Origin of the sequence: Pseudomonas sp. MWU12-3103b (genome assembly GCF_023100615.1) — a bacterium.
GTDB lineage: Bacteria > Pseudomonadota > Gammaproteobacteria > Pseudomonadales > Pseudomonadaceae > Aquipseudomonas > Aquipseudomonas putida_A.
In genome coordinates this window covers 1-56,959 of sequence record NZ_JALMEY010000023.1, presented here as the reverse complement: position 1 = coordinate 56,959, position 56,959 = coordinate 1, and the positions used below count along the sequence as shown (strand labels likewise).

The window sequence follows — 56,959 nt, the reverse complement described above, 5'->3', positions numbered from 1 at the left end:
CCGCCGGAGAAGGTAAAACCGAGGTGGATGTTCAGCGCATTGGTGATCGCCATCGACAACCCGGTCAGCAGCGCATGCAGCAGATACAACAACGGCGCCAAAAACATGAAGGCGAATTCAATCGGTTCAGTCACCCCGGTCAAAAACGACGTCAGCGCCATCGACAGGAAAATCCCGCCCATGACCTTACGGCGCTCCGGCAACGCGTTGCGGTACATCGCCAGGCACGCAGCAGGCAGGCCGAAGATCATCATCGGGAACATGCCGGTCATGAACTGGCCGCCCTTTGGATCGCCAGCGAAGTAGCGTGACAGGTCGCCGGTGACCAGTGCGCCGGTGGTCGGGTCGGTGAAGTTGCCGAACACGAACCACGCCATGTTGTTGAGGATGTGGTGCAGGCCGGTAACGATCAGCAGGCGGTTGAACACGCCGAAGACGAAGGCGCCGAAGCTGCCGCTTTCCATCATCAGGCTGCCGAAGCTGTTGATGCCGTGCTGGATCGGCGGCCAGATGTAGCCGAACACCACGCCCAGCGCGACGGCGGCGAAACCGGTGACGATCGGCACGAAGCGCCGGCCGCCGAAGAATGCCAGGTACTCCGGCAGCTTGATGTCCTTGAAGCGGTTGTACAGCGCGCCGGCCATCAGGCCGCTGACAATCCCGGCGAGCATGCCCATGTTGATGCTCGGGTCGAGCACCTTGAGCGTGGAGATCATCACCAGGTAACCGATCACCCCGGCCAGGCCTGCGGTGCCGTTGTTGTCCTTGGCGAAACCGACAGCGATGCCGATGGCGAAGATCATTGCCAGGTTGGCGAAGATCACTTGCCCAGCATCGTGGATGATCGCGATGTTCAGCAGGTCGGTGTCACCCAGACGCAGCAGCAGGCCGGCAATCGGCAGGATCGCGATTGGCAACATCAGCGCGCGGCCGAGGCGTTGCAGGCCTTCGATGAAGAGTTGGTACATGGTGGTTCTCCCTGCTCTTTATAGAGAGCTTGTTGTTAGTGCAGAGGCCAATGCTGGTGGCAGGCGTGACGAACCGCAGCGGCGCTGTTGAGTTTCAATAGGTCGCGGCTGAGGCGTTGGCATTCGGCCTCGTGCAACTGGCGCACGCGATCCTTGATTTCACCGATCTGCACCGGGCTCACCGACAGTTCGGTCACACCGAGGCCGATCAGCACCGGCGTCGCCAGTGGATCGGAGGCGAGGGCGCCGCACACGCCGACCCAGCGCTTGTGCACCGCCGCACCTGCGCAGGTCATGGCGATCAGTCGCAGCAGCGCCGGGTGCAGGGCATCGACGCGAGCGGCGAGGCCGGCGTGGTCGCGGTCCATGGCCAAGGTGTATTGCGACAGGTCGTTGGTGCCGATCGACAGGAAATCGGCGTGCTCGGCCAGTTGTTCGGCTTGCAGCGCGGCGGCGGGGACTTCGATCATCACGCCGATTTCCGGGCGCTGAGTCACACCCAGTTCGATGCACAGCGCATCGACCCGTTGGCGGATGTGCAGCAGTTCGTCGACTTCGGTGACCATCGGCAACAGGATCCGGCAACGGCGTAGCGGGCTGACTTGCAGCAGTGCGCGCAGTTGCTGATCGAGGATTTCCGGGCGGGCCTGGGCCAGACGAATGCCGCGCAGGCCGAGCACCGGGTTGGCTTCGGCGGGCAGCGGCAGGTAGTCGAGTTGCTTGTCGCCGCCGACGTCGATGGTACGGATGATCACCGAGTGCTCGCCCATGGCATCGAGCACGGATTGATAGGCGGCACGCTGCTCTTCGATGTCCGGCGCGGTCTGCCGGTCGACGAACAGGAACTCGGTGCGCAGCAGGCCAACGCCATCGGCACCGTTGGCAAAGGCGTCTGCCGCTTCATGGCTGGAAGCGACATTGGCGACCACTTCGATCGCCACGCCATTGCGGGTTTCGGCGGGCAGATGCGCCTTGGCCTGTTGCGCATCGCGGCGTTGCTGACGCTCGATTTGCGCCTGTTGTACTTCGGCCAGGCGTTCGGTGTTCGGCGTCAGCTCGAGGCGGCCGCCATCGGCATCCAGCACCACCGACTGACCCTGTGCTTGATCGAGTAAAGCGGCGCCCAGTGCAACCAGGCACGGCAGACCTTTGCCGCGCGCCAGGATCGCCACGTGCGAGGTCGCGCCACCCTCGGCCATGCACAACCCGGCGACACCCTGCGCGCTAAGTTGCAGCAGATCCGATGGCGTCAGTTCATGCGCAGCGACGATGGCGCCGGTCGGCACGTCGTAATGCCAGGCTTCGCCAAGCAGGGCGCGCAGCACCCGTTGCTTGAGGTCGCGCAGGTCGTTGGCGCGTTCGGCCAGCAGCGCGCTGCCGGTGTGTTGCAGTACTTCGCACTGCACGTCGATCGACTGGCTCCACGCGTGGGTCGCCGCTGTGCCTTGGTCGATAGCATGCTGCGCGGCGTCGAGCAGGGCCGGGTCTTCGAGCAGTGCCAGATGCGCGGCGAAGATCGCTTCTTCGTCGGTGCTCTTGTGCTTTTTCGCTTGGGTGAGAGTGGCGTTGATTTCGTTGCGAACCTGCTTCAGCGCCGACTCAAGCACCTGTTGTTGCGCCAGCGGATCATGCTTGCCCGCATCCGCCGGCAGGCTGATCGCGTTCAGGCGAAACAGCGGCCCGCCGACCAGCCCCGGCGCGGCGCAGACACCTTGCAGTACGCCAGCTTCGGCCGAACGCTTGCGCGGTGCGGCGCTGACCGGTGCAGCGGCGTGATGATCGTCAGGCAGGGCAGTTGCCAACGCATTCAGCAAGGCTTGCAGCGCGGCTTCGGCGTCCGGCCCCTGACAGCTGACGTGCACTTCATCCTGCTCGCCGATGGCCAGTCCCATCAAGCCGATCAGGCTGTTGCACGGCGCCGATTTGCCGGCGAAGTGCAGCTGCGACTGGCTCTTGAAGCCTTGTGCGGTCTGCCGAATCAGTGCGGCAGGGCGCGCATGCAGACCGCCGCGATGAGCCACCAACACTTGCCCACGCACCTCAGGCCCGCCAGTTTCTTCAACATTCGCAGCCGCACCGTTGCGGGCAATAATGTGCAGCAACGGCTCGCCGACCTTCACCGCTTTGAGTGTGATCGGGCGCACCTGGAAATCCTGGCTGTTGGTCAGGATCAACAGGCTGACCAGGCTTTTGCACTGCTGGCCGACCTTGTCCAGGTCATAGCGCAACAACGGTTGGCCGTTGCTGACCCGCGCGCCTTCCTTGACCAGCATCGAGAAGCCTTCGCCGTTCAGTTCAACGGTGTCCAGGCCCAGATGCAGGAGGATTTCCGCGCCGTTGTCGGCGCGCACGGTCAGCGCGTGGCCGGTGCGGGCGACGTGGATGATCTCCCCGGCGCAGGGCGAATACAGAGTGTCATTCAGCGGGTCGATGGCGATGCCGTCACCCATCGCGCCGCTGGCGAACACCGCGTCCGGGACTTTGGCGAGCGTGAGCACCGGGCCGCTGAGCGGGGCGCTGAGGGTCAGCTCTTTATTGTTGTTGTGCATGGCTCGGTCTCATCAGGTGTGCAGTCATTCGGACTTAGTGCGTACGGGTCACTTTGCTCAGGTGACGCGGCTGGTCCGGATCCATGCCGCGGGCCACGGCGAGACCTGCGGCCATCACGTAGAAGCTCTGGATCGCCAGGATCGGATCGAGGGCCGGGTGTTCGGCGCGGCTCAGGGTCAGGTCGCGCTCGAGGATGTCGTCCGGCGCCGCCAGCAGCACACGGGCGCCGCGTTGACGCATCTCTGCCGCAAGGCTGATCAGACCGGCCTGTTCGGCACCGCGCGGGGCGAACACCAGCAACGGGTAATGCTCGTCGATCAGCGCCATCGGGCCGTGACGGACTTCGGCACTGCTGAAGGCTTCGGCCTGAATCGCCGAGGTTTCCTTGAATTTCAGCGCGGCTTCCTGGGCGATGGCAAAACCGGCGCCACGGCCAATGACCATCAGGCGTTCACAGTCGCGCAAGGCGTCGATCGCGGTGCTCCAGTCCTGCTGCGCCGCTTCGCGCAGGCCTTCGGGCAGGGCGTTGTGCGCTTCCAGCAGTTCGCTGTCTTCTTTCCAGTGCGCGATCAGGCGGGCACTGGCGCTCAGGGTGGCGATGAAACTCTTGGTCGCGGCGACGCTGCTTTCGATACCGGCGAGCAGCGGCAGGCTGAATTCACATGCGGCTTCCAACGGCGAATCGGCAGCGTTGACCATCGATACGCTCAGTGCGCCGCGCTTGCGTAGCAGACGCAGACTGTTGACCAGATCCGGGCTCTGACCTGATTGCGAGAACGCGAACGCCACCTGACCGCTGACCTTCAGCGGCGCCTGCTGCATGGTCACCACCGACATCGGCAACGACGCCACCGGTACGCCCAGTTGCTGCATGGTCAGGTAGGCGAAGTAGCTCGCTGCATGGTCGGAACTGCCACGCGCGACGGTCATCGCCACTTGTGGCGGCTGACGGCGCAGGCGCCCGGCGATCTCGATCATCTGCGGGTCGAGCTGTTGCAGTTGGGCTTGCACGGCCTCGAACGAGGACAGCGCCTCTTCAAGCATTTTTGAAGTCAATGTCTTCTCCTTCGACCATGACGGCGGTCAGTGTGAGTGAGCGATCCAGCCGCACGCAGTCGGCCCAGGCACCCGGTTGCAGGCGCCCGCGTTCAGTGATGCCGAGGTAGTCGGCGGGAAATTGCGAAAGACGTTGCGAGGCCTCGGCAATCGGCAAGCCGATCTTCACCAGATTGCGCAGGGCCTGATCCATGGTCAGGGTGCTGCCGGCCAGCGTGCCGTCGGGCAGGCGCACGCCGCCCAGGCATTTGGTCACGGTGTGGCTGCCGAGCTTATATTCACCGTCGGGCATGCCGGCGGCCGCGGTCGAATCGGTGACGCAATACAGGCATGGGATCGAACGCAGGGCCACGCGGATCGCACCGGGATGCACGTGCAGCAAGTCCGGGATCAGTTCGGCGAATTTGGCGTGGGCCAGCGCGGCGCCGACGATCCCCGGTTCGCGGTGATGCAGCGGACTCATGGCGTTGTACAAATGGGTGAAACTGGTCGCGCCAGCCTCCAGAGCGGCGACGCCTTCCTCGTAGCTGCCGAGGGTGTGGCCGATCTGCATGCGGATGCCCCGGCTGCTCAGTTCACGAATCAACCCGTCGTGACCGGCGATTTCCGGGGCGATGGTGATCACCCGGATCGGCGCCAGCGCGAGGTATTGCTCGACCTCGGCCATCAACGCGGTGTGGGCGAAGTTCGGTTGCGCGCCGAGTTTTCCGGGGTTGATGTACGGGCCCTCCAGATGCACACCGAGGACGCGGGCGGCACCTTGCGGACGCTGTTCGCAGAACTCGCCGACCTCTTTCAGCACGCTGGAGATCTCGGCACTCGGCGCGGTCATGGTGGTGGCCAGCAGCGAAGTGGTGCCGAAGCGCACGTGGGTGCGAGTGATGGTTTCGAAAGCGCTGGCGCCTTCCATGATGTCTTTGCCACCACCGCCATGGACATGCAGATCGATGAAACCCGGCAGCAGGTAGGGCAGATCATTGTCGGCCGGATCGCAGGGCACGCCTTCGATCGACACGACTCTGCCGTGTTCGTGGATCAGCCGGCCGCGAACCCAGCCGCTGGCGGTGAGGATGTTGTCTTCGGACATTTTGCTTCTCTCGTTTGGCCTGGCTGCTGATCAGCGGCGAAGCTCTGCAACAAAGTCGTAGTAGTCGTTGCGGCAATAGGTGTCGGTGACTTCGATCGGCGTGTTGTCTTCGAGGTAGCCGACCCGGGTCATCAGCAGCATGGCGGTGCCGGGGGCGATGCCGACCAGCGCGGCGAACTCGTCCGAGGCGTTGATCGCCTGGATGTGCTGCAGGGCGCGGACGATCGGTTTGCCGATGCCGTCGAGGTATTCGTAGAGCGAATCGCCGACCAGGTGCGGCTTAGGCATGATCGAGGCGGGCAGGGTGCTCATCTCGATGGCCATCACCGTGTCGTCGGCCTTGCGCAGGCGTTTCATGCGCGCGACCTTGTCGTTCGGCGACAGGCTCAGGCGGATCAGTTCTTCGTGAGTCGGCAGGGTGATTTCGCGCTCCAGCCACTGCGAGCTGGGGACAAAGCCCTTGAGGCGAAGCATTTCGCTGAAGCCCGAGAGGCGTGACAGCGGTTGTTCCAGACGGGGTGTGATGAACGTGCCGGAACCTTGCAGGCGGCGGATCAGACCTTGATCGAGCAGCACTTCCAGCGCTTTGCGTGCGGTGACCCGGGAGATACCCAGTTGCTCGCTGAGGTTGCGTTCGGAGGGCATCGCCTGCTCGGCCTTCCACTGCCCGGAATGGATCGCCGATTCCAGATTGCGCGCCAGCTGCAGGTACAGCGGCGTCGGCTGGGAGTCATCTGGGCGTAGGGCCTGGAGGTCGTTCATGTAGGTCATTTCCGACGCGAGTATAGGATTGTTGTGGCTCGCTTGTGGGGCGGAAATTAATACCACTTGAATACCATGTCAACGCAGGGAATTGGCGTGTAGCCCAATGAAATGGTGGGTTTCGAGGGTTGTGGCTTGAAGTGGTATTAGGGGCGGGCTTTAGAAAGCAGAAGATCGCAGCCTGCGACAGCTCCTACAGTGGGAAGTGGTATCAACCCTGTAGGAGCTGCCGCAGGCTGCGATCTTTTGATTTATTTTTTTCAGGTGACCAGCGGTCGCTGGTTAAGGGCGAATCTCGATCATCGTGCCGTCCGGCACCAGACCCCAGACTTCACGCATGTCCATGTTGCGCATGGCGATGCAGCCGTCGGTCCAGTCCAGGGTGTGGAACAGGTCTTCCGGGGTTTCTTCCGAATCCGGGGTGCCGTGGATCATGATCATCCCGCCAGGCTCGACGCCTTCGCGGCGGGCGCGGGCCGAATCGCTGATGTTCGGGTAGGAGATGTGCATCGCCAGGTTGAATTTTTCACTGACCTTGCGCCAGTCGATCCAGTAGAAACCTTCGGGCGTGCGTTTGTCGCCTTCAATCAGTTTCGGTCCTTTTTTCGCGCCCTTGCCCAGGGAAATGCGATAGGTCTTGATCGGCTTGCCGTCGGCGATCAATTGCAGTTGATGAGCCGATTTGAGCACCAGGATTTTTTCGATCATCGGGGTATTCGACGGCGTCACGGTGGTCACGAATGACGCTTGAGACACGGTGACGAACGACAGGCAAAACAGGGCAAGCAACCAGCGCATTGAAACGATTCCCCAGGGAGTGACGCAGATATTTTATTTATAGAAGCTTTTAGGTGATGGCAGGCTGCGTCAACGGCGGAATCGATTCGGAGCGAACCGGGTAGCTTTCGGCGCGGCGATCAGCGAAGAAGCATTCTAAGGTACGCCCCACCGTGCGAAAAGCCAGCTCGTCCCACGGGATGTCGGCTTCGTCGAATAGTTGCACTTCGAGGCTTTCGGGCCCGGCAGCAAAGTCCAGATCGGCCAGCTCGGCGCGGAAGAACACATGCACCTGACTGATGTGCGGCACGTCGATCAGCGTGTAGATGCTCAGATTACGCACCCGGGCGCAGGCTTCCTCGGCGGTTTCGCGGATCGCGGCTTGCTCGATGGTTTCGCCGTTTTCCATGAAACCGGCGGGCAGCGTCCAGTAACCGAGGCGTGGCTCGATGGCGCGGCGGCAGAGCAGCACTTTACTGCCCCAGGTCGCGACGCAACCGGCGACGATATTGGGGTTTTGATAGTGAATGGTCTGACAGCTGTCACAGACAAATCGCAGCCGCGAGTCGCCTTCGGGAATGCGCTGGGTCACCGGGTTGCCGCACTGGCTGCAAAATTTCATGCTGGGGTTCCTGAATGCTGCGCCTATCTTGGCGTGCAGCGGTGCCGGTCGGCAAGTTGTCGTTTCGCGACATGGCCCGGTCAGGGGCTTGGGCGGCTGCCATGATTGGTGCATGATGCAGGGTAAGGCACAGATCGAGAACACTCATGCTGGACGAGCTACTGCATAGGGTAAGCAACCACACACCGCGCACGCTGGAGACCGATAAACGTTTCCCCGAGGCCGCTGTTCTGGTGCCGATCACCCGCAGTGACGAACCCGAGCTGGTGCTGACGCTGCGCGCCAGCGGCCTCTCGACCCATGGCGGCGAGGTGGCCTTTCCCGGCGGTCGCCGCGACCCGGAAGACCCCGATCTGATCTTCACCGCTCTGCGCGAAGCCGAGGAAGAAATCGGCCTGCCACCGGGGCTGGTCGAGGTGATCGGCCCGCTCAGTCCGCTGATCTCCCTGCACGGCATCAAGGTCACTCCGTATGTCGGGGTGATCCCGGACTTCGTCGAATACCAGGCCAACGATGCCGAGATTGCCGCAGTCTTCAACGTGCCGCTGGAGTTCTTCCGCAAAGACCCGCGCGAACACACGCACCGTATCGACTACCAGGGGCGCAGCTGGTACGTGCCGAGTTATCGCTACGGCGAGTTCAAGATCTGGGGTTTGACCGCTATCATGATCGTCGAACTGATCAATCTGCTCTATGACGAACAGATCAGCCTGCATCATCCGCCCAAAAGCTATATCAACACCTGAAGCCATCGCTCGAATGGCCCGTCATCGTGAGCCCTGAGGAAAACAAGATGAAATACCGCCTGGGCGACGCCCGCGTCGAAACCCATCCACAGAGCTGGGTCGCGCCCAATGCCGTGCTGGTGGGCAAGGTCAGACTGGAAGAGGGCGCCAACGTCTGGTTCAACGCCGTATTGCGCGGCGACAACGAACTGATCCTGATCGGCAAGAACAGCAACGTCCAGGACGGCACGGTGATGCACACCGACATGGGCTATCCGCTGACCATCGGCACCGGCGTGACCATCGGTCACAACGCCATGCTGCATGGCTGCACCGTCGGCGACTACAGCCTGATCGGCATCAACGCGGTGATCCTCAACGGGGCGAAAATCGGCAAGAACTGCATCATCGGCGCCAATTCGCTGATCGGCGAAGGCAAGGAGATCCCCGATGGCTCGCTGGTGATGGGCTCGCCGGGCAAGGTCGTGCGTGAACTCACCGAGCCGCAGAAGAAAATGCTCGAAGCCAGCGCCGCGCACTATGTGCACAACTCGCAGCGCTATGCGCGTGACCTGGTAGAGCAGGAAGAATGAGTACGCCTGAAAGACCCGTTGCCTCGCCGTGCGTGAATATCTGCGCACTGGATGAAGACGATATTTGTACCGGTTGCCAGCGCACGGTCGAGGAGATTACGCGCTGGGGCCGCATGACCAATGACGAGCGGCGGGTGGTGCTGGGGTTGTGTCATGAGCGTGCGAAGGCGAGTGGGTTGGTGTGGATGGTTCCCGGAAAATCAGGCGCCTGACAGGCCGCCTTCGCGAGCAAGCCCGCTCCCACATTGGATTTGTGTTCACCTTCGATCAACTGTGGGAGCGGGCTTGCTCGCGAAGAGGCCAGGACAGTCGCTACTTCTTATTGGCCCAACTCAAAGCCTGAAGTAACCTGTGCGCCAATTTGACAGGTCGCCCCCATGATTTTCCTCATCGCCTACATCAGCAGCGTCGTGCTGATCAACTTCGCTTTCTCCACCGCGCCACACCTGGACATCATCTGGTCGGCCTGGGGCGGGTTGGTGTTCGTGTTGCGCGACATGGTGCAAACCCGTTTCGGCCACGGTGCGCTCGTGGCGATGCTGGCGGCGCTGGTGTTGTCCTACGTCACTTCCGATCCATCCATCGCGTTGGCCAGCGCCACGGCGTTCGCGGTGTCGGAAATCATCGACTGGCTGGTGTTCAGCGTCACCAAACGGCCGCTGCGCGACCGCCTGTGGATCAGCTCGGCGCTGAGCATTCCGCTCGATACCTTCATCTTTTTCGGCATGATCGACCTGATGACGCCACCGGTGATCATCACGGCACTGGTCTCGAAGTTCGCTGGCGTCACTGCCGTCTGGCTGATCATGGCCTGGCGCGAGCGCAAACAGGCTGTCGCCAGCTGAGCCAAACCCTGCGGTTCATGTAAAATGCCGCGCTTTCTCCCCATGGAAAGCGCGTCTGGCGTTGCTTTCCTCGATGATCCGCTTCTTTGAGGACCTGAGATGACCCGTATCGGAACTCCATTGTCGCCGACCGCGACCCGCGTATTGCTGTGTGGCTGTGGTGAGTTGGGCAAGGAAGTGGTGATCGAGCTGCAACGCCTGGGCGTTGAAGTGATTGCCGTCGACCGTTACGCCAACGCGCCGGCCATGCAAGTGGCGCACCGCAGCCACGTGATCAACATGCTCGACGGCGCCGCGCTGCGTGCAGTCATCGAAGCCGAGAAACCGCACTTCATCGTGCCGGAAATCGAAGCCATCGCCACCGCCACGCTGGTCGAGCTGGAAGCCGAAGGCTTCACCGTGATCCCGACGGCCCGCGCCGCGCAACTGACCATGAACCGCGAAGGCATCCGCCGTCTGGCCGCTGAAGAGCTGGACCTGCCAACCTCGCCGTACCACTTTGCCGACACCTTCGAGGACTACAGCAAAGCCGTTCAGGACCTGGGCTTCCCGTGCGTGGTCAAGCCAGTCATGAGCTCGTCGGGTAAAGGCCAGAGCCTGCTGCGCAGCGCCGATGATGTGCAGAAGGCCTGGGATTACGCGCAAGAGGGCGGTCGCGCCGGCAAAGGTCGGGTGATCATCGAAGGCTTCATCGATTTCGACTACGAAATCACTCTGCTGACCGTGCGCCACATCGGCGGCACTACGTTCTGCGCACCGGTCGGTCACCGTCAGGAGAAGGGCGACTATCAGGAATCCTGGCAGCCGCAGGCCATGAGCCCGATTGCTCTGGCTGAGTCCGAGCGCGTGGCCAAAGCCGTGACCGAGGCCTTGGGTGGTCGCGGTCTGTTCGGCGTCGAGCTGTTCATCAAGGGTGATCAAGTGTGGTTCAGCGAAGTCTCGCCACGCCCGCATGACACCGGTCTGGTGACCCTGATTTCTCAGGATCTGTCGCAGTTCGCCTTGCACGCGCGCGCCATTCTCGGTCTGCCGGTGCCGCTGATCCGTCAGTTCGGCCCTTCGGCTTCGGCAGTGATTCTGGTGGAAGGGCAGTCGACCCAGACCGCGTTCGCCAACCTTGGCGCAGCGCTGAGCGAGCCGGATACGGCGTTGCGTCTGTTCGGCAAGCCTGAAGTCAATGGTCAGCGCCGGATGGGCGTGGCGTTGGCGCGGGATGAGTCGATTGAGGCAGCGCGTGCCAAGGCGACCCGGGCTGCTCAGGCTGTTGTTGTAGAGCTGTAAACCGAGGCGCGGCATTCGCGAGCAAGCCCGCTCCCACATTGGATCTGTGGCGTACACAAAACCAATTGTGGGAGCGAGCTTGCTCGCGAAGCTTTTGATCTTCTGTCAGGCAACCTGATTCAGATCGTTATTGCGCGTTTCCTTCAGGCACAGCACAGCAATCAGGCTGAGCACCGCTGCCGCCGACACATACCCGCCGACATAACTCAAACCACCCATTGCCACCAGTTTCTGCGCGAAGAACGGAGCCGCCGAGGCGCCGACGATCCCGCCGAGGTTGTAAGCGGCCGATGCGCCGGTATAGCGCACGTGCGTCGGAAACAGTTCCGGCAACAGCGCGCCCATCGGGGCAAACGTCACGCCCATCAGGAACAGCTCGATGCACAGGAACAGCGCCACGCCCCAGGTCGAACCTTGCGTCAGCAGCGGCTCCATCAGGAATCCGGACAGGATCGCCAGTACACCGCCGACGATCAGCACCGGTTTGCGCCCGTAACGGTCGCTGGCCCAGGCGGACAACGGCGTTGCGGCGGCCATGAACAGCACGGCAAAACACAGCAGTCCAAGAAACGTTTCACGGCTATAGCCGAGGGTGGACACGCCGTAGCTCAGGGAAAACACCGTCGAGATATAAAACAGCGCATAGCACACCACCATGGCCGCTGCGCCAAGCAGGGTTGGCGCCCAGTATTGGCTGAACAGCTCGACCAGCGGCACTTTCACCCGTTCCTGACGAGCAATGGCGTTGGCGAATACTGGCGTTTCATGGAGCTTGAGGCGCACGTACAGGCCGACCATCACCAACACCGCACTGAGCAGAAACGGTATCCGCCAGCCCCAGCTGCGGAACTGCTCGTCATCGAGGGTCATGGCCAGGGTCAGGAACAGGCCATTGGCTGCAAGAAAGCCGATTGACGGGCCAAGCTGCGGGAACATGCCGAACCACGCCCGTTTGCCCTTGGGCGCATTCTCCGTGGCCAGCAACGCCGCGCCACCCCATTCGCCACCCAATCCCAAACCCTGACCGAAACGCAGCACACACAACAGAATCGGTGCCCAGGCGCCAATGCTGGCGTAACCCGGCAGCACGCCGATCAGCGTGGTGCACACGCCCATCAGCAAGAGCGAGGCGACCAGTGTCGACTTGCGCCCGATGCGGTCACCGAAATGGCCGAACAGCGCCGAACCCAGCGGTCGGGCGAGGAAGGCGATGCCGAAGGTGAGAAACGCCGAAAGCATCTGCGCGGTGCCGGACGTCTGCGGAAAGAACACCGGCCCGATAACCAGCGCGGCGGCCGTGGCGTAAACGTAGAAGTCGTAGAACTCGATGGCGGTGCCGATGAAACTCGCCGTCGCCACGCGGGTGGCGGAGTTGGTCGGCTGGGCAGGCGCGGTGGCGCTGTAAGCGGTACTGGTCGTCATGCGGTGATCCCTGACAGTCATGAGCTCCGTTGGAGCGAATTATTATGGTTGAACACCCAGGGATGTGGGATGAGACGCGAGCGCTGTTTCGAGTAGGAACAGTCGTCGGGGTGGCGCGGAAAATTACCGAAACCGTTGGCGTGCGGGGTAAGCACAGGGCTCGGCGGCGCTTGGGTAAGCGGCTCGATTATAGGAAGGGGGCTAACAATCAAACAAGAGCAAAAGATCGCAGCGGATTGACGTCGATTGATCTTCCTGTGGCGAGGGAGCTTGCTCCCGCTGGGTTGCGAAGCGACCCCAACACATTTACGGCCGCTGCGCGCCCGAGCGGGAGCAAGCTCCCTCGCCACAAAAGCGCTTAAACCTTGGCAGGCACCGCGCTCGTATGCCAGATCAGCACCTTGCTCACCCGGTTGTCCTCGGTCTCGAGAATCTCCAGCCGATAACGCCCGATCTTCAGACACACCGCGCTGTCCGGAATGGTCTCCAGCGCTTCGGTCACCAGTCCGTTGAGGGTTTTCGGGCCGTCGCTCGGCAAATGCCAGCCCAGGCATTTGTTCAACTCGCGGATCGACGCGGTGCCGTCGATCACCATGCGCCCGTCGGGCTGCGGATGGATGTGCGGGTTGTCGAGGCTGTGCTCGCTTTCGAATTCGCCGACGATTTCTTCGAGAATGTCTTCCAGAGTGACGATGCCCAGCACTTCGCCGTACTCGTCCACCACCATGCCCAAGCGGCGCTGCTGCTTGTGGAAGTTCAGCAGTTGCAGTTGCAGCGGGGTGCTTTCCGGAACGAAGTACGGCTCGTAGCTGGCGGCCAGCAGCGCTTCGCGGGTCAGCTGGCCATCGTTGAGCAGATGGCGGATCTGCCGGGTGTTGAGCACCGCTTCGACCTGATTGATGTCGCTATGGAACACCGGCAGGCGCGTGCGCTTGTTGTGGCGCAGTTGTTCGATGATCTCTTCGATCGAGTCGTCGAGGTTGATGCCGTCGACATCGCTGCGTGGCACCAGAATGTCGTTGACCGTGATGTTGTCCAGCGCATGGATGCCTGAGACCGGGTGGGTGCGAGACGGGTGTTCCGGATCGTTATCAGGGTCGGCAGGTTCTTCGTCTTCACTTTGCTGCACCACCTGGGGTTTGCGCGCGAAGGGGCGCAGCAGCAGACCGCTGATGCGGCTCAGCAGCCACGCCAGCGGGTAAAGAATCTTCAGCGGAACCGCCAGCAGGGTATTACCGAACGACAGCACCGCATCCGGGTAGCGCTGGGCCACGGTGCGCGGAAAGTAATCGGCAAACACCAGCAATACGGCGCCGGCGACGAGGCAGGCGGCCCACGGGCCGTTCTCCTCGCAAAGGAAGATCGCCAGCAGCGTGGCAATGATTACCGCGAGGGCGCGGCACAGGGTGTTGCACAGGATCAGACTGTCGAGGGGGAAGCTCAGCTTCGCCAGCGGTTTATCGCTGGCGCGCGAGGCGGTGCGTTGCGCGAGCAAGTGCTGCTGCGCGATTTCGACGGCGGTAAACAGCCCCGACCATAAAATCAGCAGGACAAATACCGCGAGCATCGGCCCTATGGGCAAACCGTCCATTTATGCCGCCCGTCAGATGTGCAGGATGTATTCACGAACCAGTTTGCTGCCGAAATACGCCAACATCAGCAGGCAGAAACCGGCGAGAGTCCAGCGAATCGCCTTGTGGCCACGCCAGCCGAGGCGATTGCGGCCCCACAGCAGCACGCTGAACACGATCCAGGCCAGGCACGCCAGCAGGGTCTTGTGCACCAGATGCTGGGCGAACAGGTTCTCGACGAACAGCCAGCCGGAGATCAGCGACAGCGACAGCAGCGTCCAGCCAGCCCAGAGGAAGCCGAACAACAGGCTTTCCATGGTTTGCAGCGGCGGGAAGTTCTTGATCAGGCCAGACGGGTGCTTGTGCTTGAGCTGGTGATCCTGCACCAACAGCAGCAAGGCCTGGAACACCGCGATGGTGAACATGCCGTAGGCGAGGATCGACAGCAGGATGTGGGCGAGGATGCCCGGCTCTTCGTCGATGATCTGCACCGTGCCGGCCGGGGCGAACTGCGCCAGCAACACCGTGGCCGCGCCGAGCGGGAACAGCAGCACCAAGAGGTTTTCCACCGGGATCCGCGAGCAGGCCAGCAGCGTCAGGGCGATGACGGCCGCGGCGATCAGGCTGGCGGCGCTGAAGAAGTCCAGGCCCAGGCCGATCGGCGTCAGCAGGTGAGTGAGCAGGCTGGCGCTGTGGGCGAGCACGGCGAGGATGCCGAGCGTAACCAGCAGGCGCTTGTTCGCCTTGGCGCCGGAGGCCAGGCGTGTGCCCTGATAAAGGGTCGCAGCGGCATAAAGAAGCGCGGCGGCGATGGTAGTCAGCAAACTGGGTGACAAGGGGAGCATAAATCCTGTTAGGCAGGCCCGAAAGGCGCTGAGTTTGGCATAGAACCGCCACACCACGAAAGTGCGAGGTGTCCGCCCGACGCAGTCTTCGCTATAATCCGCGACCTGCCCACGCCGCAGGCTCGCCGAGCACATGTTGAATCCGGTCTGGGCCGCCATTATCCCGGTCTACACAGGGCCTGAAAGGATCGCGCAATGTTTGAAAACTTAACCGACCGTCTCTCGCAGACGCTGCGCCATGTCACCGGCAAGGCGAAGCTGACTGAAGACAATATCAAAGACACCCTGCGCGAAGTGCGCATGGCGTTGCTCGAAGCCGACGTCGCCCTGCCGGTGGTCAAGGACTTCGTCAATTCGGTCAAGGAGCGCGCTGTCGGCACCGAGGTGTCGCGCAGCCTGACGCCGGGCCAGGCCTTCGTGAAGATCGTCCAGGCCGAACTCGAAAGCCTGATGGGCGCGGCCAACGAAGACTTGAACCTGAGCGCCGTGCCGCCCGCCGTCATTCTGATGGCCGGTCTGCAGGGTGCCGGTAAAACCACCACGGCCGGCAAACTGGCGCGCTTCCTTAAAGAGCGCAAGAAGAAGTCGGTGATGGTCGTGTCGGCGGACGTTTACCGTCCGGCTGCGATCAAACAGCTGGAAACCCTGGCCAACGACATCGGTGTGACGTTCTTCCCGTCCGATCTGAGCCAGAAGCCGGTCGACATCGCCAGCGCGGCTATTAAAGAAGCAAAACTGAAATTCATCGACGTGGTCATCGTCGACACCGCCGGTCGTCTGCACATCGACGAAGAGATGATGGGCGAGATCAAGGCGCTGCACGCCGCGATCAACCCGGTGGAAACCCTGTTCGTGGTTGACGCCATGACCGGTCAGGACGCGGCCAACACGGCCAAGGCCTTCGGTGATGCGCTGCCGCTGACCGGTGTGATCCTGACCAAGGTCGACGGCGATGCCCGTGGCGGTGCCGCGCTGTCGGTGCGCGCAATCACCGGCAAGCCGATCAAGTTCATCGGTATGGGCGAGAAGAGCGAAGCGCTCGATCCGTTCCACCCTGAGCGTATCGCTTCGCGGATCCTCGGCATGGGCGACGTGCTCAGCCTGATCGAACAGGCTGAGGCGACCCTCGACAAGGACAAGGCCGACAAACTGGCCAAGAAGCTGAAGAAGGGCAAGGGCTTCGACCTCGAAGACTTCCGCGATCAGCTGCAACAGATGAAGAACATGGGCGGCCTCGGCGGCCTCATGGACAAGCTGCCGAGCATCGGCGGCGTCAACCTGTCGCAAATGGGCAATGCCCAGAACGCGGCAGAGAAGCAGTTCAAGCAGATGGAAGCCATCATCAACTCCATGACCCCGGCCGAGCGCCGCGACCCTGAGCTGATCAGCGGTTCGCGCAAGCGCCGGATCGCCATGGGTTCCGGCACTCAGGTGCAGGACATCGGCCGCTTGATCAAGCAGCACAAGCAGATGCAGAAGATGATGAAGAAATTCACCGCCAAAGGCGGAATGGCGAAAATGATGCGCGGCATGGGCGGTATGTTGCCCGGCGGCGGCATGCCGAAAATGTGATTCAGGACACCATGACTTCGCCGGTCGTCGCACCGGCGCAGACCCTGCAAGGACGCAGGATCAACAGCAAACCCGCACTCGGCGGGAGCTGACTGGCCGTTTTCATCGACGGCTCTATATGCAAATCCGCACGGCATGCCATAGGCGCCGGAAAAAGTCATTTGCAAAAGTCCGGATATTCCTTAGAATATGCGGCCTTTCGGGCACCCATGCCCGCTGTGCATTTAGATTTGCAGCACCGACTACAGGAACGATGTTCACATGCTAACAATCCGTCTTGCCCTTGGCGGCTCCAAAAAGCGCCCGTTTTACCACCTGACCGTAACCGACTCGCGTAACCCGCGTGACGGCTCCCACAAAGAACAGGTTGGCTTCTTCAACCCTGTTGCCCGTGGTCAGGAAATCCGTCTGTCCGTGAACCAAGAGCGCGTAGCCTACTGGCTGAGCGTTGGTGCACAGCCTTCTGAGCGTGTTGCTCAGTTGCTGAAGGAATCTGCCAAGGCTGCAGCCTGAGCAGTATGAGCGCGACGCCAGAAAAAGCTGATGACCTGATCGTTGTCGGCAAGATTTTTTCGGTTCACGGCGTTCGCGGCGAGGTGAAGGTTTTTTCCTTTACCGATCCGATTGAAAACCTGTTGGACTACCGCAACTGGACGCTTCGGCGCGAAGGCGTGGTGAAACAGGTCGAGCTGGTCAGCGGCCGATCCACTCAAAAGGATCTGGTTGCCAAGCTCAAAGGCCTCGACGATCGCGATGAAGCCCGTCTTCTGAGCGGTTACGAGATTTGCATCTCGCGAAGCCTTTTGCCCAACCTGACAGGCGACGAGTACTACTGGTACCAGTTGCAGGGTCTGAGCGTCATCAACCAGGACGAGCAATTGTTCGGCAAGGTTGATCACCTGTTGGAGACCGGCGCGAACGATGTATTGGTGGTCAAGCCCTGCGCGGGCAGCCTGGATGATCGCGAGCGGTTGTTGCCCTACACAGAGCAATGCGTGCTGGCAATCGACCTGGATGCAGGCGTGATGCGGGTGGAATGGGACGCGGACTTCTAAGCAATGGCCAGCCTGCGCGTAGACGTCATTACGCTGTTCCCCGAGATGTTCTCGGCCATCAGTGAGTACGGCATTACCAGTCGTGCGGTCAAACAGGGGCTGTTGCAGCTGACCTGTTGGAATCCGCGGGATTACACGACGGATCGGCATCACACTGTGGACGATCGCCCGTTTGGCGGTGGTCCGGGCATGGTGATGAAGATCAAGCCCCTGGAAGATGCTCTGGTTCAGGCCAAGGCAGCAGCCGGGGAGGCGGCGAAGGTGATTTACCTGTCCCCCCAAGGCCGTCAACTGACTCAGTCGGCGGTACGCGAGTTGGCAAAATCGGATGCATTGATCCTGATTGCCGGCCGCTATGAAGGCATTGACGAGCGCTTTATTGAGGCTCATGTCGATGAAGAGTGGTCGATTGGTGACTATGTACTGTCTGGCGGCGAGCTGCCGGCCATGGTCATGATCGATGCGGTTACACGACTGCTGCCCGGAGCTTTAGGGCATGCGGATTCCGCTGAGGAAGATTCCTTTACGGATGGTCTGCTGGATTGCCCGCACTACACCCGACCTGAGGTGTATGCGGATCAGCGTGTTCCCGACGTGTTGCTAAGTGGCAATCACGCGCATATCCGGCGTTGGCGTTTACAGCAGTCCCTTGGTAGGACCTATGAACGACGCGCCGATCTTCTGGAAAGCCGCTCGCTTTCTGGAGAAGAGAAGAAGCTGCTCGAGGAATACATCCGCGAGCGGGACGATAGTTAACAACGTATCGATGGTAGATCAGTTGATTTACCTTAGGAGCACAGCATGACCAACAAAATCATCCTTGCACTCGAAGCAGAGCAGATGACCAAAGAAATCCCTACCTTTGCCCCAGGCGACACCATTGTCGTTCAGGTGAAAGTGAAGGAAGGCGATCGTTCCCGTCTGCAAGCGTTCGAAGGCGTTGTCATCGCCAAGCGTAACCGCGGCGTGAACAGTGCGTTCACCGTTCGTAAAATCTCCAACGGTGTTGGCGTAGAACGTACTTTCCAGACCTACTCCCCGCAGATCGACAGCATGGCTGTTAAACGTCGCGGTGACGTACGTAAAGCCAAGCTGTACTACCTGCGCGACCTGTCGGGTAAAGCAGCTCGCATCAAGGAAAAACTGGCTTAAGTCCAGCTTCCGATGCAGAAAAAAGCAGCCTACGGGCTGCTTTTTTGTTGCCTGCAATAAACTGCACCCACTGTAGGAGCTGCCGAAGGCTGCGATCTTTTGATCTTGCTTGTGTTTCGGGAGCCAGAAATCAGAGCCATTCTTCATGACCACCCGTGACCAGGAAATCCAGCGCCGTACCGAACTCTCGGTAACCCGCGTGACCAAAGCCGTCTTCCCGCCGACCACCAACCACCACAACACCCTGTTCGGCGGCACCGCGCTGGCGTGGATGGACGAAGTGTCGTTCATCACCGCCACGCGCTTCTGCCGCCTGCCGCTGGTGACTGTTTCAACCGACCGCATCGACTTCAACCACGCGATCCCGGCCGGCTCCATCGTCGAACTGGTCGGTAAAGTGATCAAGGTCGGCAATACCAGCCTCAAGGTCGAGGTGGAAGTGTTTGTCGAGAGCATGAGTTGTGATGGCCGCGAGAAGGCGATTCATGGGCAGTTCAGCTTTGTCGCTATTGATGATGACAAGCGGCCGGTGCCGGTGCTGCCTGGGTTTGCAGCCTGATCTGAAACCGAGTTGCGGCCTTCGCGAGCAAGCTCGCTCCCACAGGTTTTGTGTTCACCCCGGACACTGTGGGAGCGGGCTTGCTCGCGAATTCGTCAGATCAGGCGCCGCTGCTCTCAGGCTGGATCAACGCCAGCAACGTCCACCCGGATCCCGGTTTCAAAGCAGTCTCCGGCGTCACCACATGCACCCAGCCACTGTCATCGCGCATGAACAGCAGCGTCGCCCGATTGCCATGCAATGCCTGGTAATCCTCCCAACCGAAACCGTCCGTCAGCGTTGTGCTGTAGACCTCGGCGCGGTTGCTGATCAGGCTGGCCAGCTTGGCGTAGGTCAGCGCCTCGCTCCCCAGCTGATTGCCGCGATGTTCCAGGCTTGCCCGATGCTTGTCACTGCGACGACTTTCCTGACCACTGGCCAGACCAAACAGGCGTTGATGACCAAAGTCGTGTCGAAAACGCATCGCCGCCAGGGTGTTCAGTTCGCCCGACGGCGATAGCGCCAGCAGATGCCCCAGCCCCACCAGATCAAGATGCGCATCGGCATGCTGTGAAGCCGGGTTGCCAAAGTACGTCGGCAAACCCTCCATGCGCGCCGCACGAATATTCTCCCAGCTCGAATCGGTCAACAGTACGCGGCTGCCCAGTTGCTGCAATGACTTGCCCAGCAACCGCGCCGGGCCGTTGGCGCCGACGATCAGGAAGCCGCTCGGCGCCGGTTCGGCGACGTTAAGCAAACGTGCCAGTGGTCGAGCGGTTGCACTTTGCAGCACCACGGTGCCGATGATCACCGCGAAAGTCAGCGGCACCAGCAGCAGCGCACCTTCGTGCCCGGCTTGATCCAGACGAATCGCGAAAATCGCCGACACCGCCGCCGCCACGATCCCGCGCGGGGCGATCCAGCACAGCAGGGCGCGTTCACGCCAGCTCAGGCTGGAGCCGGCAGTGCTCAACAGCACGTTCAGCGGGCGCGCGATCAGTTGAATCACCAGCAGCAGAATCAGCACCAACGGCCCGAGGCCGATCAAGGCATGCAGGTCCAGCCGCGCCGCGAGCAGGATGAACAACCCGGAAATCAGCAGCACGCTGAGATTTTCCTTGAAGTGCAGGATATGCCGCACATCCACGCCCTTCATGTTCGCCAGCCACATGCCCATCAGCGTCACCGCGAGTAGGCCGGACTCGTGCATCACCTGATTGGATGCAATGAAGATCCCCAACACCGCCGCCAGCGAGGCGAGGTTATGCAGGTATTCCGGCAACCACTGGCGCCGGATGATGGTGCCCAGCACCCAGCCGCCGACCACCCCGAATACGCTGCCGCAGACAATCACGCCGCCGAAGGTCAACAGGCTCTGTTCGAGGCCGTTGCCCTCGGAGCGGGCGATGATGAAGCTGTAGACCACCACCGCGAGCAGGGCGCCGATCGGGTCGATGACGATGCCTTCCCAGCGCAGGATGTTGGCGATCGAGGCTTTCGGCCGCACCACCCGCAGCATCGGCACGATCACCGTCGGGCCGGTCACCAGCGTCAGGCTGCCGAACAGGATCGCCAGCAGCCAGTCGAAGCCGAGCAAAAAATGGGTGGCGACGGCAATCACCACCCAGGTCGTGAACGCGCCGATTGTCACCAGCCGATGCACGACGCTGCCGATCTCGCGCCATTCCGACAGGTGCAGGGTCAGACTGCCCTCAAACAGGATCAACGCTACCGCCAGCGACACCAGCGGCATCAGCAACGGGCCGAACATTTCCTGCGGGTCGAGCCAGCCCAGCACCGGCCCGGCGAGAATCCCGGTCAGCAACAGAAACAGAATCGCCGGCAGCTTCAGGCGCCACGCCAGCCACTGGCAACCCAACGCAGCGACGCCGATCCCGCCAAATGCCAAGAGAATTTGCTGCTCGTTCATTGAAGCTCCCTGTTCCTTGAAATTGCGGGCTATGAAAGACTAGCGGCCATTCCTACAGTTCACTCTACATTTGCGCACAGCCCCGGAGGTTGTGTGCCTTGAGCGCCCATGCCTGCCATCGACCATCCACTGATTGACCAATTCCTCGACGCCCTGTGGCTGGAAAAAGGCCTGTCCGACAACACCCGTGGCGCCTACCGCAGCGATCTGGCGCTGTTCAACGGCTGGCTGCAGGAGAAAAACCTCGAGCTGATCAATGCCGGTCGCGAGTTGATCCTTGATCACCTGTCCTGGCGCCTGGAGCAGAACTACAAACCGCGTTCCACCGCCAGATTTCTTTCCGGTGTGCGTGGCTTTTATCGCTATTTGCTGCGGGAGAAGCTGATTACGGTCGATCCGACCTTGCGCGTCGACATGCCGCAACTGGGTCGGCCTTTACCCAAATCATTGTCGGAAGCCGACGTCGAAGCGCTGCTCAAGGCGCCGGATCTGAGCGAAGCCATCGGCCAGCGTGACCGCGCCATGCTTGAGGTGCTGTACGCCTGTGGTCTGCGCGTGACCGAACTGGTCAGCCTGACGCTGGAGCAGGTCAACCTGCGTCAGGGCGTGCTGCGGGTGATGGGCAAGGGCAGCAAGGAGCGGCTGGTGCCGATGGGCGAGGAGGCGATTGTCTGGGTCGAGCGCTATATGCGCGATGGTCGCAGCGAGCTGCTCGGCGGGCGCCCCAGCGATGTACTGTTCCCCAGCCAGCGCGGCGAGCAAATGACCCGTCAGACCTTCTGGCACCGGATCAAGCATTGGGCCAAGGTCGCCGGGATCGGCAAATCGCTGTCGCCGCACACCTTGCGTCACGCCTTCGCCACGCACCTGCTCAACCACGGCGCCGATCTGCGGGTGGTGCAGATGTTGCTCGGGCACAGTGATCTGTCGACCACGCAGATCTACACCCATGTGGCCCGCGCGCGCTTGCAGGACCTCCATGCCAAACACCACCCAAGAGGCTGATGCAACCTTCAATGTTGGAGTCATTACCTGTGGCGAGGGGATTCATCCCCGACGGGCTGCGCAGCAGCCCCAAAAACTTTGCGTTCAATAAAATTCCAAAGTATCCATTTACGACCGCAGCGCCTGCATCGGGGATAAATCCCCTCACCACAATAATGTGTGCCAGTCAGCCTTGAGTGTCTTGTGTCAGGCGCATTCGGCCATGCGAGCCTTATGTGGTAGGCTTTGCCGGTTTGCACGATGGACGGTTATGACCCGGTGTTCCGGCACGGGCGTTCTGACCGTTTCATTTGTCCGCCTTCAGGAGTTCTCATGCGTCTGACCCAGATTTTCGCCGCCGCAGCCATTGCGTTGGTCAGCACCTTTGCCGTCGCCGATGACGCGGCCGACAAAGCCATTCGTCAAAGCCTGGAAAAACTCGAACTCGAGGTTCCGGTAGAAAGCATCAGCGCCAGCCCGTTGCCGGGCATGTATGAAGTCAAGCTCAAGGGCAGCCGCGTGCTGTACGCCAGCGCCGACGGCCAATACATCGTTCAGGGCTACCTGTTCCAGCTCAAGGACGGCAAACCGGTCAACCTGACCGAGAAGACCGAACGCCTGGGCATCTCCAAACTGATCAATGCCATTCCAGTGGCCGAAACCGTGGTTTACCCAGCCGTGGGCGAGACCAAATCGCACATCACCGTGTTCACCGACACCACCTGCCCGTACTGCCACAAGCTGCACGCCGAAGTGCCTGAGCTGAACAAGCGCGGCATCGAAGTGCGCTACGTGGCGTTCCCGCGTCAGGGCCTCGGCTCGCCGGGTGACGAGCAGTTGCAAGCCGTGTGGTGCTCGACCGACAAGAAAGCCGCCATGGACAAAATGGTCGATGGTAAGGAAATCAAGGCCGCCAAGTGCGCGAACCCGGTTTCCAAACAGTTCGCTTTGGGTCAGTCGATTGGCGTGAACGGCACACCGGCTATCGTTTTGGCCGACGGACAGGTCATTCCGGGCTACCAGCCGGCGCCACAAGTCGCCAAACTGGCGCTGGGCGCCAAGTAATTCGCATCGTCACGGTCAGCCTTTGACGATCATGGTCCGGCGGTAACTTCGCCGGGCCATTAATAGAGAGCCGCGAACACGCGGTTGTTTTCCGGCCGACCTTGCGTCGGCCGTTTCATGGGGAGTTCACAGTGAATCCGGTCAAAGTAGGCATCTGTGGGTTAGGGACCGTCGGTGGCGGTACCTTCAACGTACTTCAGCGCAACGCCGAGGAAATTGCTCGTCGTGCCGGGCGTGGGATCGAAGTGGCACAAATTGCCATGCGCACGCCAAAGCCTCAGTTCCAGACGACCGGTATTGCGATTACCAACGATGTCTTCGAAGTGGCCACGAACCCTGAGATCGACATCGTCATAGAGCTGATGGGCGGCTACACCGTTGCCCGCGAGCTGGTACTCAAGGCCATCGAGAATGGCAAGCATGTGGTCACCGCGAACAAGGCACTGATCGCCGTTCACGGTAATGAAATTTTCGCCAAGGCACGCGAGAAAGGCGTGATCGTGGCGTTCGAAGCGGCCGTGGCCGGTGGCATTCCGGTGATCAAGGCGATCCGTGAAGGCCTGTCCGCCAACCGCATCAACTGGGTCGCCGGGATCATCAACGGTACCGGCAACTTCATCCTCACCGAAATGCGCGAGAAGGGTCGCACCTTCGAAGACGTGCTGGCCGAAGCGCAAGCGCTGGGCTACGCCGAAGCCGATCCGACCTTCGACGTCGAAGGCATCGACGCCGCGCACAAGCTGACGATTCTGGCCTCCATCGCGTTCGGCATTCCGCTGCAATTCGACAAGGCCTACACCGAAGGCATCACCAAGCTGACCACCGCTGACGTGAATTACGCCGAAGCGCTGGGCTACCGCATCAAGCACCTCGGTGTGGCGCGCAGCACCGCTGCCGGCATCGAGCTGCGCGTACACCCGACGCTGATCCCGGCCGATCGCCTGATCGCCAACGTCAACGGCGTGATGAACGCCGTGATGGTCAACGGTGACGCTGCCGGTTCGACGCTGTTCTACGGCGCTGGTGCTGGCATGGAGCCAACCGCTTCGTCGGTGATCGCCGACCTGGTGGACGTGGTTCGCGCCATGACGTCCGATCCGGAAAACCGCGTGCCGCACCTGGCCTTCCAGCCGGACTCGTTGTCGGCGCATCCGATCCTGCCGATCGAAGCCTGCGAAAGCGCCTACTACCTGCGCATCCAGGCCAAGGACCATCCGGGCGTACTGGCTCAGGTGGCGAGCATCCTCTCGGAGCGCGGCATCAACATCGAGTCGATCATGCAGAAGGAAGTCGAGGAACACGACGGTCTGGTACCGATGATCCTGCTGACCCACCGCGTGGTCGAGCAGCGTATCAACGATGCGATCGCCGCCCTCGAAGCCCTGGCCGGCGTGAATGGTCCGGTTGTACGGATCCGCGTCGAGCACCTGAACTAAGTCGTTGTCCTGCAATGGCCCCGTGAAAGGGGCCACTGTTGTGCACACTCTCCATTGGAGTCAGTCATGCGTTACATCAGTACCCGCGGCCAGGCACCGGCCCTGAATTTCGAAGACGTCCTGCTGGCCGGTCTGGCCACTGACGGCGGTCTGTACGTCCCGGAAAACCTGCCACGTTTCACCCAGGAAGAAATCGCTTCCTGGGCCGGCCTGCCGTATCACGAGCTGGCCTTCCGCGTGATGCGCCCGTTTGTCACCGGCAGCATTCCTGACGCCGATTTCAAAAAGATCCTCGAAGAAACCTACGGTGTGTTCTCGCACAGCGCCGTTGCGCCGCTGCGTCAGCTCAACGGCAACGAGTGGGTGCTCGAGCTGTTCCACGGCCCGACCCTGGCGTTCAAGGACTTCGCCCTGCAACTGCTCGGTCGTCTGCTCGATTACGTGCTGGAAAAGCGCGGCGAGCGCGTGGTCATCGTCGGTGCCACCTCGGGTGACACCGGTTCGGCCGCCATCGAAGGCTGCAAGCACTGCGAAAACGTCGACATCTTCATCCTGCACCCGCACAACCGCGTGTCCGAAGTGCAGCGTCGGCAGATGACGACGATTGTCGGCGAGAACATCCACAACATCGCCATCGAAGGCAACTTCGATGACTGCCAGGAAATGGTCAAGAACAGCTTCGCCGACCAGAGCTTCCTCAAGGGCACGCGTCTGGTGGCGGTGAACTCGATCAACTGGGCGCGGATCATGGCCCAGATCGTCTACTACTTCCACGCAGCCCTGCAGTTGGGCGGCCCGGCGCGTTCGGTGGCGTTCTCGGTGCCGACCGGCAACTTCGGCGACATCTTCGCCGGTTACCTGGCGCGCAACATGGGCCTGCCGATCAACCAGTTGATCGTCGCGACCAACCGCAACGACATCCTGCACCGCTTCATGAGCGGCAACCAGTACGTCAAGGAAACCCTGCACGCCACGCTGTCGCCGTCGATGGACATCATGGTTTCGTCGAACTTCGAACGCCTGCTGTTCGACCTGCACGGTCGTAACGGCGCGGCGATTGCCGGGCTGATGGATTCGTTCAAGCAGGGCGGTGGTTTCAGCGTCGAGCAAGAGCGCTGGACCGAAGCCCGCAAGCTGTTCGACTCGCTGGCCGTGGATGACGCGCAAACCTGCGAAACCATCGCCGAAGTCTACGCGCAATGCGGCGAAGTGCTGGACCCGCACACCGCCATCGGCGTCAAGGCCGCGCGCGAATGCCGCCGCAGCCTGGACATCCCGATGGTGATCCTGGGTACCGCACATCCGGTGAAATTCCCGGATGCCGTGGAGAAAGCGGGTGTAGGAAAAGCTCTCGAACTGCCTGCACATCTTTCTGATTTGTTTGAGCGAAACGAGCGCTGCACCGTTCTGCCAAACGAGCTGAAAGCCGTACAGGCCTTTGTCAGCCAGCACGGCAACCGCGGCAAGCCGCTGTAAGCCGAAAAAGCTGTCACATTTTGAAGCCCGTCTCCTGACGGGCTTTTTTGTTTCTGCTGCCACACTGCTCGGGTTTTCGCCCATGAAGGACGGGTGAGTCGATCACGAAGGAAGTGGCAATGCTGTTTGAAAGAGGATGGAAACACGCCCTGAAGCGGGTTTTTCTGTTGTGCCTGTTGGTTGGCTGGCGCGTGGGCGTTGCGGCGCATCTGGCGCATGATGAAGAGCAGTTGAACATCGGCACCGTTGTGCTGAGTGAAGCCGAGCGGCAATGGGTTCGCGATAACCCGACGGTGATCGTGGCGGCGGAGCAGTACCCGTTGTACCTGTTTCTGGATGAGCATGGTCATTGGAGCGGCTTGAACAATGATGTGCTCAAACGCATCAGCGCCATGACCGGGTTGCAATTCGTTTACCGGGAGTCGTTTTCCACCGCGCAGATGCTCGAACGCCTGGAAACCGGTGCCGCAGACATGAGCACGACCCTGGCGATGAATGATGAGCGCCGGTTGAGCCTGGATTTCAGTCATGCCTTTGGCGGTGCCGGCTGGGTATTTGTCGGCCGCGCCAGCGAGCCTGGAGTGCAATCGCTGGAGCAGTTGGCCAAACGGGTGCTGGTGTTGCCGGGTCGGCATGCGCTGGAGGGGGTGATCCGACGCGATTATCCGTCCATCGAATTACGTTCGGTGAAAACCTATGCCGAGGCACGGGCGCTGGTCGAAAGCGGTGAGGCCTATGCCACCATCGAAAACGAAATCGGTGCGCAGCTCTATCCCTCAGGCTTGCTGAAGGTTGGCGAATTGCTGGAGGGAAAATGGGAGGCGGATCTTCTGGCCGTGCGCAAGGGGCAGCCGCAATTGCTGAGCATCCTGAACAAGGCGCTTGAAGCGTTCCCGGCTTCCGAACTGCGGGCCATTCGCCTGAACTGGCTGGGCGGCATCGGGCCGAAACCAGCTGCTGCGGGCTGGCAACACTGGTCGCGTTTGGGCTACTGGGGTGTGTTTGTGGTGGGGGCTTTTTGTGGGTTGTCGCTGTTATGGCATCGGCGAATGGCGGCGCTGATCAAACAGCATCGAGACGTGCAAAGCCAGCTCGGTGATCAATTGGTCTTCCAGCGCGCGCTGATAGACGCCATGCCTGACCCGGTGTTCGTTCGCGACCTGGAAGGGCGTCTGATCCTCTGTAACAAAAGCTACGAAGAGGCGTTGTCGATCCGCTTTGAGCAGGTGCAGGGGTGTCGCTTGATCGACGTCGATGCCCTGCCGCGTGCCACCGCCGGCATGCTGCATGAGGAGTTCATGATTCAGCTGAGAACCCGCCGAACCCGCTTCAGCAGACGTCGCCTGCAATTCAAGCAGGGTAATCGCGACATCTATCAATGGACGGTGCCGTTTTACTGTGCCAGTGGGGAGTTGCGAGGCCTGCTCGGCGGGTGGACGGACATCACCCGGCGTGATGCGGCAACGACGGGACATCCGCATTGATATAGGGAAATTTCCTATATCACGCGTTTCCTTTTCCGATGGGGGACTGAAGGAGGCTGCCCTAAAGTGGGCAGCAACTGCGGACGAGTCCGCGATTGCCGTTTCAGAGGTCGTCCATGCGCTCGCTCAAAGTACTGATTCTCGAACCCGATCCTTATCGAATGATGGCGTTGCACCAGATGCTCAATGCGGTCGGTATCTACGACGTGCTGACAGCGCCGTCGCTGGCGTCCGCAAAGTGCTCGCTGGAGCGCCGCACCCGGGTCGACATAGCGATTTGCGATCCGCAACTGCGCGGCGGAGAGGGCCTGGCGCTGATCCGTCATCTGGTGGCCGGGCGGGAAGCGCGGGCGCTTATCCTGCTGGGGCGTGTGGCACCCGGCCTGCTGAGTGATCTCGAAAGCCTGCTGCACCAGCAGGAGCTGAAACTCCTGGGGCGTTTGCAAACGCCGGTCTCGGCGGTGCTGATGCGCGGGCTGCTGGACAGCTACCTGCAAGCGGCAGCCCATCCGGCGGGGGCTTGAGCCGATGGTTATGTTTCTGTCATCTTCACCGTGCATGCTCTGACAGACCGCTAACTGCTCCGGGAGCAGCGCGGTATTCAGAACTTTCTTCTCGGGCCGGTGGTCATTTATTGTGAACACGCCCCAGGCACAATGTTTTCGGACTATTGAGTGGAGATCGAGATGGAAAGTATCAGTCTATTGCTCGGTGAGGCTCTGAGCCCGTATCAGGTGACGTTGACTCCGTGTGGCGCCCATGGCGAATGCCTGGTGACGCTGAAGAACAGCAACGGCGCCCTCGTGGTGGAGCGCGAATTCAATCAGGCGCAGTTGAGCGACAAACGCCTGCTGACAGATGTGGTTGACGGTTTGCACCGTGACGTCCTGATCGCCGAAGGGCGGCTGGAGCCCTGTGTGATTGCGGCCTTGCGCAATGCGGCGCTGGATAAGCGTGCGGCCCTGTAAAGATGAAATATTTTTTGTGGGAACCTTCCTGCATCCCCGTCAGTCAGACCCCATAACAGCAGGATCAAGCATTGTGCTCCGGTGCTTGTCGCTTGCTGCTACGGGTCTTTAAGCAGACCGCGTTTAACCCCGAGTTGTCTCCCCACTGCTCGGGGTTTCTTTTTGCCCGCAGGTTTTACTGCGTGGCCTGTTGCTCGAAAAAAATCCGCGCCTGTTGCAGATAATCCGTGCGCATTTCGGGGTCCAGCCAGTCGGCATACGACTGGTTCAGTTGCTCGTGGGGCAGGGTACGCAGCAGTTGGTTGATCTCACTGATCGCCTGACGGCCCTGAGGAGTATCGGAACACCCGACAAAGCCAGACAGATACTTGCCGGTGCCGCGAATCGGAAAGAACACCAGTTCGTCTTCGGCAATTTGCGCCTGCTGCGCCTGATAGCGGATCTCCGGCCAGTAACCCAGCACCACTTGCAGACGCCCCAGGCGCTGCATCGACAGCAGGCTGCTCAGGGCGTCGTTGCCATAATGCGGCGTCAACGCACTGCCGGGAGCCTGCTTGAGCAGACTGTCGAGATACTCGCCGTAACTGCGTTCCGCGACAACTCCGACCTTGATCTCGCCATTGGCCAGAAATGCCGGCAGATCGACTTCACCGTCGATCAGGTACGGCGCCAGTACGTCGCGATCTTTCTGACGCACCACCAGGCCATTACTGACAGCGCGAAACGCCGGGATAGAGAAAGTGATCCATTGCGTGCGCTCCTTGCTCCAGATCAGCGACGGATCGCAGGTGAAGGACGGCTCGTGCAGCATCTGCATGCCGCGGGCGCGATTGACCCGCATCAGCGTGTGTTCGTATTGCGGCATGCCGGCGATCAGCATCGGCATCAGTTGATCGATGACGCCCTGGCCCTTTTTCGGGCCTTCGAAGATGGTCAGGGGCGGCAGGTCGCGCAGCAACCAGACCAGCGTGGGTTTCGCTTGCGCCCAGGCGGGCAGGGCGAGCAGAAACAACAGGCCGAACAGCCGCCACGTCCACCAGTGGTGGGCGCGGTTGGCGTCCGATGTCTGCCGATGTTTCAGCTTAGATAGCTCCGTCTGCGCGCAACCGGGCGATCTGCTGTTCGTCGTAGCCAAGATCGTGCAGTACCTGCGCATTGTGTTCACCGAGTTGCGGTCCGACCCATTCGGAAGTACCCGGTGTCTCGGAGAGTTTCGGCACAATGCCCGGCATCTTGAAAGGCTTGCCGTCCGGCAGCTTCGCCTGCAGGAACATTTCCCGGGCGAGGTACTGCGGATCGCTGAACATGTCCTCGGCACTGAAGATCCGGCTGGCCGGCACTTCCGCCTGATTGAGCAGGTCGAGCACGCTTTGCAGCGGCAGCGAATTGACCCAGCGGTCGATCACGCCATACAACTCGTCGCGGCGACTGTCGCGCCCGTCGTTACTCGCCAGTGTCGGGTCGTTGGCCAGATCCTCGCGGCCGATGATCAGCATGAAGCGCTTGAAGATTGCGTCGCCATTGGCACCGATCTGCACATGCTTGCCGTCGGCGCTGGTATGGATCGATGACGGTGTGATGCCCGGCATGATGTTGCCCGTGCGCTCGCGGATGAAGCCGAACACGTCGAACTCCGGCACCATGCTTTCCATCATGGCGAAAATCGCCTCGTACAACGCGACATCGACCACTTGGCCGAGACCGCCGTTGACCTCGCGGTGACGCAGCGCCATCAGCGCGCCGATCACGCCCCACAACGCGGCAATCGAATCACCGATGGAGATTCCGGTGCGCACCGGGGGCCGGTCGTCGAAGCCGGTGATGTAGCGCAAACCGCCCATGGACTCGCCGACCGCGCCGAAGCCCGGTTGATCCTTCATCGGCCCGGTCTGGCCGAACCCCGAGAGGCGCACCATCACCAGTTTCGGATTCAGCGCGTGCAGGGTTTCCCAGCTCAGCCCGAGTTTTTCCAGCACACCGGGGCGAAAGTTTTCGATCAGGATGTCGGCTTCGCCCAGCAGTTTTTTCAGGATCGCCAGGCCCTCGGGGTGCTTGAGGTTCAGGGTCAGCGACTTCTTGTTGCGCGCCTGGACGAACCACCACAGCGAGGTGCCTTCATACAATTTGCGCCACTTGCGCAGCGGATCACCGCCGTCGGGCGATTCGATCTTGATCACTTCGGCGCCGAACTCGCCGCAAATGCGCGAGGCAAACGGCCCGGCAATCAACGTACCCAATTCAATGACTTTCACACCGCTGAGCGGTTTGTTGGCGAACGGCATACTGAATCCTGTAGGACAAGGCTGAGCGGATACAGCGTTTTAACATAGCCGGCTGTCAGACGCCGCAGGTTGATCGCCATCAATTCGATGATTGCCTACGGCATCGGTTAGACTTGCCGACTTTCCTCGTATCAAGAAGCCCGTTCATGGCCCAGCCGTCTACCACGTACAAATTCGAACTGAACCTCACTGACCTCGACCGCAGCGTCTACGAGAGCGTCAAGCAGACCATCGCCCGTCACCCTTCGGAAACCGAAGAGCGCATGACCGTGCGGCTGCTGGCCTACGCCCTCTGGTACAACGAACTGCTGTCGTTTGGCCGTGGTCTGTCGGACGTGGATGAACCTGCGCTGTGGGAAAAAAGCCTGGATGACCGCGTTCTGCACTGGATCGAAGTTGGTCAGCCAGACGCCGATCGTCTGACCTGGTGCTCGCGTCGCACCGAACGCACCAGCCTGCTGGCCTATGGCAGTCTGCGCGTGTGGGAAGGCAAAGTGGTGCCGGTGGCGAAGAACCTGAAAAACGTCAACATCGCCGCCGTGCCGCAGGAAGTACTGGAAACCCTGGCCAAGGACATGCCGCGCGTCATCAAGTGGGACGTGATGATCAGCGAAGGCACGATCTTCGTCACTGACGACCGTGGTCAGCACGAAGTCCAGCTGGAATGGCTGGCCGGTGAACGCGGCTGATCCTGCGCCGCTTACTGATTAATCCCACGTATTCAAGAGAAGTTTCCGTTAGCCCATGCGTATTGATCCTCGACCGTTGCCTGCCACGCTGCCGTTTCTCGGTGACCTGCCACCTTTGCTGACCCGTTTGTACGCGGCGCGGGGTGTGCAGTCCGAGGCGGAGCTGGATAAAAGTCTGGCGCGGCTGATTCCGTTCCAGCAGCTCAAGGGCATCGAGGCGGCGCTGGATCTGCTGGTGACGGCGCTGGAGCAGCGTCAACGGATTCTGATCGTCGGTGACTTCGACGCCGATGGCGCGACGGCCAGTACGGTCGGCGTGCTCGGCTTGCGTCTGCTGGGCGCGGCGCATGTCGATTATCTGGTGCCGAACCGCTTCGAATACGGCTATGGCCTGACCCCGGAAATCGTCGAAGTCGCCCTGACCCGCGAACCGCAGTTGCTGATCACCGTCGACAACGGCATCTCCAGTGTCGAGGGCGTGGCGGCGGCGAAGAAGGCCGGGCTCAAGGTGTTGATCACCGACCACCACTTGCCCGGCGATGAACTGCCGCAAGCCGATGCGCTGGTCAACCCGAACCAGCCGGGCTGTGAGTTTCCGAGCAAGGCGCTGGCCGGGGTCGGGGTAATTTTCTACGTGTTGATGGCCTTGCGCGCGCGCCTGCGCAGTCTCGGCTGGTACGAGAGCAAGCCGCAGCCGAACATCGGCGAACTGCTGGATCTGGTGGCGCTGGGCAGCGTTGCCGACGTGGTGCCGCTGGACGCCAACAACCGGATTCTGGTGCATCAGGGCCTCGAGCGGATTCGCGCCGGGCGTGCCCGTCCGGGGATCAAGGCGATTCTTGAAGTGGCCAAGCGTGACGCCGCGCGAATCACTTCCACCGACCTTGGATTTATCGTCGGCCCGCGCCTGAACGCGGCGGGGCGCCTGGACGACATGAGCCTCGGCATTGAATGCCTGCTCACTGCCGACGCCAATCTGGCGCGGGAAATGGCCGCGCAACTGGACGGCATGAATCAGGATCGCAAATCCATCGAGCAGGGCATGCAGCGCGAGGCGCTGGCCCAGCTCAAGGACTTGCCGGTGGAATCGATGCCGTTCGGCCTGTGTCTGTTCGATCCCGAGTGGCATCAGGGCGTGATCGGCATTCTCGCCTCGCGGATGAAAGAGCGTTATTTCCGCCCGACCATTGCCTTCGCCGATGCTGGCGACGGGCTGCTCAAGGGCTCGGGGCGTTCGGTGCAGGGTTTCCACATTCGCGATGCCCTAAGCGTGGTGGCGGCGCAGCATCCGAACCTGATCGCCAAGTACGGTGGCCACGCGATGGCGGCCGGTCTGACTTTGCCGCAAGAGAATTTTCCGCTGTTCGCCGAAGCTTTCGATGCCGAAGTGCGTCGGCAACTTCGTGAGGAGGACCTGACCGGGCGCATGCTTTCGGATGGCACGCTGGCGGTCGAGGAATTCCATCTGGAACTGGCCCGCGCCCTGCGCCATGCCGGGCCTTGGGGCCAGCACTTCCCGGAGCCGCTGTTCCACGGCGTGTTCCAGTTGGTCGAGCAGCGGGTGGTCGGCGAGCGGCACCTCAAAGTGGTGCTGAAAAGCGAGTGCGGGTCGGTGAAGCTGGATGGCATCGCTTTCGGCATTGACCGTGATGTCTGGCCGAACCCGACCATTCAGTGGGTCGAGCTGGCCTACAAACTCGACGTCAACGAATTTCGGGGCAACGAGACGGTGCAACTGATGATTGCCCACATCGAACCGCGCTGACGCCATTCGCGAGCAGGCCCGCTCCCACAGGTACAGTGTTGCCCTTGTGGGAGCGGGCTTGCTCGCGAAGGCGCTCTTTCACACACAGAATTACTCTGAACCCTCCCTCATCCCCGGTTGTCGACTAGGCTCTAAGCACTGCTTGATTGGCCTTGTGACGTCTTGTCGATTTTTTTGCCCGCGGGGGCGGGTGCTGCACCATTTCCTGTCACTCGTCGACTTTTCAAACAGAACCCTGGAGCCTGCCCACTGATTTGAGAGGTGCCCCATGAGTCTGCTGCTCGAACCCTTTACCCTTCGCCAACTGACCCTGCCCAACCGCATCGCCGTGTCGCCGATGTGCCAGTATTCCAGCGTCGACGGTCTGGCCAACGACTGGCATCTGGTGCACCTGGGCAGCCGCGCAGTGGGCGGTGCCGGCCTGATTTTCACCGAGGCCACGGCGGTCACCGCCGACGGGCGGATCACCGCCGAAGACCTCGGTTTGTGGAACGACGAACAGATCGAACCGCTGCAACGCATCACCCGTTTCATCACGGCTCAGGGTGCGGTTGCTGGCATTCAACTGGCCCATGCCGGGCGCAAGGCCAGCACCCATCGGCCATGGATCGGCAAACACGGTAGCGTCAAGCCGGAGGATGGCGGCTGGACCCCGGTCGGGCCGTCGCCGATTGCCTTCGACCCACAGCACACGCAACCCAAGCAGCTGGATGAAGGGCAAATCGCCGAAGTCATCCAGGCCTTCGTCGCTGCGGCCAAACGTGCGTTGACCGCAGGTTTCAGCGTGGTCGAGGTGCATGCCGCCCACGGTTATCTGCTGCATCAGTTTCTGTCGCCGCTGAGCAATCAGCGCCGCGATCAATACGGTGGTTCGTTCGAAAACCGTATTCGGCTGGTCTTGCAAGTCACCGAGGCCGTGCGCGAGGTCTGGCCGCAAGAGTTGCCGGTGTTTGTCCGGGTTTCGGCCACCGACTGGGTCGAAGACGGCTGGAACCCGGATGAAACCGTGGAGCTGGCGCGCCGCCTCAAGGCATTGGGAGCGGATCTGATCGACGTCTCCTCCGGTGGTACCGCCGCCAACGCCGAGATTCCCGTGGGGCCGGGTTATCAGACGCGCTTCGCCGAACGGGTGCGCAAGGAGTCCGGCATCGCCACCGGCACCGTCGGCATGATTACCGAGCCGGCGCAGGCCGAGCACATTCTGCGCACCTGTCAGGCCGACATCATCTTCCTCGCTCGCGAGCTGCTGCGTGACCCTTACTGGCCGCTGCATGCCGATGATGATCTGGGTGGAGGCAAAGCGGTATGGCCTGCGCAGTATCAGCGCGCGACCCATCGTGATCAGCCGATTCACGAATCCGATCTGCGCGATTGATTTCAAACCGGCGCAACGTCTATAAACCCGCCATTGAACCGGCGGGTTTTTTCTTGCCTGCCATTTGCCAAGGAAGTCGAGCATGTTGATCGAGCGAGAACTGACCGAACCCGACTTGCCGTTGCTGGCGCAGATCGACCGCAGCGAGCTGGTGGAGGAATGTTATCGGCTGGAAAAAGGTGAGCTGATTCTGTACCCGGTGCATTTCGACATGCGTGGCTGGCCGGAAGGCGAAGCTGAGGGAAACGCGCTGGCGCTGGAGAAGTGCTTGCGGCGCGGTGGCTGGTTGTACGGGGTTTTCGATGGGCAGGCGCTGATCGCGGCGGTGGTTGTGGATAACCGGGTTATTCACAATCAGGGGTTGAGCATGCGCCAGTTGAAGTTTCTGCACATCAGCCGGGATTACCGCGGGCAAGGGCTGGGGGCGAAGTTGTTTGCGCTGGCTTGTAAGCAGGGTCGGCGATTCGGTGCCGAGGCGTTGTATGTTTCAGCGACTGAATCGCGCAACACTGTGGAGTTTTATCAGCGTCAGGGTTGCCGGTTGGTTGATCAGGCGGATCCAGAGTTGTTTGATCAAGAACCCAGAGACATTCATCTGTATTGCCCACTGACCTGACGCAGTTTCTTCAATAACCGATGTTGAATGTTCTGACGCATTCGCGAGCAAGCCCGCTCCCACCCTGGTTCTGTGTCGGTCGCAAACTGTGTGATCGACCGGGATCCAGTGTGGGAGCGGGCTTGCTCGCGAAGAGGCCCTTACAGGCGCCTCAAATCATCAAGGATATTTGCGCTTGTCCGGCGCCGGCGGGAAGTACTGGTACAACCAGGTCTCGCTCAATGTGCGGTCATTGGTGCGGATGAACAGGCGCAGTTCCACCGGATCGACACTGTCGCTGGTCGGGTACCAGTCGAACAGGATCCGGTAACCCTTGATGTCATCGAGCACCAGCACGCTGAAGTCTTGCACCTTGCCGTTGGAGCAGGTGACCACCGGTTCGATCCCGGTGCCCTGCGGCAGGCGATCGAGACCGCCACCGGTGAAGTCCACGGCAAAACGTCGCGCCCAGACCGGCGGGTAATGCTCGCCTGGTGCCCAGCCTTCGACGAAACCACCCATACCCGACCGGGTCGCATGCACTCGCGCCAGCGGCGTGCCGACCGGTGGCAGGGCGCTCCAGTAGAGCTTGTAGCCATAGTTCAGCGAGTCGCCGGCGGCCACTGGCTTCTTCGGCGTCCAGAACGCGACGATGTTATCGAGCGTTTCGCCGGTGGTAGGAATTTCCAGCAGATCGATGGAGCCTTCGCCCCACGCGGTTGTAGGCTCGACCCACAGGCTCGGGCGTTTGCTGTACCAGTCAACGGTGTCCTGATAGTTGGCGAATTCGTGGTCGGTCTGCACCAGACCGAAGCCCTTCGGATCGGTGTCGGCGAACGCGTTGAACTGCAGGGTCGCTGGGTTGTTCAGCGGACGGCAGATCCACTCGCCGTTGCCACGCCACATCGCCAGGCGATCGGAGTCGTGAATCTGCGGGTGGATGGTGTCGCACATGCGGCGTTCGTGGGTGCCGCAGCTGAACATGCTGGTCATTGGCGCGATGCCCAGTTGTTCGATGGCGGTACGCGCGTTGATGTGGGCGTCGATCTCCATCACCACGCGCTCGGCCTGGCAATCGATGTCGAAGCGGTAGGCACCGGTGGCGCTCGGCGAGTCGAGCAGCGCATAGACCACAAAACGCGTGGCGTTCTGATCCGGGGTCTCGAACCAGAATTTAGTGAAGTCCGGGAATTCTTCGCGCTTTTTCGCGTAGGTGTCGACGGCCAGGCCGCGAGCGGAGAGGCCATATTGGCCAGTCGCATCCACCGCGCGGAAATAACTGGCGCCGAGGAACGACACCACGTCATGGCGATCCAGCTCCGGCGCCTTGAACAGCTTGAAACCGGCAAAGCCCAGGTCACCTTTGAGCTGCTGGGTATCGACCGAGGTGTTCTCGTAATTGAACAGCGTCGGGCGGAAATGCACCTCGCGCGCGGTGCGGGTCTTCGGATCGACGCTGTACATGCGCACCGGCTGGCGGAAACCCATGCCGACGTGGAAGAACTGCACGTCCAGCTGACCCTTGTTCTCTTTCCACAGCGAATGATCGCCGTCGTAGCGGATCGCGTTGAAGTTCTGCGGGGTCATGGTCGCCAGCGTTGGCGGCAGCACCTGTTTGCTGTCCTGATAAGCCGAGCCGGCCAGTTGCTTGGCCTGGCGCTTCAGCGCTTCGAAGTCGAAAGCCTGGGCCTCGCCATCGGCGGCGCCACCATTGGCTGCCCAGGCACGGGCGGCCAGCAGGCCGGAAGCCGAGAGACCGGTGTAAGCCGCAATGGCCATCGACGCTTTGAGCAAATTCCTGCGGTGCATAAATACAACCTGTCGTGAGCAATCCCGCGCCGTTCCTGGCACGTGCTGGATCAGAAATTACGGTTCGGACAAGCCTTCGGCCAAACGCAACGGACTATAAACAGATGCCGGCTAGCTTAAACGGTTCGCTCGCCGAGCAAAATTCGTTGATTCACAGTGACAGAGTGTCAATGAAACAAGACATGTCGGTTAAAAATCTGACAGGGCGTTCTGATTTATGCGGCATATCTGCTTTTTTCGACTAATTACTCTAAAAACCGCTTTTCAGCGCCGATTTAATTTCTATTCTATGGGCATGACCGGTGTTGACCGGTAGGGCACACGGCGCTGCTGTAAGGGGCAGGGCGATGTGGTGGTTTAGCAATTCTTTGAAGTATTGAAGGACATCGTCCATGGCAAAAATACAAGGTATCGCCGAAATGCTCGGCATCTTCCCCTGCCTCGGCAGCGGCCGTAGAAGGCGTCGTTTGAGTTCTGAAGAGCTGAAGCTGGTGGAACGTTATCGCGAGTTGTCGGAGAGTGACCGGATAGCGATGCGGTATCTGGTGGATGCGATGCGCAGTGTTTCGCGGTTTTGAGTGGAAATAAAAAGGGGCGGACTGAAAGGTCCGCCCCTTTTTATTTGGATCAGCTACACGTTCCCAGGACTGGATACGGCCGCTGGCCGCGCATCAACTCCGGCACATCCCGCCATTTGACCCACGCCTGCTGTTGCCAGTGCAGCAGCGGTACGGTAACGCCTGCCCAATGCATTGAGCTCAAGCTCGGGTGGTTTTCCACAGGGTTTGATTGAGTTTCGCGCAGCATCGGGATGACTTCATGGCTCAGCCATTGGCGCAGGTGTCGGTTTTCCGGGACGAAGTGATGGACGAGCAGGGCGAACAGGCCGGACTCGCTGACCATCGCGCAATCGATGATTTCGCCGTCCCGACGCAGGAGGACATGGCGACGCTGGTCGGGATCGAGTTTCAGGGTGAGGCGTTCGTTCAGGGGGTAACCCATCAAGCGACCGAGATCTTGCACGCAGAACCAGGCTTCGTGGTCTTGCATGAAGGCGTGGAGGAAGCGGTTGTGGCGGGTGAAGGCGGTGGGGGTGAAGAAAGCGGAGCTTTCAGAAGGAATTTGTACATGGTTAGGCATTTTTCGACTCCAATATTGAGAATAGAGCCGCCACTCAAATGAGTGCGGTCACGCCGTTTTGATATTTATTCCGGCTCCGACACCGGGCCGCTGATTTCGCCGCCGAGAGAAAGCCTATCGGCTAGCAACCTACGACGCCAAGTCGGTTCTATCGATACCTTCTGTAGGAAAGAGGATTTATAGCTGAGGGTCGTATCTGTAGGAAATGCCTGTTTTTGCATTGGCGCCAGCGAGACCGCCCCTCACCAGTGTTTTTTCCGTTATTTGTTTGAATATTGCGCATCGTTGCAGATGCCGGCCCGTCGTTTCAGGGCTCAAAGGATTGTGACGAATAAAGGAGAATTCAATGAAGGTATCTCTCAAGCAGATCAACGGCCCTTGGGATCAGGGCTGGGTGCTGGACAAACACATGGTAAGTAGTACCTTTCTTGGCAACGATGATCGCGGACACCCATGCTTCGATAATCAGCGTACTGAGATTGGTGAGGCGACCTACCAGCTCAAATACCAGAAGGATTGGACTCAGGTCAGTCCACTTGCCCAGGCAGTAGCGACAAATGTGTTCCCAAAACTGAACCAGGTCGGGTTTGTAGTGCCTATGCCCGCTTCAAATATTCGTCAGCGACAACCGGTGACTGAAGTTGCCCTGGCGTTGGGACGAATTATCGGTCGGCCGGTTTTCACGGATTTGCTTCGAAAAGCGACCACGGGAAAGTCGCTCAAGGATTTACATTCCAAAGCCGACAAGGTTGCCGCGATTGGAGACAGTTTCACTGTCAATGATGAAATCACCACCGATGGATGCTGGAATGTTTTGGTTGTAGATGATTTGTTTGATAGCGGAGCGTCGATGGACGCGGCCTGTGCTGTTCTGCGTAAATATCCGAAAGTAGGGAAAATTTATGTCGCAGCGCTAACTTGGAAGTGAATTCAATGACCACTGTATTTATTGCTGGCTCTATCAACATCAAGAACCTTGATCCGAAGGTTAAAGAGCGCATCAATAATATCGTCGCGTCAGATTTTGAGGTGGTGGTTGGGGATGCAGGTGGCGCCGATACCTCCATTCAGGAGTACCTGCTGAGTCTCGAACGATCCAAAACCACGGTGTTCTGCAGCGGTTCTGCTCCTAGGAATAATCTTGGACAGTGGCCCGCCAGAACAGTCGACTCCAAGCATTCCAAGGGGTCGAGAGCCTTCTTCACCGAGAAAGACGTCGTCATGGCCGAAGCAGCTGACTACGGTTTGATGATCTGGGACGCAAAGAGCACCGGCACGCTCAGCAACGTCATTGAACTGTTGTCGAGAAAGAAGAAGTCGCTTGTCTTCGTCAACAAGGAAAAGGAATTCAAAGTGGTCGGAGACGTCAGTCAGCTCGAAGAGTTGATTGCATTCATGTCCGATCACGCCAAGCAAAAAGCCAATGAAAAAATCAGGTTGTTCGATCGTATTTCGTTACTGAAGCACGATCAGGCAGAGCTTTCTTTTTGATGACTTTTCTCGTCTTTGCTGAACCCCGACACTTTGTCGGTGCCGGGGTCAGAAGCGCTTAGCGACTCACCTTCCAAGCATCCCCAGCCGGCGCCTTCCCATGGTCATACGGCTTGCCAATCCACATATAAATCAACCCCAGTCCAATCACGATCACCGTGCTCAACACCATCGCATAGTTCACGTACCACGCCGCATCCGGCGTGCGTGGCCAGGCCATGTTGATGATTGCGCCGACGCCATACACCAGCGCGCCGATGTTCACTGGCCAGCCCCACGCGCCGAGGGTGAATTTGCCGCTGGGTTTCCAGCCTTTCATCCGCGCATACAAAGCAGCCAGTACGATCATCTGGAATGCGAGGTAGATGCCGATAGCGGCGAAGCTGACGATGGTGGCCACGGCGTCTTGCAGGAAGAAGCCGAGGGCGATGATCAGGGCGGGCAGGACGCCGGACACGAACAGCGCGGCAACGGGCACCTGAGTGGTAGGAGAAATCTTTTTCAGCAGTCGGCTGCCGATGACCATTTCATCGCGAGCGTAGGAGTACAGCAGACGACTCGCCGCAGCCTGCAGGCTGATGACGCAGGAGATGAAGGAAATCATTACCACGCCCATCACCACTTTCGAGCCGACCGGGCCGAAGGCGTTGTTGAGGATGGTGGTGACCGGGTCCTTGTCGGTGCCGTTGATCACCGCTTGCATGTCCGGCACGGCGAGGATCAGCGCCAGGCAGGCGAACATCGCCGCGATGCCTCCGATGTAGATGGTCATGCGCATGGCCACCGGGATTTTTGCACTGGGGTTCGGGGTTTCTTCGGCGACGTCGCCGCAAGCCTCGAAGCCGTAGTAGAGGAACATCCCGGCCAGTGACGCGGTGAGGAACGCCGGCAGGTATGAGCCATCGACGCTGATGTCGAAAGTGTTGAACAGCACGCTCAGCGGTTGGTGGCGCTCGAAGATCAGCAGGTACACGCCGACGATCACCGCGCCGACCAGTTCGCAGAGGAAGCCGAACATGGCGATACGAGCCAGCACTTTGGTGCCGCTCAGATTGACCAGCGTGGCGAACAAGGTCAGCACCAGCGCGATGACGATGTTGGTGTTGTTGCTCGGCTCAAACCCGAGCATCGCCGCCAGATACGGGCCGGCACCGACGGCCACCGCCGCGATGGTCACGCACAGGGCGATGGAGTAGATCCAGCCGACCATCCACGCCCATTTTTTGCCGACCAGACGTCGCGCCCATGGATAAACGCCGCCGGAAATCGGGAACTGCGAGACCACTTCGCCGAAGATCAGGCACACCAGCAACTGGCCGCAACCGACCAGTAGATAGGCCCAGAACATCGGTGGCCCGCCGGCCGCGAGGCACAGGCCGAACAGGGTATAAACCCCCACGACCGGTGACAGATAGGTGAACCCTAAAGCGAAGTTTTCCCACAGGCTCATGCTGCGGTTGAAGTTCGAGGTGTAGCCGAGTTTGCGCAGTTGTTCGGCATCGCTGTCGGCAACGGCGGCCGAGAATTCGGGTGAGGCATTCATGGGTGTTTGCTCCGGGAAATCGGCAGATTTCGGATGGCCGAAGCCGTGGCGGGGCTTTGTGGGCGCCGCCCGGGTCGGTAGTTATTGTTTTGGAATCCTGGTGGTGCGTAATGCCGGTTTTCTTCCTGAAACCGAGGTGACGCCTTCGCGAGCAAGCCCGCTCCCACCTTGGAATGCGTCCCCCTGTGGGAGCGGGCTTGCTCGCGAAGCTTTTAAAGGCTTAGTGCTTGAACATCACATGCCGAACCGTGGTGTAGTCCTCCAGCCCGTACATGGACATGTCCTTGCCGTAACCGGACAATTTCTGACCGCCATGGGGCATTTCGCTGACCAGCATGAAGTGCGTGTTGACCCAGGTGCAGCCGTACTGCAACCGCGCGGACAAGCGATGCGCGCGTCCGACATCCGCCGTCCACACCGAGGAGGCGAGGCCGTAGTCGGAATCGTTGGCCCACTCCAGCGCCTGCGCTTCATCGGTGAACTTGGTTACTGACACCACCGGCCCGAACACTTCGCGGCGGACGATCTCGTCATCCTGTTGCGCGTCGGCCAGCACCGTCGGCTCGAAGAAGAAACCGTCGCCTTCCACAGCCTTGCCACCGGTGATCAAGCGAATGTGCGACTGTGCTACGGCGCGCTCGACGAACGCAGCGACGCGGTCGCGATGCTGCGCGGTGATCAGCGGCCCCAGTTCGGTCGATGGATCATCCTGCAAGCCGTATTTGATGCTGCTCACCGCCGCGCCGAGCTTCTCGACAAACTTGTCGTAAATGCCTTGCTGCGCATAGATCCGGCACGCGGCAGTACAGTCCTGTCCGGCGTTGTAGAAACCGAAGGTGCGGATGCCTTCAACCGCCGCATCGATGTCGGCGTCGTCGAAGATGATCACCGGTGCCTTGCCACCCAGTTCCATGTGCATGCGTTTGACGCTGTCGGCGGTGCTGGAAATGATGTTCGAGCCAGTGGCGATGGAGCCAGTCAGCGAGACCATGCGCACTTTAGGATGCGTGACCAACGGGCTGCCGACGCTAGGACCGCGACCGAATACCAGATTGAGTACACCGGCCGGGAAGATTTCCGACGCCAGTTCGGCCAGACGCAACGCGGTCAGCGGGGTTTGTTCCGACGGCTTGAGCACCACGGTATTACCGGCAGCGAGGGCCGGGGCGATTTTCCAGGCGACCATCATCAACGGGTAGTTCCACGGCGCGATGGAGGCAATTACGCCCACCGGGTCGCGGCGGATCATCGAAGTATGGCCGGCAAGGTATTCGCCACCGGCCGAACCGCTCATGCAACGGCTGGCGCCGGCAAAGAAACGGAACACGTCGGCAATCGCCGGGATCTCGTCGTTCAGTGCGGCGCTGTAGGGTTTACCGCAGTTGTCGGATTCGAGTTTCGCCAGTTCCTCGCCGTGGGCTTCGATGGCGTCGGCGAGTTTGAGCAGCAGCAGCGAACGGTCTTTCGGTGTGGTTTGCGACCACTCGGCGAAGGCGTTGTCGGCGGCGCGCACGGCGGCGTCGACTTGGGCCTCGGAGGCTTCGTTGATCTCCACCAGTATGCTGCCGAGCGCCGGGTTGAGCACCGGTTGGGCCGGGCCTTCGCCGTTGACCAGGTGGCCGTTGATCAAGAGTCTGGTTTGCATGTCTGTTGTCCTCACTAACACTTTTATTGTTCTGTCGAAACCGGATTGAAACTGTGGGAGCGAGCTTGCTCGCGAAGGCGGTGTGTCAGCCGACATCAATGTTGGATGTGACGGCCCCTTCGCGAGCAAGCTCGCTCCCACAGGGGATCTAGGTGTCCGATAGATGTCTATTTCCCACCACTGCCCGCGACACTCTCGCCACCCCGGGTCAGGTAATACGCGCCGAGAATCGGCAGCATGGTCACCATCATCACCAGCATGGCGACGACGTTGGTCACCGGCACATCCCGTGGGCGGCTGAGCTGGTTGAGCAGCCACAACGGCAACGTGCGCTCATGCCCGGCGGTGAACGTGGTGACGATGATTTCGTCGAACGACAGCGCAAAGGCGAGCATGCCGCCGGCCAGCAACGCCGAGCCGAGGTTCGGCAGGATGATGTACCGAAAGGTCTGCCAACCATCGGCACCCAGATCCATCGAGGCTTCGATCAAACTGTGCGAAGTACGCCGCAGACGGGCGATGACGTTGTTGTAGACGATCACCACGCAGAACGTCGCGTGACCAACGATGATGGTGAACATCCCCGGCTCGATCCCCAGCGTCTTGAACGTCGCCAGCAGCGCGATCCCGGTGATGATCCCCGGCAGCGCGATCGGCAAAATCAGCATCAGCGAAATGCCCTGCTTGCCGAAGAAATCGCGGCGGTACAACGCTGCCGAAGCCAGCGTACCGAGCACCATCGCGATCAACGTGGCGATGGCGGCAATCTGCAGTGAGAGCTTGATCGCCTCCAGCACATCCGGCCGCGAAAACGCCACGCTGAACCAGTGCAGGGTGAAGCCCTTCGGCGGAAAGCTGAACGCGGCTTCCTCGGTGTTGAAGGCGTAAAGAAAGATGATCAGGATCGGGAAGTGCAGAAACACCAACCCGCCCCAGGCGGCGATACGCAGGCCCAGTGAAGCGCGCTCAGAGTGCATCGAAGGCCCCCAGACGTTTGACGATGGACAGATAAACCGCGATCAACACAATCGGCACCAACGTGAACGCCGCCGCCATCGGCATGTTGCCGATCGCACCTTGCTGCGCGTAGACCATGCTGCCGACGAAGTAACCCGGCGGCCCGACCAATTGCGGCACGATGAAGTCGCCCAGGGTCAGGGAAAAAGTGAAGATCGAACCGGCAGCAATTCCCGGAATCGACAGCGGCAGAATCACCTGCATGAAGGTCTGGCGCGGCCTGGCGCCGAGGTCGGCGGAGGCCTGCAGCAGTGACGGCGGCAGACGTTCCAGCGAAGCCTGAATCGGCAGGATCATGAATGGCAGCCAGATGTAGACGAACACCATGAACCGCCCCAGATGCGAGGTCGATAAGGTGCTGCCACCCACACCGGGAATCCCCAGAATGAACTGCAACACCGGTTCCAGCCCCAGGTGCTGGACGAACCACTGCGCGACACCGCCCTTGGCCAGCAGCAACGTCCAGGCGTAGGCCTTGACGATGTAACTGGCCCACATCGGCAGCATCACCGCGATGTAGAAAAACGCCTTGGTCTTGCCCGTGGTGTAGCGCGCCATGTAGTAGGCAATCGGGAACGCGACGATGGCGCTGGCGATCGACACGACGATGGCCATGCTCAGCGTGCGCAGGATGATATCGAAGTTCGACGGCTGAAACAGCGCGGCAAAATTCGCCAGCGTCAGGTCAGGGGTGACTGCCATGGTGAAGTCGTCAAAGGTGTAGAAACCTTGCCACAACAGCACCAGCAGCGAGCCGAGATAGATCGCGCCGAACCACAGCAACGGCGGCACCAGCAGCAGCGACAGATAAAGATTCGGCTTGCGATAGAGCAGGTTGGAGAACCGGCGCAGGGGCGGTGCTTGAGTCATCGCGAGCGTGCTCATTTCAGACCCCGCTCGCGACGGTGTCTTGCAGCGGGATCATCGCTTCCCGCGCCCAGCGTGCGCTCAGGCGCTGGCCGGTCTGGTGCTGCGCGCTGCTATCGATCCACTGATTGTTGGCGTGGCTGATGCTCAGGGTCTGGCCATTTTCCAGCGTCAGTTCATAGCGCGTGGCGCTGCCCTGATACTGGATGTCGTGGAGCAGACCGCTGACTTCGATTTCATGGCTGGCGAGCGGCCCTTCGGCAAAACGCACGTGCTCGGGGCGAATCGAAAATGGCTGCGGATGGCCGCTGATTTGCCGTGCGAGATCGCCACGAATCACATTCGAAGTACCAACGAATTCGGCGACGAACGTGGTGGTCGGTTTCATGTACAGATTGCGCGGGGTGTCGACCTGTTCGATGCGGCCCTTGTTGAATACAGCGACGCGATCGGACATCGACAGCGCCTCGGTCTGGTCGTGAGTGACGAAGATGAAAGTGATGCCGAGCTGGCGTTGCAGCTTCTTCAGTTCACTCTGCATCTGCTCGCGCAATTTCAGGTCGAGGGCGCCCAATGGCTCATCAAGCAACAGCACGCGCGGGCGATTGACCAAGGCGCGGGCGAGGGCGACACGCTGGCGCTGACCGCCGGACAACTGCACCGGTTTGCGTGCGCCGTAGCCACCGAGGGCGACCATGTCCAACGCCTCTTCGGCGCGCTTGTGGCGTTCGGTTTTGCTCACGCCTTTGACCTTCAAGCCATAGGCGACGTTGTCCAGCACGTTCATGTGCGGGAACAGCGCGTAATCCTGGAAGACCGTGTTCACATCACGCTGATACGGCGGCAGACCGGCGGCTTCGGCGCCGTGAATGCGGATCGAGCCGGCGCTCGGTTGTTCGAATCCGGCGATCAGGCGCAGGCAGGTGGTTTTGCCCGAGCCGGAAGGGCCGAGCATGGAAAAGAACTCGCCGTCCTGGATATCGATGGAAACCCGGTCAACGGCTTTCACTTCGCCGAACTGCCGGGAAACGTTGGTGAACTGGACTGCAAGCGTCATGGTGCGGTGCTCCAAAAAGGCGCGGGCCGTCGCAGCGGCCCTCGCCTGGACTTCTGAAAAAACTGAAACATCTAACGGTGAATGCGATCCGCTTTTAGCTCCCTCTCCCTCCGGGAGAGGGCGGGGGGTGAGGGTGGCCTCATTGGCCGTCGCCCTTCAATCAAGAGCAAAGTCAAAAGCCACCCCCTCACCCCAGCCCTCTCCCCCAGGGGGGAGAGGGGAAAGGGAGTTAGACCAAGTTGCTCTCGGGCTTACCTGCCGCCCATGATCGCAATGTAGTCCTGAGTCCAGCGGCTATAAGGCACGAACTTGCCGCCCTCGGCCTGCGGGGTTTTCCAGAAGGCGATCTTGTCGAACTGGTCGAAGCCATTGGTCTTGCAACCCTCGGCGCCGAGCAGTTCGCTCTCCTTGCACGCCGCCGGCACGGCTGGCAGCGAACCAAACCACGCCGCCACGTCACCCTGGACTTTCGGCTGCAACGACCAGTCCATCCACTTGTACGCGCAGTTCGGGTGCTTGGCTTCGGCGTGCAGCATGGTGGTGTCGGCCCAACCGGTGGCGCCTTCTTTCGGGATGGTCGAGGCGATCGGTTGTTTCTCGTTGATCAGGCCGTTGACCTGATACGGCCAGGCGCTCGACGCCACCACGCCTTCGTTCTTGAAGTCGCTCATCTGTACCGTGGTGTCGTGCCAGTAACGGTGAATCAATGGCTGCTGCGCGCGCAACAGATCAAGCACAGCCTTGTACTGCGCTTCGGTGAGTTGATACGGATCCTTGATCCCCAGCTCAGGTTTGGCGGTCTTCAGGTACAGCGCCGCGTCGGCGATGTAGATCGGGCCGTCATAAGCCTGCACGCGGCCCTTGTTCGGTTTGCCGTCGGGGAAATTCTGCGCGTCGAACAGTACGTTCCAGCTGGTCGGCGGCGTCTTGAACACTTTGGTGTTGTACATCAGCACGTTCGGGCCCCACTGATACGGGGTGCCGTAGGTCTGGTTGTTGACTACGTACCACGGCGCATCTTTCAGCCTTGGGTCGAGGGTTTTCCAGTTCGGGATCAACGCGGTGTTGATCGGTTGCACGCGCTTGCCGACGATCAGGCGCAACGAGGCATCGCCCGAAGCGGTGACCAGATCGTAACCACCCTTGGCCATCAGGCTGACCATCTCGTCGGAGGTCGCGGCGGTCTTGACGTTGACCTTGCAGCCGGTTTCTTTCTCGAAACCGCTCACCCAGTCGTAAGCCTTGTCGCTCTCGCCACGTTCGATGTAGCCCGGCCAGGCCACGATATCCAGCTGACCCTCGCCGGCGCCGACCGCCTTCAGCGGCTCGGCAGCTTGCAGGCTGGCGCTGGCCAGCAAGGCTGTGGTGATTGCACTGAGCAGTGCGGTCTTGTGCACGAACATGGTTAAACCCTCTTCTTTAAATTATGGTCGGGGCAGTTGTGAACGCGGTGAAGCCATGCCGTTTTGCGGCTTGTTATTAGCGTAGTCAGAGATGCTGGCCGTGGCGGGCCATGATGTGCCGCACCACGCTGTAGTCCTGCAGCGAATCACTGGATAAGTCTTTACCGTATCCCGAGCGTTTCAGCCCGCCGTGGGGCATTTCGCTGACCAGCATGAAATGGCTGTTGATCCAGGTGCAGCCGTACTGCAAACGGGCGGCGACCTGCATTGCCTTGTCCAGATTCTGCGTCCACACCGACGAGGCGAGGCCGTATTCGGAGTCGTTGGCCCAGTCCACGGCTTGCGCGAGTTCGTCGAAGCGGGTCACGGTGACCACCGGGCCGAACACTTCGCGCTGGACGATTTCATCAGTCTGTTTGCAACCGGCCAGCAACGTCGGCTGGTAGAAGAACCCGGCGCCGGAATGCACCGCCGCGCCGGTCACCCGCTCGATGTGCGGCTGGCCGAGGGCGCGTTCGACGAAACTGGCGACGCGGTCGCGCTGGCGGGTGCTGATCAGCGGGCCGATCTCGTTGTCGGCATCGCGCTTGCCGGCGAAGCGCAGGCTGCTGACCGCTGCGCCGAGCTCGGCGACCAATTTGTCGTGAATGCCTGTTTGCGCGTAGATCCGGCACGCGGCTGTGCAGTCCTGCCCGGCGTTGTAGTAACCGTAGGTGCGCACGCCGTCGACCACCGCTTGAATATCCGCGTCGTTGCAGACGATCACCGGGGCTTTGCCGCCGAGTTCCAGATGCGTGCGCTTGAGGGTTTTTGCCGCCGCCTGAAGGATCTTCTGCCCGGTGACGATATCGCCGGTCAGCGAGACCATGCGCACCTTGGCGTGACCGACCAGATGGCTACCGACGCCTTCGCCACCGCCGCAGATGATGTTGATCACCCCGCGCGGCAGGATCTCGGCGAGTGCTGGCGCCAGTGCGAGGATCGACAGCGGTGTGTGTTCGGATGGCTTGAACACCAGCGTATTGCCGGCGGCGAGGGCCGGGGCGATTTTCCACGCGGCCATCATGATCGGGTAGTTCCACGGGGCAATCGACGCCACCACGCCAATCGGATCGCGACGCACCATGCTGGTGTAACCCGGCAGGTACTCGCCACTGAGCTGACCGGTCTGGCAGCGCACGGCACCAGCGAAGAAGCGGAACACGTCGACGGTGGCGGTCAGATCGTCCTGCCGCGCCAGGTGCAGCGGCTTGCCGCAGTTCAGCGCTTCGAGACGGGCGAGGTAGTCGGCGTGTTTTTCGACGGCGTTGGCGATGTCCAGCAGCAGACTGGAACGTTGTTGCGGCGTGGTCCGTGACCATTCGGCAAAGGCACGGTGGGCGGCGAGGATCGCGGTTTCGACCTGCTCGGTGCTGGCCTCGGCGATGTGGGTGAGGATTTCACCGCTGGCCGGGTTGAGGATCGGTTCGACAAAACCCTGCCCGGCGACCAGTTCGCCGTCGATCAACAACGCGGTACACATCGGGGTCTGCACGCCAGCCATTTTCCGCGATCTCTTTTCTTGTGTGGTCATTGTGGCTCCCGTGCCCGGGAGCCGACCGTCTTATAGATGCAGCAAGACTAGTGCGCGGCTCCGAGGTCGACAAATTCTAAATACTGAAGGTGGCATTCGATTAAATAGATGGCTTGCGTCCGCCGTGCGGCTGCTCGCGGGCTACGGTCAGAAATGGATCAACCAGGGCAGGGCGCGCGGTCCCACGGCGCCAGGCCAGACCGACATCGAGGGTCTGGTTGAGGTCGGCAATCGGCCGCGCTTCGATGATGTCGCCCTCCAGTGACCATGGGCGATAAGTCATGTCCGGCTGGATTGATACACCCAGACCTGCCGCCACCAGACTTCGCACGGCTTCGGTGGATGCGGTTCTGAGAGTGATCTTCGGTTGCAGCCCGGCGCCGCGCCAAAGTCTTTGGGCGTTGCGATCCATTTCATCAACATTCAGTTGAATCAGCGGTTCGCGAGCGACATCGGCGAGGTTGATGCTGTCGTGTTCCAGCAGCGGATGCTGGGCCGGCAGCCACAGACGGTGCGGCGAGTGGGTCAGCACTTCGGTCTGCAGGGCGTGGCGGTCTTCGAGGTTGGAGAGGATCAGCACGCCGACATCGATTTCGCCGCTGACCAGCAAATGCTCGATGTACGGCCGCTCGTCTTCCATCACCCGGATCTCGACGTTGGGATAGGCACGCTGGAACCGGGTGAGCAGATCGGCGAGGTAATAACCGGCGACCAGGCTGGTCACGCCGACAATCAACTGACCGGCGACCTGATCGGTGCTCTGTTGCAGGCTGCGCTTGGCGTTATCCACCGTGGCCAGAATCAGGTGCGCCTGCCGCAGGAACTGGTGGCCCTGGTGAGTCAGGGTCATGCCCTTGGCATGACGGCTGAACAGGCTGACGCCGATTTCCTCTTCCAGTTGCTGAATGGCCAGGGTCAGGGTCGATTGGGAAATGAACGCGGTTTGCGCGGCGGCGGAAATCGAGCCGGTCTCGGCCACCGCGATAAAGTGACGGATCTGACGCAGGGTCATCATGAGGAGGGTACCCGGTGGGCGGTTTTTATAGATTGGCCTGAGTGTATATCTATTTTCGCGAAGGGCTGCTGCAGGCGGAGCAACATCTGGAAGCACACTCGCAAGCAGGGGCGGGGCACTTTCGAACTAGGCTGAGGGCCTGATAGATCCGGATAACCCCTGTTTTGGAGGCGGAACATGAACACCCGTGGATTGCTCGATCAACTACTCAAGTCTGGCCAGGATCTTTTGCAGAACAAGGCCGGTGACGCGCAGAACAAACCGGCGGCTGGCGGGCTGGGCGGTTTGCTGGGTGGGTCTTCAGGCTCCGGTGCGCTGGGCGGCCTGCTCTCGGGGGCAGGCGGTGGTGCTCTAGCGGCCGGGGCCATGGGCCTGCTGCTCGGCAGCAAAAAGGCGCGAAAGGTCGGCGGCAAAGTTGCGGTCTACGGTGGCCTCGCTGCCCTTGGTGTGCTGGCCTATAAGGCTTACGGCAACTGGAACGCCCAGAAAGGCACCGCCCCACAAACCGAACCGCAAACCCTGGATCGTCTGCCACCGGCGCAAGCCGAGCAGCACAGCCAGGCGATTCTCAAAGCACTGGTCGCCGCCGCCAAGGCTGACGGTCACATCGATGACCGCGAACGCCAGTTGATCGAGGGCGAATTCACCCGACTCGACAACGATCAGGAACTGCAACACTGGCTGCACGCCGAACTTAACAAACCCCTCGACCCCATCGACGTCGCCCGTGCTGCGAGTACGCCAGAAATGGCGGCGGAGATGTACATCGCCAGTGTGATGCTGGTGGACGAGGAGAGCTTTATGGAGAAGAGCTACCTGGATGAACTGGCGAAGCAGTTGAAGCTGGAGCCGGGGTTGAAGGTGGAGTTGGAGAAGCAGGTGCGACAGTTGTGAATTGATACCTCATCCAGGCCGATGAACATCATCAAAATCATCGGCCTTCGGAGTAGCAACGATGCCTTTCGCTTCTTGAGCGCGGTAATACGCCTCAATCGTCAACAATGGATCGATACGCGCTTTGACAATGCAAGCTTCCTTTTGCCATGGATACTCATGTAACTGCTTGGACAGAGTCTTCAGACCACCTGTGATCCATCCCTTTTCCGACTGATCCCTCCATCGTCTTGGGTTGCGGCCTGTTTTCACATCGTAGGCTGCAGTTACGGGATCAAGATGGCGGCTTTGCTCAAGCACAGGCAAGTCGGGCAATGGCTGCGTTACATCCATATAGCGCTGCAGGCAGTCCCAGAAAGCGAGTGCGTTGGCCTGATCCAGCCCGAGCGAGTGAACCTTGGTGGCCAAGCAAATTTTATTATCCGTATAGCGGTGATTTAACCACAGCGCATAGTCATGGGAGCCGAAGCCATTAGGAAGCAGCTGAAGCACTGGGTCGAACTCTTCAAACGGGGCAACGAATAACTTTCGGAAACGCCTTTTGAACCTGAGCATGCCGTCAGTTCGATTGAATTCGCTGCCATCGTGTGTGCTGATTTTGCTATGAATCCACAGCAGTGCGTCGGTACCAAGGGACGCTACGAAATACAGAAAGGCGCCTGCCCATAGGGCGATACACATAGAGTTTGCACTGAATAATGAGTCTTTTATCCAATAGGTAGCAATTGCACCGGCTACAAATCCCAATATTTGCATGTGGTGAAGAAATTTATTTCCCGTCATGAATAACACGAGAGAGGAGAGCATCAAAATGGCAGTTGAAATACCAATGATCGCTCCTCCTGCGGTGCCAGGGTTGCCATATCCTAACTCTGTGCCTATAGAACCAAAGACCCCCAAAACCCAAGGCGCCCAGATGAACGAATAGCTGATGAGCTTAAGTACGAAGAAAAAATGGGTGGCTTTGCTGGAGTTCTGAAACTTCCAGCGTTCATGACTGCAATAGGATTCTATGACGTTATCGATTTTTTTATCCGAGTCAGAGAGTCTGATCGCTTCAAGTTGAGAGCTGACTTCCACCTCCGGTTCTAAATTGGCGTAATTGCCAAATGCGAGATGAGTGTTAAACATTCCGGTCCGGTTTGCATCTTCCGGCCAGCGAGGTGGTGGCAAAGGTTTTTTGCTATCGCTTCGATATGCTCCAATCGTATAAGTCGTATCTCTTTCTGTAATCATACTTTAGACTCGATTATCTCAATCTGCCAATAAGCTGGTACGTCCTCGGCTGGAATTTTATCCGAAGGTGTTTGGCGATCTTTAGAAGTAAATGCTTTCCATTTTTTTGGGCTAGGTTGAGGCAGCACTAAAATATCTTCTGTTTCGTTAACGCTGAGTTCAAATTGCGCGCTGATTTTAAGCCCCTCCGTCATGTCGAAGCTATAGCGTTGCAGTGGATTAAGGTGCACGACGGGAAGGCTAGGTGACAGAATGTACAGTACACTGGTCGCATCGAGTGGTAAGGCAGAGATTTTTGGATTCGTCGCCGGTACACGGTGATACCGTTTGACCGCTAATAATCCAGACTTCTCTATTTTGCTTTGGAATTCTTGTACGATCAATCGGAACTTTTTATCATTTTCAAACATTGCGAGTAGAGGCGAGCTCAAAACTACAGCCCAGTCATTGTCATTCAGCAGTTGCTTTTCAGGAAGCACGCATTCCAGTGCCGAGTCAGGCTTTTTTGACCGATTGTTATCTGCGTTTTGTAATGCGATTCTATGAGCCGCTGGCGCCTTTTTGCGCCATTGCGATAAGCGCTCAACAAATATCTGGGGTCTCCCGATGATGCCCAGAAGTTGCTGATAAGCTATTTTCTGGTCTTTTAAATGGGTAAAAATATCACTCTTGCCAATGAGGCTGTCCAACATTCCTGCCTCGGCAAATTGAATCCCAAAAGGGCCTTTTTTTACGATTATTTCAGTATCGCTGTCAGTGAATATATTCGCAGCAATTGTGCCGCCGACAGTCATTAACACGCCAGCGAGCAAGATGTATGGATTTACAACCAGACCTAATCCATAAGCGCCCCACAAGCCGCTGCCAACTGCAACAACTCCATACGCTGCGGCGGCATCAGTATCGCCCTGACTGAAGGATCGGTAACTGTCCCATCCGCCCAGTACCGCACCTCCAAGGGTTGCGATACCGCCTACCGAACGAAGTAATGGTAGTTTTGAACTGCCCGTCTGGTTTTTTAGATTCTTTGCCCAGTTTGTGGAGATTTTCGCTATGTCAAATCGCGGCTTGGTTAACTTTTGCTCCATCGTTGAACCGAGTAGTAGCTTGCTGTGGCTTCCCAGTGCTGCAGATAAATCCAGTGTTGCGCTGGCTATCCCTGCGCTTCCTCGAAGGGTCTCATCACTACTGTTGAGGTCTTTATAGGCTTTTATCTGTGCCCAAATATTATATGTTGCAAACGCAACCATGAGTGTTGGTATTGTTTTGTTTTTCTCTAAAGCTTGCGTAGCTGAACTCATTTGTACGCGAAAGGCGCTGTAACTTGCCAGGTCCGGGTGGTCCTTGGGTATTGCAATTACGGTTAAGTTACGCAGGCTTGGTCGTGAGGAGGCGCCGATTCGTGGACTTGTGCTACCTAAAATTCCACCTGATTGATTATGCAGCGTCGCATAGCGATAACTTTTTCTGGTTAGTGCCTGACGTTCGACTTCAGTGATTCCACCGCGCAAACCAGCGCCTTGTACACCAATAACAACATAATCCTGTGCGAGCGCTTGGCCTTGTTGCATCAGTTTTATAGTTGCTACTTTTGGCAGTAGCACTGAGAGTGTAGAAAATGCGGGCGTGAATATACGATCAAGCTGGATTTTTGAGGCGTTTTGAGATAGTCGGCCAATTTGCGCGACTACACTTGCGCCAAGGTTATCGAATAAGTCAGCGAGAAAATAAACGAAACCCTTCCCCGCACTTGGCTGATCCACTGCTCCGGTCAACGTGGATGTCAGGATCAAAGTACTCAGCCCGGTCAATGCTGGGTCGGGCGCTTGGGCTGTTTTTCGAAGTTTGATAATTCGTTTTATCGTCTCTGGAAGCTGTTCCTGGTTTTTTGCTAATAACAGTGAGCCAAGCGGGTGCTCACCTTTCAATATGGCCTCGCAAATGCGATTTGCGGACGTAATAATCTCTTTGTATCCTTCACCGGTATACATTGCATCGCAACGATCAGGTAACTGATTGAGCGCCTCAAGTATTTCGGTCATTAAACTGTAAGGCTCTAAGAGGCCCTCATCATTTCTATAGCACCAGTCAAGAAGGACTGTATGCACTTTTCTGTCAGTTATTTCAATAAGGCGAGCCAGTCTTGCGGCCAATTGCTCTCGACATTTTTTTCGCTCCTCTTCAAATACGACACTCTGCAATTTGGGCAAATCGACCTTGTCTTTTAAGTCGGCCAATGGCCCTTCGAGCGTGCTGTACAAAACCTGAGCATATTGTCCATGTTGCTGATGGGGAACAAGAGCATTCAGAGTCTGCAGATAATCAACACATTCGCGAATTTGCGTCGTCGCGTGGCGCACTTCGTATAGCGGATCGTCGAGAATCATCCCAATCAGATGCGGGTAACCACGCAGTCCGTTTTGGGTCAGCAAATCCTCTCCAGCCTCCAGGGTCGGTAGAGCCGGCGGTGGCGCGTGTTTTATTTTTTGAGCGAGCTCTTCTTTGCGCTTTTGCAGCTTCACGATTAGCGCATCGGGTTTGAAGGCTGCGAAGTCCGGCGTGAACTGTGCAGGATCTTCCATAGCCGCTTCAATGCTGAAGTCGCGTGAACGCAGGCCTTTGGTCAGTTTTGCGATCGGTGTCGCGGGGTGAATTGATGTGGGTTTCCAGATCGTCGTCTCACCCGCTGTTGCTGCCCAGGCGGAGGCCATATTTTGGCTGCGGGCCCTTATTCGGCTCGGGTCTTCTTCCAGCCAGGTGATGTATTCCCACGTCCAGGAAACTTCACTAAAAGCCATGCTGAATTGTCGACCCAAAAAGCGGCCGTCGAGTATCATCGGTACCAGGATCAACTGCTGATTGACGCCTACTGGCTCACGTTTATCGGCGTTGCCTTTTTGATCCGCCACTTTTCGCCAGTGGACCAGGTCGACTTCGGCCAACTGCCCTTTACCATCAGTAACGAGTTCACGCCAAACCTTGTTGTTTTGGAACACATAGACGCGACCCACCCGCGGCACGCCGCCCTGCAGCGTTTCATTGAGCTTGTCGTGGCCGGGCAGGCGGGCCAGAGGTGTGACTGCAAGCACAATATTTTTCTGGAACCTGTCCAGTTCTTCAGTGGTTTTCGCGTCCACCATGACGGGAATCTGCAGGTGCCCGCCGTCGATACGTTCTACGTTAAGCACCAGCCGGTATTTTTGATCATTCTCGTAGTCGACCTTCTTACGCGTTCCTTCGTTAATGGACTTGTCCTTGAACTCACTCATGCCTTGTCCTCTGGCCCCAGCAATTGCAATTGGCTGCCTGATTCGGGATCGCCCCACACATCGACGATGAGGGCCTCTTTACCTTTTTCGCTGGTATTTCTCGCGGCGGGTTTATTTAGCGGTGCGTTGCCCAGGAGTTGTCCGACCGGCGCGGTATCTGCTGGCTTGGGTGGCACTGGCAGTGCCGCTGCAGCTCCCGTCCCGCTAACTGGACTGCCGCCGGAGTTCATGTCTATCACCGGGCCGCTCAGTGTAACGCCACTGGCGTCGATCTTGATGAAGCTGCCGCCGCCAATCAGGGTCAGTTCGCTACCGGCTTCCATTACGATTTTGGTGCCACTATCAAGATGAATCTCCTGGCCGGCATCAATGAACTGGCCGGTGCCGATCTTGATGTGCTGGTTGACGCCCACGGTCAGGTGGTCGTTGGCGCGGGCTTCGACTTTGCGGTCTTCGTAGACGGTGTGGTGTTCTTCTGCCTTGAATTCGGTGTAGCTGTTCTGCTCGACGGTGTCGTGGCGTTCGTTGCCGACGCGGATTTTCTGGTCGTGCTCGATGTTCTCGTCCCAGTCGCGCTGGGCATGCAGGTAGATATGCTCCTGACCTTTTTTGTCTTCGATGCGCAGTTCGTTGTAACCGCCGCCCCCCATCGAGCTCAGGGTCTTGAAGGTGCTGCGGGTCTTGTTCGCCGGCAGTGCGTAGGGGACGGTGTTTTCCTTGTGGTACAGGCAGCCGCTGATCAGCGGTTGATCGGGGTCGCCTTCAAGGAAGGTGACCAGCACTTCCATGCCGATACGCGGGATGGCGATGCCGCCGTACTGGGCGCCGGCCCAGGCGCTGGAGACGCGCAGCCAGCAACTGGTCTTGTCGTCGGCCTGGCCTTCGCGGTCCCAGTGGAACTGGACTTTGACCCGGCCGTACTGGTCGCAGTGAATCTCTTCACCTTTGGGGCCGGTAACCACGGCGCTCTGGCTGCCGAGGATGCGCGGTTTCGGGTGGCGCAGCGGTGGACGGTTCGGCACGTCCCACGGGGTCGCCTGAAAGCGGTTGCGATAGCCCTGATGGAAATCGTCTTTGAGGGCAGTGGTGTCGCTGGTCACCGACTCTTCGAGCACTTGCGGCTGCTTGCCTTCGTGCAGGATTTCGGTGAGCAGCCACAGGTCATTCCATTTGGCTTTCGGGTGCTCGGTCAGGGCGAGGAAATGACCGCTGACCAGAAGTGGCTGATCACTCTTGCCTTCGGCGAGCTGGAAGTCGCTGCGGTGACGTTCGAGGGCGCGTTTGGCCAGGTGTTTGCCGCGCTCGCGGTCGATGAAACGGCCCGGGTAGTCGTAGTCTTCGAGGTCGGGAAGGGCGTCGCCGCGGTTTTCGCTTTCCAGGGTCAGACGTGGTTTTTCGAAGTCGTAATCGCGGCGCGTGGTACGGCTGGTGCGGGTTTCCAGGCGCAGGTCGAAACGCTTGATCACCGGGGTGTTGGCGACCATGCCGGAGTCTTGCTGGTAGGCCACAGGCTGGAGTTTCGGGAACACT

The 56,959-nt window shown here is 59.8% G+C and carries 52 protein-coding genes (1 of these 52 cut by a window edge); 26 read left to right on the top strand and 26 right to left on the bottom strand.

The window, feature by feature from the left end; translation table 11 throughout:
- The 7 genes from nagE to M0808_RS26715 all read right to left on the bottom strand — a co-directional run.
- On the bottom strand, positions 1-968 hold the 5' portion of the coding sequence (nagE, locus tag M0808_RS26745; RefSeq protein ID WP_247843043.1) for an N-acetylglucosamine-specific PTS transporter subunit IIBC. 748 nt of this gene lie to the left of the window's left edge; the window shows 968 of its 1,716 coding nt (coding positions 1-968); its start codon is at positions 966-968; its stop codon lies off the left edge, out of view.
- Positions 969-1,003: 35 nt separating this feature from the next.
- The gene (gene ptsP / locus M0808_RS26740; protein ID WP_247843042.1) at positions 1,004-3,517 is read right to left on the bottom strand and encodes a phosphoenolpyruvate--protein phosphotransferase; all 2,514 of its coding nucleotides are present in this window, start codon (positions 3,515-3,517) and stop codon (positions 1,004-1,006) included.
- Positions 3,518-3,551: 34 nt separating this feature from the next.
- Complete coding sequence (locus tag M0808_RS26735; RefSeq protein ID WP_247843041.1) at positions 3,552-4,574, bottom strand: SIS domain-containing protein; 1,023 nt, start codon at positions 4,572-4,574, stop codon at positions 3,552-3,554.
- On the bottom strand, positions 4,555-5,661 hold the full coding sequence (gene nagA, locus M0808_RS26730) for an N-acetylglucosamine-6-phosphate deacetylase (protein WP_247843040.1): 1,107 nt from the start codon (positions 5,659-5,661) through the stop codon (positions 4,555-4,557). The genes M0808_RS26735 and nagA overlap by 20 nt, the downstream gene beginning before the upstream one ends.
- 30 nt (positions 5,662-5,691) lie before the next feature.
- Positions 5,692-6,432 carry a GntR family transcriptional regulator gene (locus M0808_RS26725; protein ID WP_161794889.1) on the bottom strand — a complete coding sequence of 247 codons (741 nt, stop codon included), beginning with the start codon at positions 6,430-6,432 and terminating at the stop codon, positions 5,692-5,694.
- A gap of 273 nt (positions 6,433-6,705) precedes the next feature.
- Positions 6,706-7,221: a L,D-transpeptidase family protein gene (locus M0808_RS26720; RefSeq protein WP_027610965.1), complete on the bottom strand. Its 516-nt coding sequence runs from the start codon at positions 7,219-7,221 to the stop codon at positions 6,706-6,708.
- Between the two features lie 49 nt (positions 7,222-7,270).
- Positions 7,271-7,822, bottom strand: a complete 552-nt coding sequence (locus M0808_RS26715; RefSeq protein ID WP_027610966.1) for an NUDIX hydrolase — start codon at positions 7,820-7,822, stop codon at positions 7,271-7,273.
- 146 nt (positions 7,823-7,968) lie between these two features.
- On the opposite strand from M0808_RS26715, the gene M0808_RS26710 reads away from it, so the two are divergent.
- The 5 genes from M0808_RS26710 to purT all read left to right on the top strand — a co-directional run bounded on the left by M0808_RS26710 (position 7,969) and on the right by purT (position 11,266).
- Complete coding sequence (locus M0808_RS26710; protein ID WP_007967803.1) at positions 7,969-8,568, top strand: CoA pyrophosphatase; 600 nt, start codon at positions 7,969-7,971, stop codon at positions 8,566-8,568.
- A 47-nt stretch (positions 8,569-8,615) separates the two neighbouring features.
- A complete protein-coding gene (locus M0808_RS26705; protein ID WP_042606912.1) occupies positions 8,616-9,140 on the top strand; it encodes a gamma carbonic anhydrase family protein in 525 nt (174 codons plus the stop codon).
- Complete coding sequence (locus M0808_RS26700; protein WP_247843039.1) at positions 9,137-9,352, top strand: DUF1289 domain-containing protein; 216 nt, start codon at positions 9,137-9,139, stop codon at positions 9,350-9,352. The genes M0808_RS26705 and M0808_RS26700 overlap by 4 nt, the downstream gene beginning before the upstream one ends.
- A gap of 165 nt (positions 9,353-9,517) precedes the next feature.
- A complete protein-coding gene (locus M0808_RS26695) occupies positions 9,518-9,985 on the top strand; it encodes a VUT family protein (RefSeq protein WP_007967799.1) in 468 nt (155 codons plus the stop codon).
- Between the two features lie 99 nt (positions 9,986-10,084).
- Entirely contained in the window at positions 10,085-11,266 is a 1,182-nt protein-coding gene (gene purT, locus M0808_RS26690; RefSeq protein ID WP_003221968.1) for a formate-dependent phosphoribosylglycinamide formyltransferase, read from the top strand.
- Positions 11,267-11,371: 105 nt separating this feature from the next.
- Here the strand turns inward: purT and M0808_RS26685 are convergent, their stop codons facing one another.
- From M0808_RS26685 to ccsA, 3 genes are all read right to left on the bottom strand, one after another.
- A complete protein-coding gene (locus tag M0808_RS26685; RefSeq protein ID WP_247843038.1) occupies positions 11,372-12,688 on the bottom strand; it encodes an MFS transporter in 1,317 nt (438 codons plus the stop codon).
- 358 nt (positions 12,689-13,046) lie between these two features.
- Positions 13,047-14,279: a transporter associated domain-containing protein gene (locus M0808_RS26680; RefSeq protein ID WP_247843037.1), complete on the bottom strand. Its 1,233-nt coding sequence runs from the start codon at positions 14,277-14,279 to the stop codon at positions 13,047-13,049.
- A gap of 12 nt (positions 14,280-14,291) precedes the next feature.
- Positions 14,292-15,104, bottom strand: coding sequence for a cytochrome c biogenesis protein CcsA (gene ccsA, locus M0808_RS26675; RefSeq protein ID WP_027610969.1), 813 nt, complete (start codon positions 15,102-15,104; stop codon positions 14,292-14,294).
- Between the two features lie 195 nt (positions 15,105-15,299).
- Here ccsA and ffh point away from each other — a divergent pair, with 195 nt between their 5' ends.
- From ffh to M0808_RS26645, 6 genes are all read left to right on the top strand, one after another.
- A complete protein-coding gene (ffh, locus tag M0808_RS26670; RefSeq protein ID WP_123464947.1) occupies positions 15,300-16,676 on the top strand; it encodes a signal recognition particle protein in 1,377 nt (458 codons plus the stop codon).
- A gap of 261 nt (positions 16,677-16,937) precedes the next feature.
- Positions 16,938-17,189, top strand: coding sequence for a 30S ribosomal protein S16 (gene rpsP, locus M0808_RS26665; RefSeq protein ID WP_003185073.1), 252 nt, complete (start codon positions 16,938-16,940; stop codon positions 17,187-17,189).
- 5 nt (positions 17,190-17,194) lie between these two features.
- On the top strand, positions 17,195-17,731 hold the full coding sequence (gene rimM / locus M0808_RS26660; RefSeq protein ID WP_003221979.1) for a ribosome maturation factor RimM: 537 nt from the start codon (positions 17,195-17,197) through the stop codon (positions 17,729-17,731).
- Positions 17,732-17,734: 3 nt separating this feature from the next.
- Positions 17,735-18,487 (top strand): tRNA (guanosine(37)-N1)-methyltransferase TrmD, encoded by a 753-nt coding sequence (gene trmD, locus M0808_RS26655; protein WP_003221981.1) that lies wholly within the window; start codon positions 17,735-17,737, stop codon positions 18,485-18,487.
- Between the two features lie 45 nt (positions 18,488-18,532).
- On the top strand, positions 18,533-18,883 hold the full coding sequence (gene rplS / locus M0808_RS26650) for a 50S ribosomal protein L19 (protein ID WP_003175895.1): 351 nt from the start codon (positions 18,533-18,535) through the stop codon (positions 18,881-18,883).
- A gap of 145 nt (positions 18,884-19,028) precedes the next feature.
- Positions 19,029-19,442: an acyl-CoA thioesterase gene (locus tag M0808_RS26645; RefSeq protein ID WP_007908981.1), complete on the top strand. Its 414-nt coding sequence runs from the start codon at positions 19,029-19,031 to the stop codon at positions 19,440-19,442.
- 100 nt (positions 19,443-19,542) lie between these two features.
- Here the strand turns inward: M0808_RS26645 and M0808_RS26640 are convergent, their stop codons facing one another.
- Positions 19,543-21,351, bottom strand: coding sequence for a sodium:proton antiporter (locus M0808_RS26640; RefSeq protein ID WP_247843036.1), 1,809 nt, complete (start codon positions 21,349-21,351; stop codon positions 19,543-19,545).
- 108 nt (positions 21,352-21,459) lie between these two features.
- On the opposite strand from M0808_RS26640, the gene xerD reads away from it, so the two are divergent.
- The 7 genes from xerD (at position 21,460) to M0808_RS26605 (ending at position 28,764) form a co-directional block, all read left to right on the top strand.
- A complete protein-coding gene (gene xerD, locus M0808_RS26635) occupies positions 21,460-22,356 on the top strand; it encodes a site-specific tyrosine recombinase XerD (RefSeq protein WP_007967784.1) in 897 nt (298 codons plus the stop codon).
- Between the two features lie 312 nt (positions 22,357-22,668).
- Positions 22,669-23,400, top strand: coding sequence for a bifunctional protein-disulfide isomerase/oxidoreductase DsbC (gene dsbC / locus M0808_RS26630; protein ID WP_007967782.1), 732 nt, complete (start codon positions 22,669-22,671; stop codon positions 23,398-23,400).
- 131 nt (positions 23,401-23,531) lie between these two features.
- Positions 23,532-24,836: a homoserine dehydrogenase gene (locus tag M0808_RS26625; RefSeq protein ID WP_007908972.1), complete on the top strand. Its 1,305-nt coding sequence runs from the start codon at positions 23,532-23,534 to the stop codon at positions 24,834-24,836.
- A gap of 66 nt (positions 24,837-24,902) precedes the next feature.
- Positions 24,903-26,312, top strand: a complete 1,410-nt coding sequence (gene thrC / locus M0808_RS26620) for a threonine synthase (RefSeq protein WP_027610971.1) — start codon at positions 24,903-24,905, stop codon at positions 26,310-26,312.
- A gap of 119 nt (positions 26,313-26,431) precedes the next feature.
- On the top strand, positions 26,432-27,796 hold the full coding sequence (locus M0808_RS26615; RefSeq protein WP_098967384.1) for a transporter substrate-binding domain-containing protein: 1,365 nt from the start codon (positions 26,432-26,434) through the stop codon (positions 27,794-27,796).
- Between the two features lie 116 nt (positions 27,797-27,912).
- Positions 27,913-28,320, top strand: a complete 408-nt coding sequence (locus M0808_RS26610; RefSeq protein WP_027610973.1) for a response regulator transcription factor — start codon at positions 27,913-27,915, stop codon at positions 28,318-28,320.
- Positions 28,321-28,482: 162 nt separating this feature from the next.
- Complete coding sequence (locus tag M0808_RS26605) at positions 28,483-28,764, top strand: DUF3509 domain-containing protein (protein ID WP_027610974.1); 282 nt, start codon at positions 28,483-28,485, stop codon at positions 28,762-28,764.
- A gap of 175 nt (positions 28,765-28,939) precedes the next feature.
- Here M0808_RS26605 and M0808_RS26600 read toward each other — a convergent pair whose 3' ends face one another.
- Positions 28,940-29,899 (bottom strand): TIGR02285 family protein, encoded by a 960-nt coding sequence (locus tag M0808_RS26600; RefSeq protein ID WP_247843035.1) that lies wholly within the window; start codon positions 29,897-29,899, stop codon positions 28,940-28,942.
- A complete protein-coding gene (locus M0808_RS26595; protein ID WP_098967387.1) occupies positions 29,847-31,046 on the bottom strand; it encodes a CaiB/BaiF CoA-transferase family protein in 1,200 nt (399 codons plus the stop codon). The genes M0808_RS26600 and M0808_RS26595 overlap by 53 nt, the downstream gene beginning before the upstream one ends.
- 146 nt (positions 31,047-31,192) lie before the next feature.
- Between M0808_RS26595 and M0808_RS26590 the strand changes: the two genes are divergently transcribed.
- The 4 genes from M0808_RS26590 (at position 31,193) to M0808_RS26575 (ending at position 35,491) form a co-directional block, all read left to right on the top strand.
- Positions 31,193-31,735 carry a YaeQ family protein gene (locus M0808_RS26590; protein ID WP_003222001.1) on the top strand — a complete coding sequence of 181 codons (543 nt, stop codon included), beginning with the start codon at positions 31,193-31,195 and terminating at the stop codon, positions 31,733-31,735.
- A gap of 55 nt (positions 31,736-31,790) precedes the next feature.
- Entirely contained in the window at positions 31,791-33,500 is a 1,710-nt protein-coding gene (recJ, locus tag M0808_RS26585; protein WP_247843034.1) for a single-stranded-DNA-specific exonuclease RecJ, read from the top strand.
- Between the two features lie 268 nt (positions 33,501-33,768).
- Complete coding sequence (locus M0808_RS26580) at positions 33,769-34,875, top strand: NADH:flavin oxidoreductase/NADH oxidase (RefSeq protein WP_247843033.1); 1,107 nt, start codon at positions 33,769-33,771, stop codon at positions 34,873-34,875.
- Positions 34,876-34,957: 82 nt separating this feature from the next.
- The gene (locus tag M0808_RS26575; protein WP_247843032.1) at positions 34,958-35,491 is read left to right on the top strand and encodes a GNAT family N-acetyltransferase; all 534 of its coding nucleotides are present in this window, start codon (positions 34,958-34,960) and stop codon (positions 35,489-35,491) included.
- A 159-nt stretch (positions 35,492-35,650) separates the two neighbouring features.
- On the opposite strand, the gene M0808_RS26570 is transcribed toward M0808_RS26575, so the two are convergent.
- Entirely contained in the window at positions 35,651-37,279 is a 1,629-nt protein-coding gene (locus M0808_RS26570) for a glucan biosynthesis protein D (RefSeq protein ID WP_139053775.1), read from the bottom strand.
- Positions 37,280-37,671: 392 nt separating this feature from the next.
- On the opposite strand from M0808_RS26570, the gene M0808_RS26565 reads away from it, so the two are divergent.
- On the top strand, positions 37,672-37,857 hold the full coding sequence (locus M0808_RS26565; RefSeq protein ID WP_003222012.1) for a hypothetical protein: 186 nt from the start codon (positions 37,672-37,674) through the stop codon (positions 37,855-37,857).
- A gap of 49 nt (positions 37,858-37,906) precedes the next feature.
- Here M0808_RS26565 and M0808_RS26560 read toward each other — a convergent pair whose 3' ends face one another.
- Entirely contained in the window at positions 37,907-38,419 is a 513-nt protein-coding gene (locus tag M0808_RS26560) for a Bro-N domain-containing protein (RefSeq protein WP_247843031.1), read from the bottom strand.
- A 346-nt stretch (positions 38,420-38,765) separates the two neighbouring features.
- On the opposite strand from M0808_RS26560, the gene M0808_RS26555 reads away from it, so the two are divergent.
- Both M0808_RS26555 and M0808_RS26550 read left to right on the top strand, forming a co-directional pair.
- The gene (locus tag M0808_RS26555) at positions 38,766-39,347 is read left to right on the top strand and encodes a hypothetical protein (protein ID WP_064120575.1); all 582 of its coding nucleotides are present in this window, start codon (positions 38,766-38,768) and stop codon (positions 39,345-39,347) included.
- A 5-nt stretch (positions 39,348-39,352) separates the two neighbouring features.
- On the top strand, positions 39,353-39,910 hold the full coding sequence (locus M0808_RS26550) for a hypothetical protein (RefSeq protein WP_123587135.1): 558 nt from the start codon (positions 39,353-39,355) through the stop codon (positions 39,908-39,910).
- Positions 39,911-39,968: 58 nt separating this feature from the next.
- On the opposite strand, the gene M0808_RS26545 is transcribed toward M0808_RS26550, so the two are convergent.
- The 8 genes from M0808_RS26545 to M0808_RS26510 form a co-directional block, all read right to left on the bottom strand.
- Positions 39,969-41,453: an amino acid permease gene (locus tag M0808_RS26545; RefSeq protein WP_247843030.1), complete on the bottom strand. Its 1,485-nt coding sequence runs from the start codon at positions 41,451-41,453 to the stop codon at positions 39,969-39,971.
- 220 nt (positions 41,454-41,673) lie between these two features.
- Positions 41,674-43,098 carry a gamma-aminobutyraldehyde dehydrogenase gene (locus M0808_RS26540; RefSeq protein WP_247843029.1) on the bottom strand — a complete coding sequence of 475 codons (1,425 nt, stop codon included), beginning with the start codon at positions 43,096-43,098 and terminating at the stop codon, positions 41,674-41,676.
- 167 nt (positions 43,099-43,265) lie between these two features.
- On the bottom strand, positions 43,266-44,075 hold the full coding sequence (locus tag M0808_RS26535; RefSeq protein WP_003222021.1) for an ABC transporter permease: 810 nt from the start codon (positions 44,073-44,075) through the stop codon (positions 43,266-43,268).
- Positions 44,065-45,000: an ABC transporter permease gene (locus M0808_RS26530; RefSeq protein WP_096795795.1), complete on the bottom strand. Its 936-nt coding sequence runs from the start codon at positions 44,998-45,000 to the stop codon at positions 44,065-44,067. Before M0808_RS26530 ends, M0808_RS26535 begins: the two co-directional genes overlap by 11 nt.
- Position 45,001: 1 nt before the next feature.
- Positions 45,002-46,039, bottom strand: a complete 1,038-nt coding sequence (locus M0808_RS26525) for an ABC transporter ATP-binding protein (RefSeq protein WP_247843028.1) — start codon at positions 46,037-46,039, stop codon at positions 45,002-45,004.
- Between the two features lie 251 nt (positions 46,040-46,290).
- A complete protein-coding gene (gene ydcS / locus M0808_RS26520; RefSeq protein WP_247843027.1) occupies positions 46,291-47,442 on the bottom strand; it encodes a putative ABC transporter substrate-binding protein YdcS in 1,152 nt (383 codons plus the stop codon).
- An 85-nt stretch (positions 47,443-47,527) separates the two neighbouring features.
- Entirely contained in the window at positions 47,528-48,985 is a 1,458-nt protein-coding gene (locus M0808_RS26515) for a gamma-aminobutyraldehyde dehydrogenase (protein WP_098967403.1), read from the bottom strand.
- A 130-nt stretch (positions 48,986-49,115) separates the two neighbouring features.
- Complete coding sequence (locus M0808_RS26510) at positions 49,116-50,030, bottom strand: LysR family transcriptional regulator (protein WP_007967749.1); 915 nt, start codon at positions 50,028-50,030, stop codon at positions 49,116-49,118.
- Positions 50,031-50,207: 177 nt separating this feature from the next.
- Between M0808_RS26510 and M0808_RS26505 the strand changes: the two genes are divergently transcribed.
- Positions 50,208-50,924, top strand: coding sequence for a tellurite resistance TerB family protein (locus M0808_RS26505; protein WP_247843026.1), 717 nt, complete (start codon positions 50,208-50,210; stop codon positions 50,922-50,924).
- 9 nt (positions 50,925-50,933) lie between these two features.
- On the opposite strand, the gene M0808_RS26500 is transcribed toward M0808_RS26505, so the two are convergent.
- From M0808_RS26500 to tssI, 3 genes are all read right to left on the bottom strand, one after another.
- Positions 50,934-51,605 carry a hypothetical protein gene (locus M0808_RS26500; RefSeq protein WP_134787553.1) on the bottom strand — a complete coding sequence of 224 codons (672 nt, stop codon included), beginning with the start codon at positions 51,603-51,605 and terminating at the stop codon, positions 50,934-50,936.
- A 551-nt stretch (positions 51,606-52,156) separates the two neighbouring features.
- Positions 52,157-55,429, bottom strand: a complete 3,273-nt coding sequence (locus M0808_RS26495) for a hypothetical protein (protein WP_247843025.1) — start codon at positions 55,427-55,429, stop codon at positions 52,157-52,159.
- Positions 55,426-56,959, bottom strand: a 1,534-nt coding sequence (gene tssI, locus M0808_RS26490) for a type VI secretion system tip protein TssI/VgrG (protein WP_247843024.1), incomplete at its 5' end; no start/stop codon positions are given. The genes M0808_RS26495 and tssI, both read right to left, overlap by 4 nt.

What these genes read in the sequence shown, in the direction of transcription:
- ptsP (WP_247843042.1), bottom strand. Translation starts at nt 3,517, where the DNA reads ATGCACAACAACAATAAAGAGCTGACCCTCAGCGCCCCGCTCAGCGGC.
- nagA (WP_247843040.1), bottom strand. Translation starts at nt 5,661, where the DNA reads ATGTCCGAAGACAACATCCTCACCGCCAGCGGCTGGGTTCGCGGCCGG.
- M0808_RS26725 (WP_161794889.1), bottom strand. Translation starts at nt 6,432, where the DNA reads ATGACCTACATGAACGACCTCCAGGCCCTACGCCCAGATGACTCCCAG.
- M0808_RS26720 (WP_027610965.1), bottom strand. Translation starts at nt 7,221, where the DNA reads ATGCGCTGGTTGCTTGCCCTGTTTTGCCTGTCGTTCGTCACCGTGTCT.
- M0808_RS26715 (WP_027610966.1), bottom strand. Translation starts at nt 7,822, where the DNA reads ATGAAATTTTGCAGCCAGTGCGGCAACCCGGTGACCCAGCGCATTCCC.
- M0808_RS26710 (WP_007967803.1), top strand. Translation starts at nt 7,969, where the DNA reads ATGCTGGACGAGCTACTGCATAGGGTAAGCAACCACACACCGCGCACG.
- M0808_RS26705 (WP_042606912.1), top strand. Translation starts at nt 8,616, where the DNA reads ATGAAATACCGCCTGGGCGACGCCCGCGTCGAAACCCATCCACAGAGC.
- M0808_RS26700 (WP_247843039.1), top strand. Translation starts at nt 9,137, where the DNA reads ATGAGTACGCCTGAAAGACCCGTTGCCTCGCCGTGCGTGAATATCTGC.
- M0808_RS26695 (WP_007967799.1), top strand. Translation starts at nt 9,518, where the DNA reads ATGATTTTCCTCATCGCCTACATCAGCAGCGTCGTGCTGATCAACTTC.
- purT (WP_003221968.1), top strand. Translation starts at nt 10,085, where the DNA reads ATGACCCGTATCGGAACTCCATTGTCGCCGACCGCGACCCGCGTATTG.
- M0808_RS26685 (WP_247843038.1), bottom strand. Translation starts at nt 12,688, where the DNA reads ATGACGACCAGTACCGCTTACAGCGCCACCGCGCCTGCCCAGCCGACC.
- M0808_RS26680 (WP_247843037.1), bottom strand. Translation starts at nt 14,279, where the DNA reads ATGGACGGTTTGCCCATAGGGCCGATGCTCGCGGTATTTGTCCTGCTG.
- ccsA (WP_027610969.1), bottom strand. Translation starts at nt 15,104, where the DNA reads ATGCTCCCCTTGTCACCCAGTTTGCTGACTACCATCGCCGCCGCGCTT.
- ffh (WP_123464947.1), top strand. Translation starts at nt 15,300, where the DNA reads ATGTTTGAAAACTTAACCGACCGTCTCTCGCAGACGCTGCGCCATGTC.
- rpsP (WP_003185073.1), top strand. Translation starts at nt 16,938, where the DNA reads ATGCTAACAATCCGTCTTGCCCTTGGCGGCTCCAAAAAGCGCCCGTTT.
- rimM (WP_003221979.1), top strand. Translation starts at nt 17,195, where the DNA reads ATGAGCGCGACGCCAGAAAAAGCTGATGACCTGATCGTTGTCGGCAAG.
- trmD (WP_003221981.1), top strand. Translation starts at nt 17,735, where the DNA reads ATGGCCAGCCTGCGCGTAGACGTCATTACGCTGTTCCCCGAGATGTTC.
- rplS (WP_003175895.1), top strand. Translation starts at nt 18,533, where the DNA reads ATGACCAACAAAATCATCCTTGCACTCGAAGCAGAGCAGATGACCAAA.
- M0808_RS26645 (WP_007908981.1), top strand. Translation starts at nt 19,029, where the DNA reads ATGACCACCCGTGACCAGGAAATCCAGCGCCGTACCGAACTCTCGGTA.
- M0808_RS26640 (WP_247843036.1), bottom strand. Translation starts at nt 21,351, where the DNA reads ATGAACGAGCAGCAAATTCTCTTGGCATTTGGCGGGATCGGCGTCGCT.
- xerD (WP_007967784.1), top strand. Translation starts at nt 21,460, where the DNA reads ATGCCTGCCATCGACCATCCACTGATTGACCAATTCCTCGACGCCCTG.
- dsbC (WP_007967782.1), top strand. Translation starts at nt 22,669, where the DNA reads ATGCGTCTGACCCAGATTTTCGCCGCCGCAGCCATTGCGTTGGTCAGC.
- thrC (WP_027610971.1), top strand. Translation starts at nt 24,903, where the DNA reads ATGCGTTACATCAGTACCCGCGGCCAGGCACCGGCCCTGAATTTCGAA.
- M0808_RS26615 (WP_098967384.1), top strand. Translation starts at nt 26,432, where the DNA reads ATGCTGTTTGAAAGAGGATGGAAACACGCCCTGAAGCGGGTTTTTCTG.
- M0808_RS26610 (WP_027610973.1), top strand. Translation starts at nt 27,913, where the DNA reads ATGCGCTCGCTCAAAGTACTGATTCTCGAACCCGATCCTTATCGAATG.
- M0808_RS26605 (WP_027610974.1), top strand. Translation starts at nt 28,483, where the DNA reads ATGGAAAGTATCAGTCTATTGCTCGGTGAGGCTCTGAGCCCGTATCAG.
- M0808_RS26595 (WP_098967387.1), bottom strand. Translation starts at nt 31,046, where the DNA reads ATGCCGTTCGCCAACAAACCGCTCAGCGGTGTGAAAGTCATTGAATTG.
- M0808_RS26590 (WP_003222001.1), top strand. Translation starts at nt 31,193, where the DNA reads ATGGCCCAGCCGTCTACCACGTACAAATTCGAACTGAACCTCACTGAC.
- recJ (WP_247843034.1), top strand. Translation starts at nt 31,791, where the DNA reads ATGCGTATTGATCCTCGACCGTTGCCTGCCACGCTGCCGTTTCTCGGT.
- M0808_RS26580 (WP_247843033.1), top strand. Translation starts at nt 33,769, where the DNA reads ATGAGTCTGCTGCTCGAACCCTTTACCCTTCGCCAACTGACCCTGCCC.
- M0808_RS26575 (WP_247843032.1), top strand. Translation starts at nt 34,958, where the DNA reads ATGTTGATCGAGCGAGAACTGACCGAACCCGACTTGCCGTTGCTGGCG.
- M0808_RS26570 (WP_139053775.1), bottom strand. Translation starts at nt 37,279, where the DNA reads ATGCACCGCAGGAATTTGCTCAAAGCGTCGATGGCCATTGCGGCTTAC.
- M0808_RS26565 (WP_003222012.1), top strand. Translation starts at nt 37,672, where the DNA reads ATGGCAAAAATACAAGGTATCGCCGAAATGCTCGGCATCTTCCCCTGC.
- M0808_RS26560 (WP_247843031.1), bottom strand. Translation starts at nt 38,419, where the DNA reads ATGCCTAACCATGTACAAATTCCTTCTGAAAGCTCCGCTTTCTTCACC.
- M0808_RS26555 (WP_064120575.1), top strand. Translation starts at nt 38,766, where the DNA reads ATGAAGGTATCTCTCAAGCAGATCAACGGCCCTTGGGATCAGGGCTGG.
- M0808_RS26550 (WP_123587135.1), top strand. Translation starts at nt 39,353, where the DNA reads ATGACCACTGTATTTATTGCTGGCTCTATCAACATCAAGAACCTTGAT.
- M0808_RS26545 (WP_247843030.1), bottom strand. Translation starts at nt 41,453, where the DNA reads ATGAATGCCTCACCCGAATTCTCGGCCGCCGTTGCCGACAGCGATGCC.
- M0808_RS26540 (WP_247843029.1), bottom strand. Translation starts at nt 43,098, where the DNA reads ATGCAAACCAGACTCTTGATCAACGGCCACCTGGTCAACGGCGAAGGC.
- M0808_RS26535 (WP_003222021.1), bottom strand. Translation starts at nt 44,075, where the DNA reads ATGCACTCTGAGCGCGCTTCACTGGGCCTGCGTATCGCCGCCTGGGGC.
- M0808_RS26530 (WP_096795795.1), bottom strand. Translation starts at nt 45,000, where the DNA reads ATGAGCACGCTCGCGATGACTCAAGCACCGCCCCTGCGCCGGTTCTCC.
- M0808_RS26525 (WP_247843028.1), bottom strand. Translation starts at nt 46,039, where the DNA reads ATGACGCTTGCAGTCCAGTTCACCAACGTTTCCCGGCAGTTCGGCGAA.
- ydcS (WP_247843027.1), bottom strand. Translation starts at nt 47,442, where the DNA reads ATGTTCGTGCACAAGACCGCACTGCTCAGTGCAATCACCACAGCCTTG.
- M0808_RS26515 (WP_098967403.1), bottom strand. Translation starts at nt 48,985, where the DNA reads ATGGCTGGCGTGCAGACCCCGATGTGTACCGCGTTGTTGATCGACGGC.
- M0808_RS26510 (WP_007967749.1), bottom strand. Translation starts at nt 50,030, where the DNA reads ATGATGACCCTGCGTCAGATCCGTCACTTTATCGCGGTGGCCGAGACC.
- M0808_RS26505 (WP_247843026.1), top strand. Translation starts at nt 50,208, where the DNA reads ATGAACACCCGTGGATTGCTCGATCAACTACTCAAGTCTGGCCAGGAT.
- M0808_RS26500 (WP_134787553.1), bottom strand. Translation starts at nt 51,605, where the DNA reads ATGTGTATCGCCCTATGGGCAGGCGCCTTTCTGTATTTCGTAGCGTCC.
- M0808_RS26495 (WP_247843025.1), bottom strand. Translation starts at nt 55,429, where the DNA reads ATGAGTGAGTTCAAGGACAAGTCCATTAACGAAGGAACGCGTAAGAAG.